Here is a 56,294-nt window from a genome sequence, read left to right on the forward strand (position 1 = left end):
CTGGTGCTCGCCCATGGACAGGCCGGTCCGCGGCTCCCCTGTGCCCGGGGCCAAAGGGGCCAGGTCCTTGGGTCGGAGCCGGCTGAGGATCTGGAGCCGCTGGGGAAGGGTTTTGGCCCGGTGAAGGTCCAGGACGACCTCGCGGAGCCCTTCGCTGACCACCACGGGCGCATCGGACGCGGAGTCGACGCCGCCGGCAATGGCGGAATCAATCTGTCCAAGCTTGATCTTGTTGGCCAGGCCAACCACGGTTTCAAGGCCTGTGGCGCACGCCTGCTGGAGGTCGTACACGGGAGTTTCGGCAGAGAGCGCCGATCCCAAAACGGCTTCGCGGGTGAGGTTGAAGTCACGCGAGTGCTTGAGTACCGCGCCCGCCGCCACCTGGCCAATGCGTTCGTCCTGGAGGCCGAAGCGGGCGATCAGGCCATCGAGGGCCGCCGTCAGCATGTCCTGGTTGGAGGATTTGGCGTACGCTCCCCCGGCCCGGGCGAACGGGATCCTGTTGCCGCCGACGATCACCGCCCTGCGGGTTGCAGGGACGGCAGGCGTGGCTGATCCGCCTGCGGGGATGGACTGTCCTTCTGTGGACATGGAGGGCTCCTCTGGTCACAAGTGGTTACCGATACCCAGCGTACCTGATACGCTGGGTATCGTGAACCTTCAGGACACGCACTCCCCCCTGACCATCGAACTGCCCACGCCGGCGAGCTCCGACGGGCGTTCATCCCGCTGGCAGAGCCACCGGGAGGAAAGGCGCAGGGAACTTATCAAGCAGGCCCGCCGCGCGGTGCACGTCCTGGGCAGCGACGCTTCCATGGAGGACATCGCCACAGCGGCCGGAACGTCGAAGTCGGTCTTCTACCGTTACTTCGGGGACAAGGCAGGGCTGCAGCAGGCGGTGGGCGAGGTGGTGCTCAGCCAGATGCAGCACCGCATCCAGGAGGCCGCCCAAAGCGCCCTCACGCCCCGGGAGGGCCTGCTCGCCATGGTTTCGGCCTACCTCCAGATGGCCGATACCAGCCCCAACGTCTACACCTTTGTCACCAGCTACGCGCCAGGTGATACCGCCGCCCCCGCGCACCCCGCCGCGCCCGGCGGACCGCTGGGCCCCTTTTTCGACGCCATCGCGGACATGATCGCCACCCCCATGCGGTCACACCTCGGCGATGTCAGGGAAACCGTCATCGGCTATTGGCCAAAGGCGGCAATCGGCCTGGTCCGGAATGCCGGCGAACAATGGCTAAGCACCCCGGACTCCCCTGCCAAACCAGACCAGGAGACCATGGCCCGCCAGATCACGGCATGGCTGTGCGTGGGCATCGTCCCCGAACTCACCCCCGCTTCACCGACCACCAAGTTATCCGCCAAAGAAGGACTGTGACATGACTGACGTAGTGGACCGCCCCGCGCGCAAGGGGCTCCGCCCCGCCGCAACCCCTGCAGCCAAGCCCCTGGACGACAGCCCCGAGCCCGCCGTCGACGTCGAGGCATTGGGCCGGCAACTCCTGGGCAAGTGGGCCGATGTCCGCCTGCAGGCACGGGATCTGGCCGCCAGGCCCGAACTGCACAAGATCGAAGGCCTGACGCACACCGAACACCGTGCCCGCGTATTCGGCCAACTCAAGTACCTCGTGGACAATGAAGCCGTGCACCGCGCCTTCCCGTCGGAGCTCGGCGGCTCCGACGACCACGGCGGCAACATCGCCGGCTTCGAGGAGCTGGTGGTGGCAGACCCGTCCCTGCAGATCAAGGCGGGGGTCCAGTGGGGACTTTTCGGATCCGCCGTGATGCACCTGGGGACCGCAGAACACCACACCAAGTGGCTGCCCGGAATCATGAGCCTGGAAATCCCCGGCTGCTTCGCCATGACCGAGACCGGCCACGGCTCGGATGTGGCAAGCATTGCCACCACTGCAACCTACGAGCCCGCCTCCGAAGAGTTCATCATCCACACGCCGTTCCGCGCCGCCTGGAAGGACTACATCGGCAACGCGGCCAATGACGGGCTCGGCGCGGTCGTCTTCGCCCAGCTGGTCACCCGCGGTGTCAACCACGGCGTCCACGCCTTCTACGTGGACCTGCGGGATCCGGAGACCAAGGAGTTCCTGCCCGGCATCGGCGGGGAGGACGACGGCGTCAAGGGCGGCCTGAACGGCATCGACAACGGCCGGCTGCACTTCGACAACGTCCGCGTCCCCCGGACCAACCTCCTGAACCGGTACGGCAACGTCGACGCGGACGGAACCTACACATCGCCCATCGCCAGCCCCGGCCGGCGCTTCTTCACGATGCTGGGCACCCTGGTCCAGGGCCGCGTGTCGCTGGACGGCGCAGCCGTGGCCGCCTCCAAGGTGGCACTGAAAGCCGCCATCCAGTACGCCACCGAACGCCGCCAGTTCAACGCGTCCTCGCACACCGAGGAAGAAGTCCTGCTCGACTACCAGCGGCACCAGCGGCGCCTGTTCACCCGCCTGGCCAGCACCTACGCGGCCAGCTTTGCGCATGAGCAGCTGCTGCAGAAGTTCGACGACGTCTTCTCCGGCGCCCACGACACCGACGCGGACCGCCAGGACCTGGAAACGCTCGCCGCGGCGCTGAAGCCCCTCAGTACCTGGCACGCCCTGGACACCCTGCAGGAGTGCCGTGAAGCCTGCGGCGGTGCCGGATTCCTGATCGAAAACCGGTTCGCCTCGTTGCGCGCCGACCTCGACGTGTACGTCACCTTCGAGGGAGACAACACCGTGCTGCTCCAGTTGGTGGCCAAGCGCCTGCTGGCCGACTACGCCAAGGAGTTCAGGAACGTGGACTTCGGAGTGCTCGCCCGTTATGTGGTGAACCAGGCCGCGGGCGCCGCTGTGCACCGCACCGGCCTGCGCCAGGTGGCGCAGTTCATGGCGGACACGGGGTCGGTCCAGAAGGCTGCAATCGCCCTCCGCGACGAGGAAGGCCAGCGCGCCCTGCTCACGGACCGGGTCCAGACCATGGTGGCTGAGGCCGGTGCTGCTTTGAAGGGCAGCAAGCGCCTGTCGCAGGACAAGGGCGCGGCCCTGTTCAACCGACACCAGAATGAACTCATCGACGCCGCCCAGGCGCACGCTGAACTGCTGCAGTGGGAGGCGTTCACGGAAGCCCTTCGGGAGGTGGAAGATTCGGGAACCGGGACGGTCCTTACCTGGCTGCGTGACCTCTTCGGCCTGTCCCTGATCGAGAAGAATCTTTCCTGGTACCTCATGAACGGCCGCCTCTCCATGCAGCGGGCCCGCACGGTGGGCGGCTACATCAACAGGTTGCTGGAGAAGATCCGCCCGCACGCCCTGGACCTGGTGGAGGCCTTCGGGTACGGCGAGGAACACGTCCGGACGGCCATCGCCACGGGCGCCGAAAAGAGCCGCCAGGACGAGGCGCGTGCGCACTTCCGCAGCCAGCGGGCCAGCGGGCAGGCGCCGGTGGACGAGAAAGTCCTGATCGCCAGGACGGCGGGCCGCAAGGCCTAACCCGGCTGAAATCACCAACCGGGTAAACAACGACGGCGGCGCTCCCCCACCAGGGGGAGCGCCGCCGTCGTTGTTTGTACCGCCGGGACGCTCAGGCTCCGGCAGGGAGCACCGAGCGGTACACCTCAAGGGTGGTTTCCGTGATTGATTCCCACGAGAAGTGCTTTTCGGCGCGCTCGCGGCCTGCCTTCCCCATGGCCCGGGCGCGTGCGGGATCGGACACCACTTCGGTGAGGGCGGCTGCGAACTCCGCGACAAACTTCTCCGGGTCCAGGGGCGTCCCGGTGCCATCGGTGACCTGTTCCAGGTCCACCAGCAGGCCGGTTTCACCGTGCTGGACCACCTCGGGGATGCCGCCGGTGGCACTGGCCACCACCGCGGCGCCGCAGGCCATGGCTTCCAGGTTGACGATGCCAAGCGGCTCATAGATGGACGGGCAGGCGAAGGCCGTGGCGTGGCTGAGGACCTGGATCAGCTCGTGGCGCGGCAGCATCCGTTCAATCAGCACCACGCCCGTGCGCTGCTTCTGCAGTTCCTCGATGAGCGCGGCGGTTTCGGCCGCCAGTTCCGGGGTGTCCGCAGCGCCCAGGCACAGGACCAACTGGACGTCAGCAGGAAGTTTCGCTGCCGCCCGCAGGAGGTAGGGAACGCCCTTTTGGCGTGTGTTTCTTCCCACAAAGACGACGCTCGGTTTGGCGGGGTCGATGCCCAGGGCGCGGACGGCGTCGTCGTTTTCATCACGCTGCCACAGCTCCACGTCGATGCCGTTGTGGACCACGCGGACCTTGTCCGGGTCAACGTTGGGGTAGCTGCGCAGGATGTCCTGGCGCATGCCCTCGGACACGGCGATGATCGCCGCCGCGGCCTCGTAGGCCGTCTTCTCCACCCAGGAGGAGAGCGCGTAGCCGCCGCCCAGCTGCTCGGCCTTCCAGGGCCGCAGCGGCTCGAGGCTGTGGGCACTGAGAACGTGCGGAATTCCGTGCAGCAGGGAGGCCAGGTGGCCGGCCATATTGGCGTACCAGGTATGCGAATGGACCAGGTCGGCGCCCTGGACATCCGGCACAATGCGCAGGTCCACACCCAGGGTCTGCACCGCGGCATTGGCCCCGCCCAGATCCTCGGGAACCTGGTAGGAGGTCACGGTTGCTCCGTGGTAGTCAGCATCGCGGGGAGCACCGAAAGCGCGAACCTGCAGGTCAACGTGCTTACTAAGCACCCTGCTCAATTCGGCCACATGCACCCCGGCGCCACCGTAGATCTCCGGCGGGAACTCTTTAGTCACAATGTCTATTCGCACAAGACCCAAGGTAGTCGTTCACGGATAACTGTTCTAGTGTGAAGGAGTCCGGGCCTACCGGACTGTCTTGGGGAGTTACGAAGGCGTACAGGAGCGACCATTATGCCGTTGACCAAAAAAGTCCTGGCCATTGTCCTCGCAGGTGGCGAGGGAAACAGACTGATGCCACTGACGGCAGACCGGGCCAAGCCCGCCGTGCCCTTCGCCGGCAGTTACCGCCTGATCGATTTTGCGATTTCCAACCTTGTGAATTCGCGTTACCTGCAGATTGTGGTCCTCACCCAATACAAATCCCATAGCCTCGACCGGCATATTTCCGAAGCATGGCGGATGTCCACCCAGCTCGGCAACTACGTCGCCTCCGTCCCCGCACAACAGCGCGTCGGCAAGAGCTGGTTCCTGGGCAGCGCCAACGCCATCTACCAGTCCCTGAACCTGATCCATGACGCCAACCCCGACATCGTCGTCGTGGTGGGCGCGGACCACGTGTACCGCATGGACTTCGCCCAGATGGTGGACCAGCACGTCCGGAGCGGCGCCAAGGCCACCGTGGCGGCCGTCCGGCAGCCGCTGCACATGGCCGACCAGTTCGGCGTGATCGAAGTGGACCAGAACGACTCCCAGAAGATCGCCGCGTTCGTGGAAAAGCCCTCCAGCACGCCCGGGCTCGCTGCCGACCCCTCCCAGTTCCTGGCCTCCATGGGCAATTATGTTTTCGACGCCGATGCGTTGGTTGCTGCGCTGCATGTGGATGCCGAGCGCCTGGACACCAAGCACGACATGGGCGGGGACATCATCCCCTACTTCGTCAACAGGGGCGAGGCCGGCGTCTACGACTTCACGCTCAACGACATTCCGGGCTCCACCGAGCGCGACCGCACCTATTGGCGCGACGTGGGCACCATCGACTCGTTCTACGACGCCCACATGGACCTCATCTCCCCGCTGCCGGTCTTCAACCTCTACAACTCCGAGTGGCCCATCTACACCCGGCAGAGCATTTCCCCGCCGGCCAAGTTCGTCCGCGGCAAGAACAACACCGTCGGCACGGCGCTGGACTCCATCGTGGCCAACGGCGTGGTGATCTCCGGCGGCGTGGTGGAGGGCTCGGTCCTGTCCAACGACGTCTACGTCGCCACGAGCGGCCGGGTCATCGATTCTGTCCTGATGGACAAGGTGCAGGTGGGTGAAGGGGCAGTCATCAACCGCGCCATCCTGGACAAGAACGTCAAGGTCCCTGCCGGTGCGGCCATCGGCCTGGACCCTGACCTGGACAGGGCGCGCGGGTTCAAGGTCACCGAGTCCGGCATCACCGTCCTGGCCAAGGGCCAGGAAGTCCCGGAACCGGGCGAGGAGGAACGCAAGCTCGCCGCCAGCCACCTGAGCGTCCTGCCGAACGCCATCAAGGCTGCTGCGGAGCAGTACGCCGGCGTCCGCGAGGCTGCGGACAAGGTGGCCGGCACGCATGCCGCCGCCGCGGCTGAGGCCGCACCGGCCGCCCGGCTGCGGTGATCCGCAGGTAGCCATACCCCACACCACCCGCAGGCCGGGGCGCCACCCATGGTGCCCCGGCCTGCGGCGTACGCTGTAAAATTTTCCTAATGAGCTCCCCCGATCTGACCCCTGAGGACATCCAGGCCTGCCTCAAGGTCCTGAACACCATCCATGCCTACGACGAGGAGCACCCGGACTATGTCGCGGTGCGCCGCGCCACGGGGAAGATGTTCAAGGCCGTCAAGCGCCACCGCAGGGTCACGAAGCGTGATTCCATCGCCAAGGCTGACCGCGCAGTGATTGCCCAGACCGCCACCGCCGCCCCTGACCGGATCGATGACGAGACCCGCGGCAACAAGCTGGCACCGTCCGCCACCGGAAAGATCGCCGGACACCTCCTCCGGTCCCGCCCCTGCTACATCTGCAAGCAGCACTACACCCAGGTGGATGCCTTCTATCACCAGCTGTGCCCGGAATGCGCGGCCTTCAGCCACAGCAAGCGTGACGCCCGGACCGACCTCACCGGCCGCCGGGCCCTGCTGACCGGAGGGCGGGCCAAGATCGGGATGTACATCGCACTCCGGCTGCTGCGCGACGGAGCCCACACCACCATCACCACCCGCTTCCCCAAGGACGCTGCCCGGCGCTTCGCGGCGATGGAAGACAGCGGGGACTGGCTGCACCGGCTCCGCATCGTGGGGATCGACCTGCGTGATCCCGCCCAGGTCATGGCCCTGACTGACTCACTCGACCAGGCCGGCCCGCTGGACATCATCATCAACAACGCGGCCCAGACCGTGCGCCGGTCCGGCAACGCCTACAAGCCGCTGGTGGACGCAGAGGACGAGCCGCTTCCGGCGGCCCTGGAGCAGGCCAACGGCGGCCCTGAGCTCCTGACGTTTGGCCATGCCCATGACAAGCACCCCTTGGCCCTTGCCGGCAGCGTCACCGAACACCCGGTCCTGGCCGGCGATGCGATCACCTCTCTGGCGCTGTCCACCGGGTCTGCGTCGCTGGAGCGCATCGCCTCCGGAACCGCGATTGACGCGGGCGGCCTGGTCCCGGACCTTGCCAGCATCAACAGCTGGACGCAGGTGGTGGATGAGGTGGATCCCCTGGAAATGCTTGAGGTCCAGCTCTGCAACGTCACCGCACCGTTCCTGCTGGTCAGCCGGCTCCGTGGCGCCATGAAGCGGTCCACGGCGCGGCGCAAATACATCGTGAACGTTTCCGCGATGGAGGGGCAGTTCTCCCGCGCCTACAAGGGCCCCGGGCACCCGCACACCAACATGGCCAAGGCGGCGCTGAACATGATGACCCGCACCAGCGCCCAGGAGATGCTGGATACCGACGGCATCCTGATGACTGCCGTGGATACCGGCTGGATCACGGACGAGCGCCCGCACTTCACCAAGGTCCGGCTCATGGAGGAAGGCTTCCACGCGCCCCTCGACCTGGTGGACGGTGCGGCGCGGGTCTACGATCCGATCGTCATGGGTGAAAAGGGCGAGGACCAGTACGGCGTCTTCCTGAAGGATTACAAGCCCAGCCCCTGGTGATGCGGGTATGCTCACGGCATGAGCAACGAGTCATCCACCCAAGTGCAGAATCTCGAACACCACGAATGCTGGGCGTTGCTGCGGACGGTGTCCGTGGGCAGGCTGGCGGTCCTCGTAGAGGGCCGGCCGGACATCTTCCCGGTCAACTTCACCGTGGACGGCGGCACACTGGTCTTCCGCACCAGCCAGGGAACCAAGCTGTCGGCGGCCTCCGGTGACGCCCCCGTGGCGGTGGAGGCCGACGGCGTGGACCCTGACACGGGCCTGGCGTGGAGCGTGGTCATCAAGGGCACCGCTGCCCTGGTCAAGAGCACTGAGGAAGTGCTGGAGACTTCCCGGCTGTACCTCTTCCCCTGGCAGGCGGGACGGAAGGACGCGTTCGTGCGCATCACCCCGGACAGCGTCACGGGCCGCCGCTTCAAGGTCACGGACCCCATGACCTGGTGGACCCAGATCAGCGGCTCCGCCAAAGCGTCCCAGGAATAGGCCGACGGCGGGTTCCCCGGCCACGGAGGCCGGGGAACCTGGCGCGTCAGGCGAGCTGGGTGATCTCCACGCTGACTTTTAGGGCGGAGCCGCCGCCGCCGGACAGGATGCCCTTCAGCGGGGGCACATCCCGGTAGTCGCGGCCCCTGGCCACCGTGACATGGAAGTCACCGGCCGGTTTGTGGTTGGTGGGGTCCCAGCTGCGCCAGTCCCCGTCCCACCATTCAAGCCACGCGTGCGACTGCCCGGCCACCGTCTCCCCGATTCCGGCGCTGGAGCGCGGGTGCAGGTAGCCGGAGACATAGCGCGCCGGAATGCCGCAGCTGCGCAGTGCACCGATGGCCAGGTGCGCCAGGTCCTGGCACACCCCCTTGCGCTGGCCCCAGGCTTCCTCCGCGTTGGTGGTGACGGCAGTGGACCCGGACATGTAGGTCATCTCCCCGCGCATCCAGGCGAAGACCGCCATGGCAGCCTCGTGCGGATTCTTCCCTGCCACGACGCCGGGGATGATGCCCAGGACCTCGTCGCCCGGACCGCTCAGCCGGGACTGCGGCAGCCAGTCGCTGAACGCATCAAGCGTCTCCGGCGATGCCAGTTCATCCCAGCCCACGATGTCTGCCTCCGCGGGGATCTTCTCCGCCCGGTGCACCTCGACGGTGATGTTGGAGACCACCTCAAGGTTTTCGTGCGGCATCTGCATGTCAAAGGCCGTGACCTTGGTCCCCCAGTAGTCGCGGTAGGTGCTCACTGCCGCCTGCGACGGGGAGACCTTCACCACGGACTCCAGGACCACCTGCTGTGAATCCGTCAGCGGGGTCATCCGTGCCTCGTTGTAGGACAGTGTTACCCGCTTGTTGTACTTGTAGGCCGTCCTGTGGACGATGCTCAACCGGGTCATGACACTTCTCCCACCCAGGCAAGTTCGTCCGCCTGATTGAAGTACTTACGGGAAATGGCGTCCGAGGCCTGGGACACCGCCTTCTGCACCCGCTCCATGTGCTCCGGCAGTTCGGACATGAGGTCGTCCGTGCGGTGGAACTCGAGGAAGGTCCGGGCCTGGCCCACGATGCGGCGGGCATCGTTGATGAAACCCACGCGCTGGGCGGACGGGTCGAGTTTTGCCAGGCACTCATCCGCGTCCCGCAGGGCATAGACGATGGACCGCGGGAACAGCCGGTCCAGGAGCAGGAACTCTGCAGCGTGCTGGTCTCCGAACGCAGCGCGGCGGGTGCGGAGGAAGGATTCATACGCGCCGGCGCACCGGAGCATGTTCACCCAGGACATGCCTGCGGAGAGGACGTCCCTGGTGGAGAGCATCCGGGCCGTCATGTCGGCACGTTCCAGCGAGCGGCCCAGGACCAGGAAGAGCCAGCTCTCGTCATGGCTCACGGTGGTGTCGGCAAGGCCGCTGACCATGGCGGTGCGCTCCAGGGTCCAGTTGCAGAACCGGTAGGTGCCCACCACGTCCTTGCGGTGCTGGCTCAGCCCGTAGTAGGTGGTGTTCAGGCTTTCCCACAGCCCGGAGGACACAGTCTCGCGGGCACGGCGGGCGTTCTCGCGTGCGGCACCCAGGGAACCGGCGATGGACGTGGCGCTGGTCTTGTCATAGGCCAGGGCGTGAAGCAGTTCCGGAAGCCCGAAATCCTCGCTCTGCGGCTTGGCGCCCATGACGGCCAGGAGTTCCTGCGCCACGCTCTTCCGCTCCTCCATGGGGAGGTGGTTGAGGCGTTCCAGGTGGACATCCAGAATGCGGGCGGTACCGTCCGCCCGCTCCACATAGCGGCCGATCCAAAAAAGGGACTCGGCAATACGGCTAAGCATTCGCGGCTACCTCCTGCGCGCCCGGAACGTTGTCAAAGAGAGGTGCGACGGCGGCGACGTCTTCACGTGCCGGGCTCACTGCTGCTGCTCCGACTGGCGGTCGCGCCAGTTGCTTTCCACCGGCCACACCGAGACGCGTTCCCGGACCGTGACGGACTGGCGTGGAACGGTCTCCACCGGCATCTGGGGTGAGTCGGCAAGGACCCAGGTGTCCTTGGATCCGCCGCCCTGGCTGGAGTTCACAATCAGGGACCCTTCCTTCAGCGCAACGCGGGTCAGGCCGCCCGGGAGCACCCAGACGTCGTCGCCGTCGTTCACGGCGAAGGGCCGCAGGTCCACGTGGCGCGGACCGAACTTGTCACCACCCAGGGTGGGAACCGTGGAGAGCTGCAGCACCGGCTGGGCGATCCAGCCGCGCGGATCGGAGATGATCCGCTGGCGGAGGGCGTCCAGTTCGTCCCTGGAGGCATCCGGGCCAATGACCAGGCCCTTGCCGCCGGAGCCGTCCACCGGCTTGACCACCAGTTCCGCCAGGTTGTCCAGGGTGTACTCCCGGGCCTCCTTCTCCTCAAGGCGGAAGGTGTCCACGTTGGCGATAATGGGCTCCTCGCTGAGGTAGTAGCGGATCAGGTCAGGCACGTAACTGTAAACCAGTTTGTCGTCTGCCACGCCATTGCCCACCGCGTTGGCGATGGTGACACCGCCGGCACGGGCGGCGTTGACCAGCCCGGGGCAGCCAAGCATCGAGTCGGACCGGAACTGCAGCGGGTCCAGGAAGTCGTCGTCGATCCGCTTGTAGATGACGTCCACGCGCTGCTCGCCGGCCGTGGTGCGCATGTACACGCGGTTTCCACGGCAGATGAGGTCGCGGCCCTCCACCAGTTCCACGCCCATGAGGCCGGCCAGCAGGGTGTGCTCGAAGTAGGCGCTGTTGAACACGCCGGGGGTCAGGACGACGACGGTGGGATCGTCCACGCCGGCGGGCGCGGTTTTGCGCAGGGCCGAGAGCAGCCGCCGCGGGTACTCTTCCACGGGCCGGATGAGCTGCTGGCCGAATGCCTCAGGCAGGCCCTTCGCCATGGCGCGCCGGTTTTCCAGCACGTAGCTGACGCCGGAGGGGACGCGGACGTTGTCCTCCAGGACCCGGAAGGTGCCGGCGGCGTCGCGGACGACGTCGATGCCGGAGATGTGGACCCGCACCCCGCCCGCGGGTTCAAAGCCGTGGACCTGCCGGTGGAAGTGGGCGCTGGTGGTCACGAGCTGGCGGGGAATCACGCCGTCGGAGACCACGGTCATCTTGTCGTAGACGTCGTTCAGGAACGCTTCCAGGGCGCGGACGCGCTGCGCCACGCCGCGTTCCAGGACATCCCACTCAGCTGCGGGGATGACACGGGGCACGATGTCGAGGGGGAAGGGCCGTTCCTCGCCCGCGTAGTCGAACGTCACCCCGCGGTCCAGGAAGGTGCGGGCCATGGAGTCGGCGCGTGCGCTCACATCCGCCAGGGAGAGCTTCCGGAGCGCCTCCGCCACCTGCCCGTACGAGTCCCTGGCCTGTTGCCCGGGGGCAAACATCTCGTCGTAGGCTCCGGTGCGGCCCGCGGCCTCGGAGTAATCCTGGAATAGGTCTGACATGTCCAATAGCCAACCATCTTTTTGTTTCGAGTTCATTACTGCCATCCATTCTGGCGTGTTGTCGCCGGCAGCCCGGTTCGTACTTTACTGGCCTCTTCGGGCACAGTAGGTGAGTGCCAAGCAGCAGAAGCCTCCCCGTGCCGGGCCACGGCAGTTTCCGGGCCAATGTGGCGCGGCTGGTTCCGGGCCTGTTGACGGCGGTGGCCGCCGTGGCAGGGGCCTTCCTGGTGCACGGGCTCCTGCCGGCATTGCCTGCGATGACCATGGCCGTGGTGCTGGGCGTCCTGGCCGCCAACCTGCCCGGGGCCGGCAGCTGGACCGGCGGCCGGGCCCGTGCAGGGCTCGACTTCGCGGGCAAGCATCTGATGCGCGGCGGGATCGTGGTGCTGGGCCTGAAAGTCAGCGTCATGGATGTCCTCAACCTCGGGTGGCCGGCCCTGGTCCTGATCGTGGGCGTCGTCGCGGCCAGCTTCGGCGGCACCTATGCAATCTCGCGGCTGTTCCGCCTCCCGCCGGTGACCTCGCTCCTGGTGGCCACCGGGTTCTCCATCTGCGGCGCGTCGGCCATCGGCGCCATGGCCGCCGTCCGCCGCATCCGGCACGCCGAAACTGTCCTGCCGGTGGCCTTGGTAACGCTCTGCGGAACGCTCGCCATCGGCGTCCTGCCCCTCCTCGCGCACCCCCTGGGCCTCACGGCCCCGGTGTTCGGTGCCTGGACCGGCGCGTCCGTGCACGACGTGGGCCAGGTGGTGGCCACGGCGCAAACCGCCGGGACCGCTGCCCTGGCGATCGCCGTCGTCGTCAAGCTCACCCGGGTGCTGCTGCTGGCGCCCGTTGTTGCCGCCGCCGGCGCGCACCACAGGAACGGAGCGCGCGCCCTGGGCGCCGCCAACGGCACCGCGTCCAAAATGCCGCCCGTGGTGCCCCTGTTCGTGCTGGGCTTCGTGGCCATGGTGGCCCTGCGCTCCACCGGCTGGCTGGCCCCGGCCTGGCTGGATACCGGCGCCACGCTGCAGGACATCCTCCTGGGGGCTGCCCTGTTCGGGCTGGGCTCGGCCGTCAGGATCAGAACACTGCTCCATACAGGCGGGCAGGCGCTCCTGGCGGCGCTGGCATCCTGGCTCCTGATTGCCGTGCTGGGCCTGGCGGCCGCCTTCCTGATCGCGGGCTGAGCGGACGCACCGGCCGCGTGATTAGATAGCCGGGTGTCACATGAGAATCTGCAGCGCAGCGAAGCCTCCGAACGTTCAGCCCTGATCAGCACCACCAGCTACGACGTCTCGCTCGATGTGCGGCAGGCAGCAGATCCGGCGGTTCCCGGCTACACCAGCCGCAGTGTCATCACCTTCACCGCAGAACCCGGCTCCAGCACCTTCCTGGACTTCATCGGCGGCAACGTCCACAGCGTGATCCTCAACGGCAAGAGCCTGCCAGTTGGGGACGTGGTGGACGGCGCACGGATCAGGCTGGACAACCTCGGGGCCGAAAACCAGGTGACCGTGATCGGTACGGCGCTGTATAGCCGCTCCGGCGAGGGCATGCACCGGTTCGTTGACCCCGCCGACGGGCAGACCTACCTGTACACCCAGTACGAGCCGGCTGACGCGCGCCGGGTCTTCGCCAACTTCGAACAGCCCGACCTGAAGGCAACCTACACCTTCCACGTGATGGCTCCGGCGGAATGGAAGGTGGCCTCGAACGGCGCAGAGGTGAACCGCACCCTGCTGACCAGCGATCCTGCCACCGCCTGCTGGGACTTCGCCACCACCCTGCCGATGTCCACCTACATCACCAGCATCCTGGCAGGGCCCTACTTCAGGGCTGAGGACCGCTGGCAGGCAACGCTCGACGACGGCACGCGCCTGGACGTCCCGCTCGCCCTCTACTGCCGGGCATCCATGGCAGGCTCCTTCGACACGGAAGAGCTCTTTGCCCTCACCAAGAAGGGCCTGGACTTCTTCAACCGCCTCTTCGACTACCCCTACCCGTGGGGCAAGTACGACCAGGCGTTCGTGCCCGAGTACAACCTGGGCGCCATGGAGAACCCGGGGCTGGTGACGTTCACCGAGAGCTACGTGTTCACCTCCCGCGCCACGGACGCGCAGTACCAGGCGCGCGCCAACACCCTGATGCACGAGATGGCGCACATGTGGTTCGGCGACCTGGTGACCATGCAGTGGTGGGACGACCTCTGGCTCAAGGAGTCCTTCGCCGATTACATGGGAACCCTCGGCGTGGACCGGGCATCGGACTGGGATACCGCCTGGGTCAACTTCGCCAACAAACGCAAGGCCTGGGCCTACGTGCAGGACCAGCTCCCCACCACCCATCCCATCGTGGCTGACATCCCCGACCTTGAAGCGGCCAAGCAGAACTTCGACGGCATCACCTACGCCAAGGGCGCCTCGGCCCTCAAGCAGCTGGTGGCCTACGTGGGGTTCGACGCGTTCATCGCCGGTTCCCGGGAGTACTTCCGCAAGCACGCCTATGGGAACACGTCGCTGGCCGACCTCCTGGCGGCCCTGGATGCCGCCTCCGGCCGGGATTTGTCCGGCTGGGCCCGGCAGTGGCTGCAGACGTCCGGCATCTCGATGCTGTCCCTGGATATTTCTGCCGTGGACGGTTCGTCCAAGGAACCGGCCGTGGCGGGAGCAGTAACGGGCGACGACGGCGTGCTGGGAAAGGTGGCGATCGTCCAGGAGGCGGTGGACCCGGTCACCGGACGGGAAGAGCTGCGTCCGCACCGCCTCCGCGTCGGTTCCTACGACTTCGACGCCGGCGGGGCCCTGGTGCGGACCGGAACCATCGAAACCGACGTGACCGGTGCCCGGACTGAACTCCCCCAGCTTGCCGGCCAGCCGCGGCCCGCGCTCCTGCTGGTCAACGACGACGACCTAACCTACGCCAAGGTACGGCTGGATCCGGTGTCCGAAGCTGCCGTACGTGCATCGCTGGACCGCATCACCGATCCCATGGCCCGGGCCCTGTGCTGGACGGCGCTGTGGAACTCGGCGCGGGACGGCGAAAGCCCCGCGTCCAGGTACGTGGACGCCGTGACGGCCTTTGCCCCGGCTGAGACGGGCATCGGCGTACTCCTGAACGTCCTCGACAACGCCACCACCGCCGTCGAACGCTACACGCCCGCCGCCACCCGGGGCAGGGTGCGCGCATCCTTCCTGGCAGCTGCCGCCGCAGAACTGGACCGGGCCGCCCCGGGTTCGGACCAGCAGCTCGCCTGGGCCCGCACCCTTGGCACACTTAGCAGGCAGGACGGTGACCTGCTCCCCCGGCTCCGTGGCCTGCTGGACGGAACGTACGCCGTCGAGGGGCTGGCGGTGGACGCCGAGCTCCGCTGGCACCTCTGGCATGCCTTGGCAGCCAATGGCCAGGCCTCCGCAGCCGAGCTTGACGCCGAGCTTGCCCGGGACACCACCGCCTCCGGCCGGGCGGGGCATGCAACAGCCATGGCGTCCCGTCCCGACCGCGACGTCAAGGCTGCCGCCTGGGATGCGGCCGTCCACGGGACCGGGCTGTCCAACCAGCTTCTGACCGCCACCATCAGCGGCTTCACTACCGCGCCGCCGGCGCTGCTGGAAACCTACGTGGAGCCCTACTTCGACTGCCTGCGCGCTGTGTGGGACGCGCGGAGCATCGAGATCGCCAGCCGGATTGTCCGGGGCTTCTACCCGGCAGCCCAGGACCTCCCGGACGGCGGGGAGCCCAAAGACCACCCCGTCGTCCGGCGGACCGATGCCTGGCTGGACGCCAACCCGGACGCCCCGCACGCACTGCGCCGGATCATCGTGGAGCAGCGCAGCCACCTGCTGCGCGCGCTCACGGCACAGGCCGCCGTCGGACCTTCATCGATTGCTCCGTAATCGTCGTTTTGCCCGCCCAAAACGACAATTACTCAGCAGTGGATGGAGCTAGGGGACGCGGTGGAGCCATTCCGGGGTGCCGAACTTGGCCGCCACCTTGTCCTCGGCGGCTGCCAGCTCATGTCCCGCGAGCGTTGATGGTGTGGCCCCGTAACGCTCGCTGAAGACCTCGATCATCGCCTCGATGATGGCCGTGCGGGCCAGGCCGGTCTGGCGGCGGAGCGGATCCACCCGCTTCTTGGCGCTGCGGGTGCCCTTGTCGGACAGTTTCTCCTTGCCGATCCGGAGGACCTCGACCATCTTGTCGGCGTCGATGTCGTAGCTCATGGTGACGTGGTGCAGCATGCCGCCGTTGGCGAGGCGCTTCTGCGCGGCGCCGCCGATCTTTCCCTGGTCCGTGGCGATGTCGTTCAGCGGGATGTAGAAGGCGTTGATGCCGATCTTTTCCAGCGCGGCCATGACCCAGGCGTCAAGGAACGGGTAGGAGTCGGCGAAGCTCAGTCCGTCCACCAGGGTCTGGGGCAGGTAGAGCGAGTAGGTAATGCAGTTGCCGGCCTCCATGAACATCGCTCCCCCGCCGCTGATCCGGCGGACCACATTGATGCCGTGCCTGGCCACGCCCTCGGGATCCACCTCGTTCTGCACCGACTGGAAGCTGCCGATGACCACCGACGGTTCCTGCCAGTCCCAGAACCGCAGGGTGGGCGTCCGCGCCCCCGAGCCCACGGCCTCGGTTAGCACCTCGTCGAGGGCAACGTTGATTTCCGTGGGAAGCACGGTGGGCGCGATGACGTTCCACTCGTGGTCTCCCCAGGAGGTCGCCTTGGCCAGGGCACGCCGGACCGTCACGGCAACGGCATCCGCGGAGAAGCCGAACAGCACGGCTCCGGCCGGCAGGGCGGCTGTGACGGCGGCTGCGAGGTCTGCGGCAGGTGTGGTGTCCGGAAGCCCGGTCAGCGCACGGTTGATGTCCTCCAGGGCCTCGTCCGGCTCCAGGAAGAAGTCGCCGCTGACGGAGACGTCCGCCAGTGCGCCGTCCACCACCGCCAGGTCCACCACCACCAGCTTGCCGCCGGGAACCTTGTACTCCCCGTGCAGGCGCTGGTTGCTGTCGGCGTTATTGGCAGGAAATCCGGACTCGCTCATGCTTTCCATCCTGCCCCAGAAAGCAGGTGCGCGGTTAACGCGGAAGGCCCGCACCGTTTCCGGTGCGGGCCTTCTGCAAACAAGCTTGGCGAAGGAATTACTTCTTGCCGCCGAAGCCCTTGAAGCGAGCGTTGAAGCGCTCGACGCGGCCTGCAGAGTCCATGATGCGCTGCTTGCCCGTGTAGAACGGGTGGGACTCGGAAGAGATTTCGACGTCGATGACCGGGTAGGTGTTGCCGTCTTCCCACTCGATGGTCTTGTTGGAAGACACGGTGGAGCGGGTCAGGAACTTTGTGCCGGAGGCCAGGTCGTTGAAGACAACAGCTTCGTACTTCGGGTGGGTATCAGACTTCATAATGGGACCTTTGTTCGCGCAACTGGATTTTGCCAGCTGCCAGGTATGAATGGGATGGCTGCGGTCTGTCGCATCAGCCGAAGCTGAAAAAGCAGGACAACCAGCTATCAATCATAGCCGATCCGCCAGGGGCTGACGAACCGGCGCCCCTGGCGGCAGGTGGTGGCGCCGCAGGTCAGTCCCGTGCGCGCAACTCCCAGAAGGCGACGGCCGAGGCAGCAGCAACGTTCAGTGAATCCACCCCGTTGCGCATGGGGATTTTGACGGCAAGGTCGACGGCGGCGAGCGTCTCCGGGCTCATGCCGGCACCCTCGGTGCCAAGCACCAGGGCGAGCTTGTCCACGTTGCGCGAGGCGACTGCGTCGACATCCTCTGCATCCGGTGTCAGTTCCAGGGCCGCGACGGTGAAGTCGTGGTCCTTGAGCACCCGGAGGTCCCCGGGCCAGTCCTGCAGGCGGGCCCAGGGAACCTGGAACACGGTGCCCATGCTGACGCGCACGCTGCGGCGGTACAGCGGGTCGCCACAGCGTGGCGAGACCAGCACCGCGTCGATGTCCAGCGCCGCTGCGGAGCGGAAAATGGCGCCCACGTTGGTGTGGTCCACGATGTCTTCCAGCACAGCCACGCGGCGCGCCCCGGCGAGGAGGTCGGGCAGCGGCACCGGAGCCGGGCGCTGCATGGCCGCCATGGCCCCGCGGTGCAGGTGGAACCCGGTGATTTCCTCCAGCAGGGCAGCCGAACCGATGAACGCCGGAACGTCCGGGTACGCCTGGAAGACGTCGTCGAGGTCCGCCATCCACTTCTCGGCGAGGAAGAATGACCGGGGCCGGTGCCCGGCTGCAAGGGCCCGGCGCAGGACGCGCGAGGACTCGGCGATGTACATGCCCTCGGCGGGTTCACGGAGCTTGCGCAGGTGCACGTCGGTCAGGGTGGTGTAATCGCTGACGCGCGGGTCATCGGCCGATTCGAGGTAGTGGAAGGTCACCGGGTGATTATTTCAGCAGGTTGGCGATCATCACGCCGAGGGCCACGATGCCCAGGCTGAAGATCACAGCGCGCAGGACGCGGGGCGAGAGCTTCCGGCCTACCTTCGAGCCCAGGAGGCCGCCGATGGTGGAGCTGATGGCGATCAGCAGCACCACCAGCCAGTTGATCCGGTCGAACGCGAACAGGAGGTAGGAGATGGCGGCCACCATGTTCACGCCGAGGACCAGGATGTTCTTCATGGCGTTGGCGTTCTGGATGGTGCCGGTAAGGAACACGCCCAGGATGCCGACCAGCAGGATTCCCTGTGCCGCGACGAAGTAACCCCCGTAGACACCGGCCAGGTAGACCAGGACCACCAGGAGGACGCCGTGGCGTTTGTCCCGGACGGCGTGTTCGGGGTTGGCCTCGCGGTTGCGCACCCAGTCCTGGAGCCGAGGCTGGAACACCACCATCAGCAGTGCCAGGACCAGGAGGACCGGGGCGACGTAGTGGAAGACCTTCTCCGGCAGGTGCAGCAGGAGCCAGGCGCCGGTGACGCCGCCCAGGACCGAGGCGGGAAGGAGGCGGAGCACCTGCTGTCCCCGGCCGGCCAGCTCTCGGCGGTAGCCGAAGGCCCCGGCGCCCGTTCCGAAGACCAGGCCCATGGCATTGCTCATGGAGGCGGTGACGGGTGCAACGCCCAGGGCGATGAGCACCGGAAAGGTCACAAGCGTGCCGGAGCCCACCACCGCGTTGATGGTACCGGCCCACAGGCCGGCGATGAACACAATGATGCTGCTGAAGAGTTCCAAGGTAGTAGCGCAGGCCCCGTCTAGCGGCGTGCTGTGGCGGTGTAGCGTCCCGCGTTCTCGGAGACATCCAGAGGAAGCCCGAAGGTGGTGCTCAGGTGCTCTTCCGTCAGGACCTCGGTGATGGGGCCGGCGGCCACCACGCCGCCGTCGCGCAGCAGCATGGCATGGGTGAAGCCCGGCGGGACTTCTTCAAGGTGGTGCGTGACCAGGACCATGGCCGGGGCCGATTCGTCCCGGGCCAGCTCGCCCAGCTTGTGGACCAGTTCCTCGCGGCCGCCCAGGTCCAGCCCGGCACCGGGCTCATCCAGGAGCAGCAGTTCGGGGTCCGTCATGAGCGCGCGGGCGATCTGGACCCGTTTCCGCTCCCCCTCGGAGAGGGTGGCGAACGTCCTGTTCAGCAGCGGACCCATGCCCCAGTCGTTCAGGAGCCGGAAGGCGCGCCGTTCGTCGTCGCGCTCGTAGCCCTCCCGCCAACGGCCCGTGACGCCATAGGCGGCCGTGACCACGACGTTGAGGACGTTCTCGTGCTCCGGAATCTGGGTGGCAAGGGCTGCCGAGGAAAGGCCGATGCGGGGCCGGAGTTCGAAGACGTCAACACGGCCCAGGACTTCGTCGAGGATGCCGGCGGTGCCGCTGCTGGGGTGGAGGCGTGCCGCCGCGATCTGGAGAAGGGTGGTCTTGCCGGCCCCGTTGGGTCCCAGGATGACCCAGCGTTCGCCCTCGTTGACCTGCCAGTCAACCTTGTCCAGCAGGGTCTTCTTACCACGGACAACGCTGACGGAGTCCAGTTCCAGAACATCACTCATAGGAGTAGACACTAGGACAAAAAAGAAGATGACTGATAACCGGTGTGAAGGCTCCCTAAGGGTTTCGCCCCGGCCGCCCGCAACGAATTCAGGACACCCCACCCGCGCTGACTAAGATTGCAGGCATGACTTCGAACGTGACTGCGGTCAGCTATGGCCTGAATATGACCCCCGCCGGGCTGGAGCAGCTGCGTTCCGTCCTTGCCTCACACGGCGCAGAGCTGCTGTCCGAATCCTCCGCCGGTGACAGCCGGTATGGGGTCCAGGTTCTTGACCTGGCCCTTCCCGACGCCACCGCGGCCGGCCTGGCCGCCCTCCGCCGGGCTGTGGCGGATGCCGCAACCGATGGTTTTGACACGGCCCTGGTGCCCTCGGGGCTCCGCTCTGCGGCCCGCAAGCTGCTGATCATGGATGTGGACTCCACCCTGATCCAGCAGGAGGTCATCGAACTCCTGGCCGCGTACGCCGGCAAGCGCGAGGAAGTGGCGGCCGTAACGGAAGCTGCCATGCGCGGCGAACTCGATTTTGCCCAAAGCCTCCACGCCCGGGTGGCGGTGCTCGCGGGGCTGCCCGCCGACGTCGTCCATTCCGTCCGCAAAGAAGTGAAGCTCAGCGAAGGTGCCGATCAGCTCGTGGCCGCTTTCAAAGCCGCCGGCCACACGGTGGCTGTGGTGTCCGGCGGCTTCAACCAGATCCTGGAGCCTATTGCCGGGGACCTGGGCCTGGACTACTGGCAGGCCAACGAGCTGGAAATCGTCGACGGCGCGCTGACCGGCAAGGTGCTGGGCGCGGTCGTAGACAGGGCAGCGAAGGAAAAGTACTTGCGGGAGTGGGCTGCCGCCGAGGGCATCGCACTGGAGCACACCATCGCCGTGGGCGACGGCGCCAACGACCTGGACATGCTGGGCGCCGCCGGGATCGGGGTGGCCTTCAACGCCAAACCCGCTGTCCGCGCCGTGGCCGACGCCGCCCTGAACATGCCGTACCTGGACGCCGTCCGCCACATCGCCCGGGTCTGAGCCCCCGCAACGCCCCATAACAAAGCGGCCCCCGCCGCCGGATTACCCGGCGGCGGGGGCCATCTGCCCGCTGCTGCTTAGCTGGAAGCCTGCCCGGCGCTCTTGCCGAAGTAGTCGGCACCGCCGGCGTACTCCGTGTGGCCGGACTCGACGTCGGCCGTTGCCATTCCGGCAACAACCTGCGCGAACTCCTCCACCGAGTAAAGCTTCCCGGCCTCCGCGCGGCGCGCTTCGATGGCGCCCGGGGTGGAGCGGTCCAGGAGCGTGGCGGTGACCGTGCCCTCGATCATGTCGCCGGACACCACCACCAGGCTGATGCCCTTCTCCGCCAGGTTGGGGATCAGGTCCCGGAGTGCGTCCTCGCCGGCGCGCTTGCTGCGGGCCACCGGCTCGTAGGCCGGCATGGTGGGGACGGTGTTGATGAAGTGGGCCTGGTGGCTGGTCACGAAGACCACGCGCGAGCCTTCCTTCATCAGGGGCACCGCCGCGTTGAGCATGTTCACCTGGGCGTCGCGGTTCAGCTTGAGCGCATAGTCCTCCCCCATCCCGGTCTCCATGCCGCCGGAGGCGTTCAGGACCAGGATGTCCAGGGACCCGAAGTTCTCCATGGCGGCGCTGGCCAGGGCCTGCACACCCTCCTGGGTGGTGAGGTCCGCGCCGACCGCGACGGCCCGGCCGCCGTCGGCTTCGATGCCCTGCACCACTTTGTTGGCGCGGGGCGCCTTCTGGCGGTAGTTGACCACGACGGCGGCGCCCTCCGAGGCGAGGATCTTGGCTACGTCGGCGCCAATGCCCCGCGATGATCCGGTGACGATCGCCGTCTTGTTGTCCAGCAGTCCCATACGAGCTTCCTTTGTTCGAAACATCTAAATCGTTGTGGCCTGCAGTCCATCATGCCAGCGGCCATGGCCAATATCCGTTGTCTGACTTCGACAAATAAGGACCGCGGGGCTAGTTTCCTGCAGCGGCGGAGGCTGAAGGGTCAGTGGCCCATGCCCAGGCCGCCGTCCACGGGGATGACGGCACCGGAGATGTATGCGGCTTCGTCACTGGCGATCCAGCGGACCACGTTGGCTACCTCTGCAGCTTCAGCGAAACGGCCGGCGGGGATGCTGGCGAGGTAATCCTTTTGGGTGGCCTCGGGGAGTTCGGCGGTCATGTCCGTGTTGATGAATCCGGGTGCCACCACGTTGGCGGTAATGCCGCGTGAGCCCAGTTCGCGCGTAAGGGAGCGGGCGATGCCCACCAGGCCGGCCTTTGAGGCGGAGTAGTTGATCTGTCCCGGCGCCCCGTACAGGCCCGAGACCGAGGAAATGAGGACCACGCGGCCCTTGCGCAGCCGGATCATGCCTTTTGACGCACGCTTGATCACGCGGAAGGCGCCGGTCAGGTTGGTGTCGATCACTGAGGTGAAGTCATCCTCGCTCATGCGCAGCAGCAGCGTGTCCTTGGTGATGCCGGCGTTGGCCACGAGGACTTCCACCGGACCGTGGGCAGCTTCCACTTCCTTGAAGGCGGCATCCACGGAAGCCTCGTCGGTGACGTCCGCCTTGACGCCGAGGATGCCCTCCGGCAGCTGGGTTTCGCTGCGGTAGGTCACAGCCACCTTGTCGCCGTTGGCGAGGAACGCCTGCGCGATGGCCAGCCCGATACCGCGGTTGCCGCCGGTGATGAGGACGCTGCGCGGTGCGGTAACTGCTTCAGTCATGGAGGTGCTCCGGAATTCTGCGGCAGGCTGCGCCGCGGTAGAGGGTGTGGTTTGGCTGGAACCGATCTTAGCGGCAGCCCTGCCGCGGGTTTGGGCAGCACTGCCGATGGTGCGAGAATTAAGGGAAGCCTTTGGAGCGTGATCATTCACCGTGACCCTTGAAAACCATGCGGGACGTCCGGCGCCCGAAGAACCGGGCCGGTTCTCCGGCGACACCGAGGTCCACAGCATTACGGATGCCGCCGCCGCGCATTCGGAGGATATGCGCCAGCGGATGATTAAGTACGCCCTGGCGATGGGCATCCGCATGGTCTGCCTGATCCTCATTTTCGTGGTGGACGGCTGGTTCAAGATCATTGCGGTGGCGGGCGCGGTCTTCCTGCCGTGGTTCGCCGTGGTGATTGCCAACGGCAGCGACAAGGCAGAAACGCCCAGTGACCTGCTGCTGGATTCCGCGCCGCTGGCCGAGCTGGAAAGCCCTGCCCCTCCGGTGCCGGATGAGGAACCGGGAAGCGCCGTGCTGCAGGGCGAACTGGTGAAGGACGAGGACCCGGAGGACGGGGAGGAGCGGCAGGCATCATGAGCATTTTCGATTTCGCAGCGGGAACGGACGTGGCATCGGAGGCTGCCGCCGTCTGCTCCCGGAAGGCGTGCAGGGCCCAGGCGTCCTGGCAGCTTCTCTGGAACAACCCGAAAATCCATGCTCCTGAGCGGCGCAAAACCTGGCTGGCCTGCGCCGACCACCGGGACTGGCTGGAGGACTACCTGCAGACGCGTGGCCTCTGGAAGGAAACGCTCCCGCTGGAAGCCGCCGGGGACGCCCCCCTGGAGCAGGACATCTGAATGTACCGTTTCCTCTTTTCCAGCAAGTGGCTGGGCTATCTCCTGCTGGCCGCCATCTTTGCCACCGCGTGCGTTTTCCTGGGCCGCTGGCAGATGGACCGGCGCGCCGAGACCCTGGCCGAAATCAACCGCGTTGTCAGCAATTACTCGGCGGCTCCCATTCCCTTCGCCCAGGCACGGGACCAGTTCACCCAGCTGGACCCGGCCAAGGAATGGACCCAGGTCGAGCTGAAAGGCTCCTACGATGCCGCCGGGCAGCGGGTTGTGCGCAACCGGCCGCTCAATGGGCAGCCCGGGTACGAGGTGGTGGTCCCGTTCCGCCTCACCACGGGCGAGACCGTTGTCATCGACCGCGGCTGGCTGCCCATCGGCAACAAGAATCCAGGCAGCCCTGACTCCGTGCCCGCCCCGCCCTCCGGTGACGTGACCGCCGTCGTCCGTTTGAAGCATGGTGAGCCGGAGCTGCAGCGCGGGGCACCCGAGGGGCAGCTGGCATCCATTGACCTTCCCACCTACTCAGCGCAGCTGGGTTATCCCCTGATGACGGGTGCGTACGGCCAGCTGGCCTCGGAAACGCCGGCGCCGGCGGAGATGCCGGTTGCCTTCCCCAAGCCGTCCACGGACGAGGGGACGCACTTGTCCTACTCGCTGCAGTGGTTCGCTTTCGGGGTCCTGATGTTCGTGGGCTTCGGCTATGCGGCGCGGCAGCAGGCGCGTAACGCAGCGATCGACGCCGAGGACCAGGACGAGCCGGAATTTGACGGAGCGGTCCACTCCGCCGTCCAGGCCGCCCGGCGCCAGCCCGCCCCGCCGCGCAAGCGCAGGAAGGCGACGGCCGAGGAGGAAGAAGACGCCCTCCTGGACGCGCAGGGGTACTAGGACGTGGAGAAGCACGACGGCGGTCCGGTCGCCTTGGTGCGCGCCTCGCTGGTCGAGGCCGGAGTCGGCGACACCGTGCGGACTTTTTCCGCGGGGGTGCCCACGGCCGCCGCCGCGGCCCAGGCGCTGGAATGCGATCTTGCCGCCATCACCAACAGCCTCATTTTCGACGTCGGCGGCGAACCCCTGCTGATCCTCGCCAGCGGTGCGGCCCGTGTTGATACGGCGCTGGTTGCGGCCCGGCTCGGGACCGGCAAAATTAGGCGGGCCTCCCCCGCATTCGTCCTGGACCACACCGGACAGAAGGTCGGCGGGGTCGCCCCGGTGGGCCACCCGAAGAGAATCAGGACACTTTTGGATGAAACCCTGCAGGCCCACGGGCTGCTGTGGGCCGGGGCAGGTGACCACAACTCGATGTTCAGCATCACCTACCAGGACCTGCTCCGCATCACCGGGGCCATGGAACTGACGGTGCGCTAGGCCAGCGTGATCAGGTCCAGGTAGTCCTCGTTCCAGAGGTCTTCCACGCCGTCCGGAAGCATGACGACCCGTTCGGGGTTCAGGGCCTCGACAGCACCTTCGTCGTGGCTGACCAGCACGACGGCGCCGGTGTAGTTCCGGAGCGCGCCGAGGATTTCCGCGCGGCTGGCGGGGTCGAGGTTGTTGGTGGGCTCGTCGAGAAGGAGCACATTGGCGCTTGAGGCCACGATGGTGGCCAGGGCCAGGCGGGTCTTCTCACCGCCGGAGAGCACGCCTGCGGGCTTGTCCACGTCGTCGCCGGAGAACAGGAATGAGCCCAGGATACCCCGCACCTCGGCGTCCTTCATGTCCGGCGCGGACGAGCGCATGTTCTCCAGCACGGTGCGGTTGTGGTCCAGGGTTTCGTGCTCCTGGGCGTAGTAGCCCACCTTGAGGCCGTGGCCCGGGATGACCTCGCCGGTGTCGGGGGTATCCACACCGGCGAGCATGCGCAGCAGGGTGGTCTTGCCGGCACCGTTGAGGCCAAGGATGACCACCTTGGACCCGCGGTCGATGGCCAGGTCCACGTCGGTGAAGATCTCCAGCGACCCATAGGACTTGCTGAGCCCGTCCGCGGTGAGCGGGGTCTTGCCGCAGGGTGAGGGGTCCGGGAACCGCAGGGCTGCCACGCGGTCCTGCTCACGGACAGCTTCCAGTCCGCTGAGGAGCCGTTCGGCACGCTTGGCCATGTTCTGCGCGGCAACAGCCTTAGTGGCCTTGGCCCGCATCTTGTTGGCCTGGTCCATGAGGACCTGCGCCTTCTTTTCGGCGTTGGCCCGTTCACGCTTCCGGGCCCGCTCGTCAGTCTCGCGCTGCAGGAGGTATCGCTTCCAGTCCATGTTGTAAAAGTCGATCTGGGCACGGTTGGCATCGAGCAGGAACACCTTGTTCACGGTGGCTTCCAGCAAATCGGTGTCGTGGCTGATCACGATCAGGCCGCCCTGGTGGTTCTTCAGGAAGTCCCGCAGCCAGGCGATGGAGTCGGCGTCGAGGTGGTTCGTCGGTTCGTCCAGGAGCATGGTCTCGGCATCCGAGTACAGGATGCGGGCAAGCTCCACGCGGCGCCGCTGGCCGCCGGAGAGCGTCTTGAGCGGCTGGTTCAGCAGCCGGTCAGGGAGGGCAAGGTTGGAACAGATCGAGGCTGCTTCGGCCTCGGCCGCGTAGCCGCCCGCGGCGAGGAACTCGGATTCCAGCCGGTCGTACCGGTTCATGGCCTTGCGCTGGACGTCGGCGTCCTCGCTCGCCATTTCGTCGTGCGCCTTGCGCAGTTTGCCGACGACGATGTCCAGGCCGCGGGCGGAAAGGATCCGGTCACGCGCCAACTGTTCCATGTCGGGGGTCCGCGGGTCCTGGGGCAGGTACCCGATTTCTCCGCTGCGGGTCACCTTGCCGGCGGCGGGCAGGCCTTCGCCCGCGAGGACACGGGTCAGCGTGGTCTTGCCCGCGCCGTTCCGGCCCACCAGGCCGATCTTGTCCCCTTTGTCGATGCGGAAGCTCACCTGGTCCATGAGGAGCCGGGCACCGGCGCGCAGTTCAAGATCCTGGACAGTAATCACAGCAGGTAAGGCCTTTCACAACAGGGAACGCCACGGTCCGCGCACTGTGTGCGAAGGGACGCTGGGGCAGAGTGGCCGGAGAACGGCACTATCCAGTCTACCGTCCGGCGGGCCACGCCAGTTTCAGCAGCAGAAACTTCCGGCCGTCCGGTGATGGCGCCGTGGGCTTAACTGCCGCCTGCGCCCCGGAGGTTCAAGCAGAATGGGGTCATGGAATTCGATCGGCTGCTCCAAATCCGGCGTATTTACGCACAGCCAGCCGCCCTGGAGCTGCCCCGTGGCCAGCAGATTGTCGCGCGCTGGCCTGACGCCGACGTCGTACTGGTGGACAGCCATTGGAACATCCCGGACCTGCACGGTGACGAAACCAACGTGCCGCGCTGGTCACGGATCAAAACGGAAGCGCTGGTCCTGGGGATCAAAAAATCGCTGACCGTCAAACCCAATGGCCGCTCGGCGGACTTCATTGCACCTTCCACGGCGAACGGCTGCGCCATGGCGTGCGCCTACTGCTACGTTCCGCGGCATAAGGGCTACAGCAATCCAATTACCGTGTTCGCCAACATCGACCAGATCGCGGCGACGCTGGAGCGGCACGCCACCCGCCAGGGGCTCAAGCTGGAGCCCAACCAGTGCGACCCGGAACTGTGGGTCTATGACATCGGCGAAAACAGCGACTGTTCGGTGGATGCGCTGCTCAGCCCCAACGTCGAGGAACTTGTGGGGCTTTTCCGCGAACTGCCCAACGCCAAGCTGTCCTTCGCCACCAAATTCGTCAACCGGGAAATGCTGGCGTGGGACCATGACGGCCACACCCGGATCCGCTTCTCCCTGATGCCGGCGGACCTGGCCAAGTCCATTGACGTCCGGACGTCGCCGGTCGTGGAACGGCTGGCCGCGATCAATGACTTTGTCGACGCAGGCTACGAAGTGCACGTGAACTTCTCCCCCGTCGTCATCACCGACACCTGGCTGGCCGACTGGGAAGCGCTGCTCCGCCAACTCGATGCGACGTTGACGGAGGCAGCCAAGGCCCAGCTCGCGGCGGAGGTCATCTTCTTGACGCACAACGAGCAGCTGCACGAGGTCAACCTGGGCTGGCATCCGCAGGCTGAGAACGTCCTGTGGCGCCCAGACCTCCAGGAATCAAAAACCTCGTCCAACGGTTTCAACAACGTCCGCTACCGGTCACGGGCCAAGGCCGGTTACGTGCGGCAGCTGACCGGACTGATCCAGGACATCGCACCGTACTGCCGCATCCGCTACGCGTTCTGAAACGCGCGGCCGGTGCGGCACCTGTCAGCCTCTTGGCTCGGCGGGCCCGTGGCCGCCATTCCCGGCAGACGCGGCCGCCTCATTGTGGCCGCCCTTGGCCTTGCCGAACGGCAGCACTTTCAGAAGCGGGCCCACCACCGCCAGGACGATGAGGCCCCAGACGAGCCCGACGACCGTTGAGCACAGGGTGTTGACGAGCCAAGCCAAAAGACCGCCGACAACCGCGACCCCTGCCACCGGGTGCTCCAGCGCGTGGACCAGGTCGTAGGGTGCGTGCCAGCCGAGGTCATGCGCGCCCTGCAGCATGATGTGGCCGCCAACCCACAGCATGGCGATCGTTCCGACGAAGGTGATGGTGGCCAGCACGGCGGGCATGCCCGTGACCAGCAACCTCCCGAAGCGCTTGGAGCGGGGAGAGTCCTTGGCAGCCAAGTGCACACCGATGTCGTCCATCTTGACGATGAGCGCGACGGCGCCGTACACGAGCACGGTGATGGCGAACGCCACCAGGACCAGGATGAACGCACGGACCCAGATGGATTCTGTGGCCACCTCGTTCATGGAGATGACCATGATCTCGCAGGACAGGATGAAGTCGGTCGTGATAGCGCCCTTGACGACCTTGGCCTCGGCGTCGTGCCCGCGTTCCACCGCCGGCGCTTCGTCCTCCTCGTGGTGGCCGCCGCGGAGCTTGTGCCAGACCTTCTCGGCGCCCTCGTAGCAGAGGTAAGTGCCGCCGAGCATGAGGATGAACGGGATGATCCAGGGGATGAAGGCGCTGATGAGCAGCAGGGCGGGCAGGATGATCAGGAGCTTGTTCCGGATGGAGCCCCAGAAGATCTTCTTGATCATCGGCAGTTCGCGTGACGGGTCCGCACCTGAGACGTACTGCGGTGTGACCGCGGCGTCGTCGATGACTACCCCGGCGGCCTTGGCCCCTGCCTTGGCTGCACCGGCGGCGACGTCATCCACTGATGCTGCCGCGATGCGGGCCAGGGCTGCGACGTCATCCAGCAGGGCTACGAGGCCGCCGCTCACAGCTGGCCCCCGCGAATCTTGTGGTCAGGGCGTTGAGCATTGGGGGCTGGGTGCGTGATGGGCATATTCGGAGTATATTGCAGCCCGCCTGCAGGCTCAGCCCTTCGTCAGGTCCTCCGCGAACATCACAATGATGCCGCTGGGGCCCCGGACATAGCTGAGCTTGTAGGCGTTTTCGTACGTTGCCACGCCACGCAGGGGATGGCAGCCGTGCCTTGCGGCGATCTCAAGTGCGTTGCCAATGTCGTCAACGGAGAAGGCAACGCGGTGCATGCCGATCTCGTTGGGCAGGGTGGGCTCAGTCTCGATCGCGTCGGGGTGGATGTATTCGAAGAGCTCGAGGCGGCCCTTGCCATCCGGTGTTTGGAGCATGGCTATCCGGGCGTGGTTGCCGTCGAGTCCGACGGCGGTATCGGCCCATTCCCCGCTCACAGTCTGGCGGCCCAGGACAATGAGCCCCAGGTCGGTAAAGAAAGCGATCGCCTCTTCCAAATCGCGGACCGCGATGCCTACATTCTCGAGTTTGATGGGCATGGGCCACACGGTACCAAGCCCGCATTGTCCGGGTCGAGGCCTGCCCACCACCGGACGCGGGCGCTCTGCGGCACCCTGGCGTTGGACTTTTTGCTTGCCACCCTAAATACTAGGCAGGCTAGTTAAGTGGGACTTCGACGAAGAGGTGGGCATGGAGCGCGGTGAGGAACAACAAGCACTGATATCCGTCATCAACACGCTTGCGGGCAGGTTTCCCGGACGTTCCCGGACGGACGTCGAAGACGCCGTCTGCGAGGAATACTCCGCCTTCAACGCCGGCCCCGTGCGGAGCTTGGTACCCATCCTTGTGGAACGCGCTGCCACCAAGCGTCTGGAAGGCGGACTGCTGTAAAGGTGATTTCGGGACGTCCCAATCCATCCCGGGAACTCAGCGCCTGGCCTGGTACCTGGTCAGGACCACGCCACCGGGAAATGTCCGGGTCTCCACCAAGCCCAGGTTCATCCTTCCTTCCAGGGCCGTGAAGTACGGTGTGCCGCCTCCCAGCAGGACCGGATGCGTGACGGTCACGTACTCGTCGATCAGCCCGGCCCGCATGGCCGCCGCGGCGAGTGTGGCACCGACGATGTCCATGGGACCGCCCTCGCCGGCCTTGAGGCGGATGATTTCGGCGACCGGATCGCCGGTGACCAGGCGTGCATTCCAGTCGACAGTGCTGATCGTCGAGGAGAACACCACCTTTGGCATGTCGCGCCAGCGGTGGGCGAACTCGATCTGCGCCGGTGTGGCGCTAGGCTGCTGGTCGGCGGTCGGCCAGTGCGAGCTCATGGTCTCCCAGAGTTTGCGGCCGTACAGTGCCAGGCCCGTCGCTGCGACCCGGTCGGACCACCATTGGAACAGCTCATCGCTCGGTACGCTCCAACCGAGGTCGTCGCCGGGCGCTGCGATGTACCCGTCAACGCTCACATTCATGGCGTAGGTCAGTTTCCGCATGGCGCCAGTCTCCCGTTCGCCGGCAGCCTCTGTACAGACCAGCAGAGTTCGTGTTCGGTTGGGCCGTCGCTCCCGGGATCAAGCCCAGCCGGCAGCCCGCCGAACAGCCACTGCCAGCTCTACGGCAGGAATGTCGGAGGAGTCCAGAACCAGGTCATCGATCTCTGCAGCTTCAAGAACTTTTGACAACTCGCTGACGCGGTCCAGATGCCACGTGAGGCGTTCAGGATCGTCCCGATGGCGGAAGCGCAGGCGTGACTCCAGCACCTCTGGACGAGCCACGAGACGGCAGACGAACATTCGAGCGGAACCCAGGGCGGCGACGTAGCGGGGTATTTCAGCTTCTGACTCGATGACCCCTGCGAGAATGAACCGCTTTGCTCCCGCAGCCCGATAGTTGTCCATGACCCGATTTTCCCAGCCAGAGCAGTAACTTCACCCGTCAACGCTGCCTAGGATCCGAAAAGCGCGTTTCTCCTCAAGATTCCCAGCCGGAGCCCGGTGGAAATGCGGAAAATCCGTAGACTTGCCCTTTCCAGCTGTCCCGGACCGCGAGAGCGAGAAACTGTGGGTATCTTCAAGAGGAAATCTCCGGAAGCGGAGACACCTGACTCCGCCCTGACGTTCTTCACCCATTGCAAGGCCGACGAGTTCCGGGCCACCGCGCGCGAAGTCTTCGCCGAGGCGGGACTCGAAGTGGAGGTCCACCCGGGCCATGCCGTCGACGGTTCCGGACGCGAATTCGGCTTCTGGAACATCGGGGCCATTTGCTATGAGCAGCCCCAGTCCATGTGGCGCGGCTTGATCGCCGACCATCTTGAACGCGTACTGGCGAGCTTTGAGGCACCCGATCCGTTCGGCGTCCTGGCCCCTCAGGACGTGCAGAGCCGGACCTTCGGCCGCCTCTACGACGAGGCAAGCATCCCGGGGATACAGAGCTACCCACACAGGGAGTTCGCACCCGGCATTGTCGAGATGCTCGCCCTCGACCTTCCAGACACCGTTGCGGTCTTCAACCACGACAACGCGAACAGATTTGGCGGCTGGGAAGCCCTCCAGGGACAGGGCATCGAAAACCTCCGCAGCCTGGAAACCGAACAACTAGAGACCCTCCCCGCACCTGGAGGGGGCACCTTCAATGCCCTCCTGGGTGAATCTGTGTACACCGCAAGCCGCGCCCTGCTTCTGCCCGGTCTGGCCACAGAACTCACGGGCCAGCGCGCTGTAAAAGACTTTGGGTGGCTGATGAGCATCCCGAACCGGCACCAGGTTGTCTGGCACATCGTCGAGGACGCCACCGTCGTCCCAGTGCTCAACGGAATGGCACGCTTCACCGCCATGGGCTACGCCGATGCGGCCGGGTCGGTGAGCCCGCACGTTTACTGGTGGAACGGCACGGGTTACGAGCAACTTACCCAGGTGCGCGACGACGGCACCCTCACCGTCCACGTCAGTCCAGGCTTCCAGGCCGTGCTCCGCTCCATGACAAGGGACGGATAGCGCGGCGCGGCCCGCTTGTGCCCACCCGAAAGCACTCACACGCTCCCTTAGTAGGACCCCTACAAAATGGTCCCTGTTCCGCCCCGGTAGCGTCGGCTGTACATTAGATTCCGCTTGTACAACCCCGACAGGACCATCATGGGCAACACCGAGACCACCACAGAAACCAGCAAACGGACGGAGCGCCGCCGCTGGAACGGCACCGATCTGGGACTGATCGCCGTCTTCGCCGCCCTCGTTGCCGGCGCAGCCCTGGTGCCGGGACTGGCCCTGAACGGCTTCGGCGTCCCCATCACCTTCCAGACCCTTGCCGTGATGCTCACCGGCCTGGTGCTGGGCCCCGCCCGCGGATTCGCCGCCGTCGGACTTTACACCCTCCTGGGCCTGGCCGGCCTGCCCATCTTCAGCCAGGGCCGCAGTGGCCTGGCCATCCTTGCCGGGCCCTCGGCCGGCTACATCATCGCCTTCCCCATCGCCGCCGCCGTGGTGGGTTGGCTGGCCGCTGTGGTCATCCGGCGGACCACGAAGGCACGCGCCCTGTGGTTCTTCCTGGCCGCCACGGTCACGAGCGTTGTCTTCGTGCACACGCTGGGCGTCCTGGGAATTGCCCTCAACTCCAAGGCCACCCTGGAGCAGGCCTTCCTCAGCGACCTGGTCTTCTACCCGGGAGACATCATCAAGAATCTCCTCGCCGCCGCCGTCGCCGTCGCCCTGCACCGGGCCTTCCCCGACGTGCTGGTCCGCCGCGTGCGCCGCCGCACCCAGCCCACCCAAAGCGCCTAGGGACAACGCATGCCGGCAGTAACGTTTGAACAGGTGGGTGTCGCCGTCGACAGCGAAGACTCCCCGCAGCCCAAGGTCCTTCTGGACGCAGTCAGCCTCAGGCTGGACGAAGCCCGGGTGGGCGTCATCGGCGCCAACGGATCCGGCAAATCCACGCTGCTGCGCCTCATCAACGGACTCGTCCAGCCCACCAGCGGCACCGTCACGGTCGACGGCGACGACACAGTAGGTGCCGTCCGGAAGGTCAGGCGCAACGTGGGGTTCGTCTTCACCGATCCCCTCTCCCAGCTGGTGATGCCCACCGGACGGGAAGACGTGGAACTGTCCCTCCGCCGCTCAACCAAGAACGGTGCGGAGCGGCGCCGGCTGGCAGACAAAGCCCTCGAACGCCTGGGCCTGCTTCACCTGGCGGACCAAAGCATCTACGAGCTGTCCGGCGGTGAACGGCAGCTGATGGCGCTCGCCGCCGTGCTGTCAGTGAACCCCCGGGTTTTGGTGCTGGACGAGCCCTCAACCCTCCTTGACCTGCGCAACCGCGAGCTGCTGCGCAGGACCCTGGCGGACCTGGACCAGCAAATCATCATGTCCACCCACGACCTTGACCTGGCCCTGGACATGGACCGGGTCCTGGTCATCGACCAGGGCCGCGTCGCCTTCGACGGCGCCCCGGCGGATGCAGTGGCGGCCTACCGCTCATGGTGCCTGCAGGGACTCGACGCCACAGGGCGGGATTCCACATGAGGGGCCACGGCTTCCTCCTGGCAAACTACGTTCCCGGCACATCACTGGTACACCGGGCGCCGCTGGCCCTGAAGTTCCTCCTGGTTATCGGTTCTGGCCTGCTTTCGTTCCTCATCGTGGACTGGCGCATCTCCGCGGCCATCCTGGCCGTCCTTTGCGGCCTGTTCCTCGCAACAGGCGCGGGGTTGAAGCGGTTGTGGCACGCCGTCCGCCCGCTGGCCCCCTTGCTCCTGGTCATCGGACTCTTCCAGTGGTGGCAGCTTGGCGGACCAACAGCGGGCCGGATCGTGCTGAACATCCTGGTCTGCGTCGTGGCAGCGTCCCTGCTCACAGCCACCATGCCGATCCAGCGGCTACTGGACGGTGTGGTCCACCTGGCGCGGCCCTTCAAAAGGTTCGGCGCCGATCCCGAACGCTTCGCACTGACCATCGGCGTCATGCTCCGCAGCATTCCCTTCATCGCCGGCACCTTCGCCGACGTCCGCGACTCCGCCAAGGCCCGGGGACTGGAGCGCAACCCGCGCGCGCTGGTCCTGCCGGTCTTCATCACGTCCGTGGCCTACGCCCGCCAAACAGGTGAGGCACTGGCCGCCCGCGGCCTGGGCGAAGCGGAAGACTGACCGGCTGGGACGCCAGGCGGCGTTACAGCCGCCGGTATTCCAGGAGCGCCGCCGTGCCCATGCCACCGGCCATGCTGATCAGCGCCAGACCCAGGGCACCCTCGATGTCCGCCCGCCGCGCCTGGGCCAGCAGCCGGGTCACCAGCACGGCACCTGACGCCCCGTAGGCGTGCCCCAGCGCCAGCGCCCCGCCGTCGAGGTTTGCCCGGCCGGGAGCGATGCCCAGCTGGTCGAGGCACGCGAGTGTCTGCGAAGCGAACGCCTCGTTGAATTCCACCAGGTCCACCTCGTCCGCGTTCACGCCTGCAGCAGCCAACACACCCCGCGCAGCCGGAGCAGCGCCCATCCCCAGCACCTGCGGAGCCACCCCGGCGGTACCCGTGCCGCGCACCAGCAGGGCATCACGCACCCCCAGTCGGCGCGCCCGCGCAAGGGACGTTACGACGACGGCGGAGGCAGCGTCGGCGTCAAAGCAGGAGTTTCCGGCGGTGACAGTTCCTCCTGGCACAAAGGCGGCAGGGAACCGTGCCATGACAGCAGGGGTCAGGCCGGCCCGCGGGCCGCCGTCCGACGAGACGGTCCCCGCGGGGGTCTCCAGCGGCACGAGTTCGTCCATGAAGCGTCCGTCCCGGATGGCAGCGAGGGCTTTCCGGTGGCTGGCCAGCGCGAAGTCATCCTGGCGTTCGCGGGCAACACCGTACTCTTCGGCCACCGTTTCCGCGGCCACGCCCATGTCAGGGTCCCCGAAGCTGTCCGGCACGAACTGGGCGCGGCGGTAAAACTCCGGGCCGCCGTCGTCCTTCCTGTGCGCCCGCAGCGGCGCGGTGCTGGTGCTCTCCACTCCACCGGCCAAATACAGTGGTCCGCCGCCGGCCGCCACCAGTCGGGCGGCAAGGACGATTGCATCCAGGCCTGAACCGCACTGCCGGTCAACGGTGATCCCAGGCACGCCGGCCGGCAGTCCCGCCTCCAGCAGGGCAAGCCGCGCGACGTTCCCGCCCCCGCCCACGGCGTTGCCGATAACCACGTCGGTGACAGAGGCGGGATCCAGCGGCACTTCGGCCACCAGCTCCCGGAGGACCGGAGCCAGGAGTTCGTGGGCGCGCAGGTTCCGCAGGGCGCCGTTGACGGGGCACACGGGGGTCCGGCGCGCGGCGATGATGACCGGCTGGCGTTCGGGCGGCAGGAGGTCAGGCGGCAGCAGGTCAGGCGCCAAGGGCACGCACCCTGGGGTCGCGGGCGTTGATCCACTCCAGCAGGAGGTTCCGGCTGACCTTTCCGCGGTCCGTGGTGGGAAGCTCCTGGAGCAGGTAGTACTGCAAGGGCCGCTTGTGCCGGGACAGGATGTCCTCCAGGCCGGCCCGCAGCTGGGTGGCAGAAATTCCGCCGTGGGACGGCACCACACCAGCCACCACACGCTGGCCGCGCAAATCATCGGCCATCCCGGCGGCGACAGCTGCCGCAACCCCGGGAACGGCGGCCAGCGCCAGTTCCACCTCGTGCGGGTAGACGTTCCTCCCCGCTGTGAGGATCATGTCGGCACGCCGGCCAAGGATGTGCAGCTCACCGTCCGCCAGATAGCCCTGGTCCCCCACCGTGTACCAGTCGCCGAAGGACCGCAGCGCTTCGCCGTCGTCACCCCACAGGTAGCCGTTGCTCACCATGCCGCTGCGGACGCAGATGTTGCCGTAGCCGCCGTCGGGGACGGGTGCGCCGTCGTCATCGAGGATCCGGACGTCGACCCCTGGAAACGGCCGGCCGATACCGGTGCCGCCGGCGGTCGCAGCCTGGCCTGGGGCCAGGCCCAGGCCGGAGACGAAACTCAGTTCGGAGGCGCCGTAGTACTCGTAGATGGTGGCATTGGGAGCCCAGCGCCTGGCCGCTTCGAGGGTGCGGGCATCAAGCTTGGAACCGGCGCAGATGATGGTCCGCACGCTGGAGGCATCGACGCATCCGGTCATTCCGCGTTCGCTGAGCATCCGCAGCATAGTGGGCACCAGGACCAGCCGGGTGACCCGGTCGTGGGTGATGGCCGCATGGACGTCGCCGACGTCGAACGTCTCCAGCGTCTGGAACTCCGAACCGGCGTACAGGCACTCAGCCAGGGCGTAGAGGTTCAGGCTGGCCGCCAGCGGACCGGGTGCCAGGGTGACGTCATCCTGCCGAAGCCCGAAGAACTCGTTCGAGGCGTCGAAGGATTGCTGCCAGGACTGCCGGGAGCGGGTGAACGCTTTGGGTACGGCCGTGGTCCCGGAGGTGAGGCCGATCAGGAAGCTGGAGTCCGGCGGCCCGTCGACCAGCTGGTCATCCGGGGACACCGGGGCCGGACCGGCGCATGCTTCCACCCGCCGGATGATGTCTTCCTGCAGCGGGGCGGACCACGCCGGATCCAGGACGGCGCATTGCCGGCCGCCCGCCACGGCGGCCGCGAATTTCACGGCAAAGTCCACGGAATTGGCCTCGCACAGCGCCGTGACGGACGTGGTCCCGGCCACCAGTTCAGCGGCGGCGTCCCGCAGCTGCTCCCAGTCCAGGCGGCGTCCGGCGATCACGACGGCGGTGTCGTGCGGCCGCTGCCCGGCCCAGCGCTGGAGCTTGTCGAGGAAAGGCACGGATCAACTTTACCGGCCGGGCGGATTGAGGGCCCGGCCCGCGGGTAATGTGACGTTATGAGTTTCAATGACAACGTTCAGCTGGATCCCTCGCAGGTCCAGGACCGCCGGGGCATGGGCACCGGGGTGAAAGTGGGCGGCGGCATCGGCGGGGGCCTGGTCCTGCTGGTTGCCCTCCTCCTGGGCATCAACCCCAACCTGCTCGGCGGCCTGACCGACGGCGGCAACGCCGGGCAGTCACAGGGTACGGCGCCGGCCTGCAGCACCGGCGCTGACGCCGATGCCAGGCTGGATTGCCGGATCACGGGCACCGTCAACAGCCTTAACGCTTTTTGGCCCGGCTACCTGAAGCAGTACAACGTGCAGTACCCCCGGCCTGAAGCGGTCATCTTCAGCGGCGGCACCAACACTGCATGCGGTTCCGCGACCTCCGAGGTGGGACCCTTCTACTGCCCCACGGACACCACGGCGTACTTCGACCCCGGGTTCTTCCAGGAACTCGTGGACCGCTTTGGGTCCTCCGGCGGCCCCTTGGCGCAGGAGTATGTGGTGGCGCACGAGTTCGGCCACCACGTCCAGAACCTGCTCGGTGACCTGAAGCGGGCGCAGCAGGATCCGCAGGGACCCGAGTCCGGGTCCGTCCGCACCGAACTGCAGGCTGACTGCTACGCGGGACTGTGGGCCAAGTACGCCTCCACCACGCCGGACCCGGCCACAGGACAGCCGTACCTGGAGCCCCTCACCCCGCAGGATGTGAACGACGCATTGTCCGCCGCCGCGTCCGTGGGTGACGACCGCATCCAGAAGGCCGCCACCGGCCGAGTCTCCCCCGAAGGCTGGACGCACGGCTCCAGCGAGGAACGCCAGCGCTGGTTCTCGCGGGGCTACCAGTCCGGCGACATCAACCAGTGCGACACGTTCAGCGCCGCAACCCTCTAACCCGGCTCACCCCCATCGATTGCTGGGTAATTGCCGTTTTGAGAGGTCATAACGACATTTACGGAGCAGTCGACGGACCGACGACGACGGCCGGTCACCTTCGCGGAGAAGGTGACCGGCCGTCGTCGTACTTCAGGTTTGTCAGATGTTGAAGCCGAGGGCCCGCATCTGGTCCTTGCCGTCATCGGTGATCCGCTCGGGACCCCATGGCGGCATCCATACCCAGTTCAGGCGCCAGTCGTCCACAACGCCGTCCAGGGCCTGGCCCACCTGCTCCTCGAGCACATCGGTGAGCGGGCAGGCGGCGGTGGTGAGCGTCATGTCGATCAGGAGCGCGCCGTCCTCGTCGGAGTACTTCAGGCCGTACAGCAGCCCGAGGTCCACCACGTTAACGCCAAGCTCAGGATCGATGACGTCCTTGAGCGCCTCTTCGACGTCCTCCAGGGCTGTACGGCCCGGCTTGATTTCGGTCATGACAAGTCCTAACTAGGCCTGTACTGCGGCCTCGGCCGCGATGGTAGCTGCGCCGGCGCCCTTTGCGTAACGGTCGTAGCCTTCTTCCTCGAGACGGTCGGCCAGCTCGGGGCCGCCCTCCTCGACAACCTGGCCATCAACGAACACGTGGACGAATTCAGGCTTGATGTAGCGCAGGATACGCGTGTAGTGCGTGATGAGCAGCGTGCCCATGTTGCCCTCAGAGTGTGCGCGGTTGACGCCCTCGGAGACGATCTTCAGCGCGTCGACATCCAGGCCGGAGTCGGTCTCGTCCAGGACGGCGAACTTGGGCTTGAAGAGTTCCAGCTGGAGGATCTCCACGCGCTTCTTCTCGCCGCCGGAGAAGCCTTCGTTGACGTTGCGCTGGGCGAAGTCGGCATCGATGCGCAGCTTCTCCATGGCATCCTTGACGTCCTTGGTCCAGGTACGAAGCTTGGGTGCTTCGCCGTCAATTGCGGTCTTGGCGGTGCGCAGGAAGTTGGTCATGGTGACACCCGGAACCTCTACCGGGTACTGCATGGCCAGGAAGACGCCTGCACGGGCGCGCTCGTCAACGCTCATGGCCAGCACGTCCTCGCCGTCCAGCGTGATGGTGCCGCTGGTGACCGTGTAGCGCGGGTGGCCGGCGATGGTGGAGGCCAGGGTGGACTTGCCGGAGCCGTTGGGGCCCATGATGGCGTGCGTCTCGCCGGTCCGGATGGTCAGGCTGACGCCCTTCAGGATCTCCTTGGTGCCCTGCTCCGTCTCAATGCTGACGTGCAGGTCCTTGATCTCAAGAGTTGACATGCTCTTCTTTCTTTTCGCTCGTAAGTCTGATGCTGCGGGCGCTCAGTAGTTGTTTACTGCTGCACCGTTCAAAACGCTGGTGACGTCCACGTAGACGTCGTCTCCGTCGAGTTCGACGGCGAACACCGGAACAGGATCGTAGGCGGGAAGCTGCAGTGGCTGGCCGCTGCGCAGGTCGAACTGGGAGCCGTGGCCCCAGCACTCGATGGCGCAGCCTTCCACGTCGCCCTCGGACAGGGAAATGTCCGCGTGCGAGCAGGTGTCTCCAATGGCATGGATGTCCCCCATTGAATCCCGCACCACGGCTACGGGGTAGCCGTCGATCAGGATCCGCAGCGCCTGCTTGACCTGGATGTCATTGGCGCTGCAAACCAGCTCGCCCTTGGGTGTGCCGCTCATACGTTCCTGCCTGTCCCTAGTAGTCGATTGCCGCGAGTTCGCGTTCCACAGCCTCGGTCAGGCGCTCTTCGAGGGCCGGGACCTTGATCTGCTGGATGATCTCGTTCAGGAAGCCGCGGACCACCAGGCGGCGGGCAACATCCTCTGGGATGCCGCGGGCCATCAGGTAGAACAGGTGCTCGTCGTCGAACCGGCCGGTGGCACTTGCGTGGCCGGCGCCCTCGATCAGGCCGGTCTCGATCTCGAGGTTGGGCACGGAGTCCGCGCGGCAACCGTCGGTGAGTACCAGGTTCTGGTTCTTCTCGTAGGAGTCGGTTCCCTCAGCCTGCTTCTGGATCAGCACGTCGCCAACCCACACCGTGTGCGCACCCTTGCCCTGCAGCGCGCCCTTGTACAGGACGTTGGACTTGCAGTTGGCCACGTTGTGGTCCACGAAGGAGCGGTGCTCGAGGTGCTGGCCCGCATCGGCGTAGTACAGGCCCAGGAGCTGCGTCTCGGCACCTTCCCCGGCGAAGCGGACGTTGGAGTTCAGGCGCACGATCTTGCCGCCAAGCGTTACGGCAATGTGCTTGTATACGGCGTCCTTGGCAACCTCGGCATCGTGTTGTGCCAGGTGCTTGGCGTCGTCCCCCCACAGCTGCAGGGAAACCACCGTGAGGTGGGCGCCTTCGCCGACCAGGACCTCAACGTTGCCGTTGTGGTCTGCGGTGCCGTCGTGCTCAATGATCACGACGGAGCGGCTGTTGACTCCGGCTTGGATCACCACGTGGGAGTTGGTACGGCGTCCTGCAGCGTTGCCTGTCAGGACCAGTCGCACAGGCTCGTCCAACTCGGCGTTCGCAGGGATGGAGATGAGCTGGGCGTCGCCGGCGTTCGCGGAAGCCACGACGGCGGCCCGATCGGCGGGGACGAGGGTGGAGCCACGGGGGGCCTCACCTTCGCGAAGGGTCCGCTGGACCACGGATGCGGGCGCCTCGACCGAAAGGCTCAGGGCGCCGGCCTCCGACGGGGTATCGGACAGCAGGTTGGCCAGTTCGCGCACCGGGGTGAAGCGCCATTCCTCTTCCCGGCCGTTGGGCAGGGCGAAGTCGGCCACGTCATGGCTGGTGAGCCGCTCGGCGCGGGAGGCCATGACCTGGGTGCCGTGGCTGTGGTGGCGGTCAACCTTGGAGGCGACCAGGTGCTCGCCTTCCTCGGTGAAACCGGCGATCGACGGTGCGCCGATGCGCGCCTTCTCGGTAGTTGCTTCGGCAGTCATTAACCGACGGATCCTTCCATCTGGAGTTCGATGAGGCGGTTCAGCTCAAGGGCGTATTCCATGGGCAGCTCGCGGGCGATCGGCTCAATGAAGCCGCGCACGATCATGGCCATGGCCTCGTCCTCGGGCATGCCGCGGGACATGAGGTAGAAGAGCTGCTCCTCGCTGACGCGGGAAACGGTGGCCTCGTGTCCCAGCTGCACATCGTCCTCGCGGATGTCGATGTACGGGTAGGTGTCCGAGCGGGAAATGGTGTCCACCAGGAGCGCGTCGCAGCGCACGGTGTTGGCGGAGTGTTTGGCTCCTTCCCGGACCTGCACGAGGCCGCGGTAGGCTGCACGGCCGCCGCCGCGGGCCACCGACTTGGAGACGATGGAGCTCTTGGTGTTCGGCGCAATGTGCACCATCTTGGAGCCGGTGTCCTGGTGCTGGCCCTCGCCGGCGAACGCGATGGACAGGGTCTCGCCCTTGGCCCCTTCGCCTACGAGGTACACGGCCGGGTACTTCATGGTGACCTTGGAGCCGATGTTGCCGTCCACCCATTCCATGGTGGCGCCGGCTTCGCAGACCGCGCGCTTGGTCACCAGGTTGTACACGTTGTTGGACCAGTTCTGGATGGTGGTGTAGCGGACGCGGGCGCCCTTCTTCACGATGATTTCCACCACGGCGGAGTGCAGCGAGTCCGAGGTGTAGATAGGCGCCGTGCAGCCTTCGATGTAGTGGACGTAGGAGTCCTCGTCGGCGATGATCAGGGTCCGCTCGAACTGGCCCATGTTCTCGGTGTTGATGCGGAAGTACGCCTGCAGCGGGATGTCGACGTGGACGCCCTTGGGTACGTACACGAAGGAACCGCCGGACCACACTGAGGTGTTCAGCGACGCGAACTTGTTGTCGCCCACCGGAATCACGGTGCCGAAGTACTCCTGGAAGATCTCCGGGTGTTCCTTCAAAGCGGTGTCGGTGTCCAGGAAGATGACGCCCTGGGCCTCGAGGTCCTCACGGATCTGGTGGTACACCACCTCGGACTCGTACTGGGCGGCAACGCCGGAAACGAGGCGGCTGCGCTCGGCTTCCGGGATGCCCAGCTTCTCGTACGTGTTGCGGATGTCCTCCGGGAGGTCTTCCCAGGTGGCAGCCTGCTTCTCGGTGGAGCGGACAAAGTACTTGATGTTGTCGAAGTCGATGCCGGAGAGGTCTGCACCCCAGGTGGGCATGGGCTTGCGGTCGAAGTACTTCAGGCCCTTGAGGCGGAGGTCGAGCATCCATTCCGGCTCGCTCTTCTTGGCCGAGATGTCCCGGACTACCTCTTCATCGAGACCACGCCGTGCATTGGCGCCGACGTCGTTCTTGTCAGCCCAGCCGTACTCGTAGTTGCCGATGCCGTGGAGCTCGGGATTCTTCTCCAGAATCTCCGAGATCACAGTGTTTTCGGCTACTGCTTTCTCTGATAGTTGGTCCGTCATCACGGCCTTTCTTGCTGATGGTTGGTTACTTCGTCCAGGCGGGCGGGGGCTGCCGCCGGCGCGTTGGCCGGTCTGGCAGACAGCCTGCCTGTGGGAATGTGGGTGGTGCAGACGTGGCCACCACGGGCCAGGGTGGAAAGCCGGCGTACGTCCACTCCCACCAGCCTCGAGAAGACTTCCGTTTCGACGTCGCAGAACACCGGGAAGCGGGCGGCGAGCTGCTGGATGGGGCAGTGGCCCTGGCAGAGCTGCACGCTGGAAAGCGCCGCGGGCAGGGGTGCCTTGGCCTCGATGGAGGCGGCGGATGCCACGAAGTTGTCGCGGCTGAGGGCGGCCGACAGGGCGGTGGCGCGGTCCCTGATGTCCGGACCGGCTTTTTCCATTTCGGGCGCGTAGCGCCGTTCCATGTCCGCGAACCGCTCCTCGGCGAACGCCCGTACGGCGTCGGGGCCGGCCACCTTCTGCAGCTGCTGGAGGGCAAGTGCTGCAATGTCCAGGTAGTCATTGCCCAGGCTGGACTGGCCCTGCGAGCTGAGGACGTAGCGGCGTGCGGGCCGGCCGGCACCTGCTCCCGGCTTGGCAACCCGCTTGACCTCGATAATGCCGGCCCGGGACAGGTGGTCGAGGTGGCGCCGGACAGCGGCCGGGGTGAACCCCAGCATGTCCCCCAACTCGGCCGCACTGACGGGACCGTGTTCCAGGACGGCAGCAAGGACCCGGTCCCGGGTGCGCTCGTCGGCGTCCGCCACAGGACCGGACGCAGCGGGACCCGGCCCGGCAACAGGCACAGCGGTAGCGTTGGTCATGGAATACACAACACAATCATGTCGTAATTTAGTCCCGTGCTCCAGTAAGGGCAGGCTGACCTTGGCCGGCTGCACGCAAAACTCCAAGGATAGGGGACCTTCCTGACGGACGGCTCCATATACTACATCCCGTAGAATACTGTGGTGCGATCCCCCCAGTCCCCCGTCCTGTCCATCCATGGGCTCATCAAGGACGTAGGCCCCCTTTCCAGCCTGGACGGAAAGATGCTCAGGGTTGTCAGCGGCGTCTCCCTCACCGCGGAGCGCGGGCAGGTCACCGCCCTGCTGGGCGCGAACGGCGCCGGAAAGACGACGACCCTTGAGTGCGCCCAGGGCCTCCAGAAGCGCAGCGGCGGCAGCATCTCGCTGCTGGGCCAGGACCCCGCCACGGCAGGCGCCGACCTGCGCTCCCGCGTCGGTGTGATGCTGCAGGACGGCGGGCTTCCGCCGTCGGCCAGGCCACTGCCACTGTTGCGGCATATCGCCGGGCTGTACGCCCGCCCCTGGCCGTTGCAGGACCTGGTGGGCCGGCTCGGCATCGATACTTTCAGCCGCACCAGCGTCCGCCGGCTGTCCGGCGGCCAGAAGCAGCGCCTGGCACTCGCGGCAGCCCTGATCGGCAGGCCCGAAGTCCTGTTCCTGGACGAGCCCAGCGCCGGCCTGGACCCGCAGTCCCGCCAGCTGGTGTTCGACCTGATTGCCGAACTGCGCGACGGCGGCATGGGAATCATCCTCACCACCCACCTCATGGACGACGCCCAGCGCCTTGCGGACTATGTGTACATCATCGACGGCGGCCGCAACGTCGCCGAAGGAACCGTCCATGAGCTGCTGCAGCGCAGCCCCGTGGCGGACCATGCCGGCGAGCACGTCCGGACCCTAGTGTTCGAAGCACCCGCCGGGCTGGACCTGGCTGCCGTGCTGCCGGACGGCGTCGACGTCTCCGAAACCCGCGCGGGCAGCTACGCCGTCACCGGCGCCCTCACGCCCCGCCACCTCTCTGCGCTTGCCCAGTGGTGGGAAGCAAAGGACATCATGCCGGCGTCGATGAGCCTCCAGGCGCGTAGCCTTGAAGACGTCTTTTTGGATATCTCGGGAAAGGACATCCGATGAGTACCGCAGCGATCCGGGAGACGCAGCAGCCCGCGTCCCTGCTGCGCCGCGTCCTCCTGCAGGGCAAATACGAGGCACTGACCATGCTGCGCAACGGCGAACAGCTGATCCTGGCCGTGGTGCTGCCCCTGCTGGCACTGGTCGGCCTGACGGTGACGCCCTTCCTCGACGGAATGGGCTCCAGCCGTATTAACGTGGCCGTTCCGGGCATCCTGGCCCTGTGCGCCATGTCCACGGCTTTCACCGGCCAGGGCATCGCCACCGGCTTCGACCGCCGCTACGGGGTACTCCGGTTCCTGTCCACGACGCCCCTTGGGCGCGGCGGCCTGATCGCCGGCAAGGTTCTCTCGGTGCTGGCCGTCCTCTGCCTCCAGGTGGTGGTGGTGGGCCTTGTTGCCCTGGCGCTGGGGTGGCAGCCGACGGCGGCCGGCTGGCTCCCCGGGCTTGCGCTGCTGGCACTGGGCGCAGCGGCTTTCACTGCCCTGGGGCTGCTGGTGGCCGGAACCGTCCGGCCGGAAGCGACGCTGGCGATCACTAACCTGCTGTGGATCCTCCTCGGTGCCATGGGCGGGATCGTCATCCCGGCCGAACGGCTGCCCGCCGCGGCGCAGGCCGTCGTCCATTTCCTGCCTTCCGGCGCCCTCGGTGAATCGATGCGCGCCGCTTTCCTGGGCGGGGCCGTGAACGGCGGCGCCGCCCTGATCCTGCTGCTCTGGACAGTCATTGCCGGAGCCGCAGCCATCCGTTGGTTCAAGTGGAATTGAGATAATCGTGACCACGGCTTCACGCCTTCCCCAGCTTGCCGGCCGCCTGGCGTCGCGGCTCCCCCGCACGGTGGACGTCCGCATCCGCCGCCTCGCCGTCGCATCCCTGATCGGCCAGACGCTTCTGGTGGTCACGGGCGGCGCTGTCCGCCTCACGGCCTCAGGCCTTGGCTGCCCCACCTGGCCCCGCTGCACCTCGGACTCGATCGTGAACACTCCCGAGATGGGCATCCACGGCTTCATCGAGTTCGGCAACCGGCTCCTGACCTTCGCGCTGGCCGCTGTGGCCGCGCTCATGCTGGTCTACTTGTGGAACCTGCGGAAGGAACGCAAGGACCTCTTCCTGCTGGCCCTCGGACTGCTCGCCAGCATCCCCGCACAGGCCGTCATCGGCGGCGTTACCGTGCTCACCAACCTCAACCCGTGGGTGGTGGGCCTGCACTTCCTGGTGTCGATGGCCCTGGTGGTGTTCTCCACCCTGCTGGTGAACCGCGCCTTCGGCCGGACCGGCCGCTTCCCCGCAGGCCGCCCCGCGGAACTGCCGGCCGTGCTGCGTCCGGTGACGGCCGCCGTCGCACTCTTCTCCGCCGTGGCCGTGATGCTCGGTGTGGTGGTCACGGGTGCAGGTCCCCACGCAGGTGACGCCGACGCTCCCCGCAACGACCTGGACTGGGACCTGTTCTCCCACATCCACGCAGTGCCGGCATACCTGGTCACCGCCGGCACCGTGGTGGCCTTGGTGCTGGTCATTCGCCGCCGCATTTCGGGACCGTTCCGGACGGCAGTCCTGATGCTCCTGGGCGTTACCGTGCTGCAGGCCATCATCGGGTTCACGCAGTACTACAACGGCATTCCGGCGTTGCTGGTGGCAGCGCACATGCTCGGCGCGGCGCTGCTCATGGCAGCCTCGACCAATGCCTGGGACATCGCGCGGTCCAGCAAGGTGAAATAGCCTCCAGCGCATCTGGCGCCAGGCGCCCCGGTCCACGTCAGGACCGGGGCGCCTCCCTTTTAAGTCCGCTGGCTAGCGGCCGGCTGCGGCGACGCTGCCCCGGCAGCCAGCGCCGAAGGCAGGATCCAGGTTCTCGATGCCGTCGGCGGAAACCTGAAGGACCCGGGCCGTGGCAATGTCATAGAAAAGTCCCGTGGCCTGGACCGTCCCATCGGCCAGTGCGGGGCCGGCCACCGGATGGTCCTGGAGCTTTGCCAGCTGCACGGCCACGTTGACCATCGAGAGCTGGTCAACGGTCCCGTAGCCCGCTGCGGCGGCCTGCTTGCCCACCGGGTGCCCAGCCAGCAGTGCCGCATAGCTGGGCCGGGCGTGGTCCAGCCACTGGGTGAACGCCGGGCCCAGGGAACTGTTGTCTCCGCTGTCGGCTTCCGCAAGGAGCGCGTTCATGGCACCGCAGTTGGAGTGCCCGCAAATGACCAGGGACTGCACCCGCAGGCCGTTGACGGCAAAGGACAGGGCCGAATCAATCGAGGCGTCCCGCCCGTGGCTGCACACCACGTTGCCGATGTTCCGCAGCGTGAGCAGATCTCCGGGGCCGCTGCTGGTGATCAGGTTCGGGTTGACGCGGGAATCGACGCAGGCCACGAACAGGCTGTCAGGGTTCTGGCCTTCCGTCAGGTCATGGACCAGCGGACGGACCTGGTGGGCAAACCGGCGGTGGTACTTGTTGACCCCCACCAGCAGGGGTTCCTTCCGCGGCGGGAGCGGCAGTTCGGTGGCTTCCTCGCGCCTGGGTGCCTGGTGACCGGCATCCTGGAAAACGGTGTTGCCGTGTTCCTCAAGGCGCACGGTTCCACCGGTGGCCTGGTGCTGCAGCTGCCAGGCGAGCAGGGCTTCACGGAAAGAGTGGTCGACGTAGTCCGCGTTCAGCTCCACCACCACGTTCCTGCCGGCCGGTACAACCTGGAGAACGGGGTTGAGCTTTGGCAGCGCGAAGAAGCTGCACGAACCGGCGATCGTCACGCGCCAGGGCGACGACGGGGCGGCCGGCGGGTGGGCATGGATCTGGGCCCGCAGGACACGCCAGAGGACGTTGGCGGCGGCAAGCGCAAGGCCGATCATGACGCCCTCAAGCAGGTTCAGGAACACCACGCAGACCAGGGTCACCGCATAGATCGGGAGATCCCCGGTCCGCAGGCTGGTGCGGATGTCCGCCACTTTGATCAGGCGGGCACCGATCACCACCAGCAGGCCGGCCAGGACAGCCAACGGAATCAGCTGGATCAGACCGGAGAAGAGGGCCGAGAACGCAAGGATCCACACCCCATGCAGCACCGCGGACGTGCGCGTGGCCGCGCCCGCTTCCACATTGGTGGCGCTGCGCACGATCACACCCGTCACCGGTAGGCCGCCCAGCGACCCGGAGAGGATGTTTGCCGTACCCTGCCCAATAAGCTCCCGGTTGAGGTTTGTCCGCGGACCGGTTTGCATCTTGTCCACGGCCACAGCGGACAGAAGGGACTCGATACTGGCGATCAGCGCCATGGTCATGACGGCGAACGCGAAGGCGCGCCAGTTTCCGTCAGGGAGCTGCGGCAGGGCGATGGCGTCGACGATGGACCCGTCCAGGGATATGCGTTCAACGCCGGGCGCAAAAGCCACGGACAGTGCGGTTCCTGCCGCGACGGCGGCCAAGGGCCCGGGAATCCGCCGGACAGCGGCGGGCAGGAACTTCCAGCACAGCAGGATCGCCACGACGGCCAGCCCCAGCAGGGCCGCGTGCAGCTCGAGGTTGGTAATGGCCGCCGGGAGTCCGGCGAGGTTCTCCAGGGCGGATCCGGCGGGCCGGGACCCGAGAATCACGTGCAGTTGTTGCAGGATGATGGTGACGCCGATGCCGGCGAGCATGGCCTTGACCACTACCGGCGACACCGCCAGGGCGGCCCTTCCCACCCGGCTGAAACCCAGCAAAAGCTGGACGACGCCGGCGGCCGCGGTGATGGCGCAGGTCACCTGCCAGCCGAATTCCTGGACGAGGCCAGCCACGACGACGGTCAGTCCGGCCGCCGGTCCACTCACCTGGAGGGGTGAGCCGCCGAGGCTTCCGGCCACGATCCCCCCGATGGTGGCGGCGATAAGTCCCGCCATGATGGGCGCCCCGGAGGCCGCTGCAATCCCCAGCGAGAGCGGGAGTGCCACCAGGAACACCACCAGCGATGCCGGCACGTCGGCGCCAAGGTGGGCGAAGAAGGGAGGGCGGGACAGGAACCGGCGGCGGCCTCCGCCGCCTCCTCCGGGCGGGCTGTGGCTGGGGGCGGAGACGGCAGCGGGACGGGCTTCCATGGGGATTTCCTTTGGTCGCGGGAAGGGTCCGCTCCACCGTAAGCATCCGGTCACCGGCAATGACAGTTAATGTGATAGATATGACAAACTTGTCACATTTGTCCTGTCGACGATTAAAGCACAACGGCGGCTCCTGCCTGAGCAGGAGCCGCCGTGGTGCCAGGCCGCAGTGGCTAGCCGGGCATGACAGCACTTCCAACGAAGGGGTCCACCGCGAGGGCGATAAACAGCAGCGTCAGGTAGCTGATGGAACCGTGGAACACCTTCATGGCGCGCTTGTCGGAAATATCCTCGCGGTGGGCGCGGGAGTACAGCGCATGGGACTCATAGAGGAACCAGGCGCCCGCGACGACGGCCGTCACCGTGTACACCCAGCCCGCCCCGCCGGCCGGGATCATCAGCAAGGAGGAGGCCACCATGGCCCAGGCGTACAGCACCACCTGGACAGAGACGACCTTGGCCCCGGCGATGGCTCCAAGCATGGGGACGTTGGCGTTCCGGTAGTCCTCGCCATAGCGCATGGACAGGGGCCAGTAGTGCGGCGGCGTCCAAAGGAAGATCACCATGAACAGGATGACGGCGGGCCACTCCACCGAGTTGGTCACGGCAGCCCACGCGATCAGCACCGGGAAGCAGCCTGCGGCACCGCCCCATACGATGTTCTGCGCCGTGCGGCGCTTGAGGATCATGGTGTAGATGACCACGTAGAAGAAGATGGCACCCAGGCCCAGCCAGGCAGAGAGCGGATTGGCGCCGAACCACAGGATCACGATGGCGGCTGCTCCCAGCAGCCAGGAAAAGACCAGGGCTTCCCGCGGGGTGACTTCGCCGGTAACCAGCGGCCTGTTCTCCGTCCGGTGCATCAGCTTGTCGATGTCCCGGTCGATGTAGCAGTTGAAGGCTCCGGCGCTGCCGGCAGCAAAGGCGCCGCCCACCAGTGTGGCAAGGATCAGCCCGATGGACGGGAAGCCCCGCTCGGCGTAGATCATGGTGGGCAGGGTGCTCACCAGAAGCAGCTCGATCACGCGCGGCTTGGTGAGGGCGAGATACGCCTTGGCCTTACGGGCAAACCCGATGCCGGAGGCCCGGGATGCGTTCAGCGGCGTATCTGTTGTGCTCACGGTGGCAGTCACCCGTTCTGTGTGGCAGTTGAGGCTGGCAGGCAGCTCCGGTCGTGCGGCCCGGACCCGGGCACGGCACTTAAGGAAGGAAACGCTTCACGTGCGTGCAACAGCCGGGACACCCCGGGCGGCGATAGGGATGCGCGCCCGGCGTTGGCCTCCGATTATCATACCGCGCCAACGGCCCTGCCCCCGCCCCGCACTATGCGCAATTGATCGCTCGCAGGCCCATTCGAGCAGATTAACTCAACCCTCCGTGAAGGTCATTCACAAAAGGGGAAATTGCGTCCAAAACGTGAGATTTGCGCCGCCCGCAGTATGGATAAGAGCTAAGCTGTCACCAGATCAGCACGCAGCAAGAAAGCGGTGGAAAACGCATTCCCGCTTGCTGTCCGTGACTGAATGCAAGGATCAACGTTTCGATGGTGAACGGCTGGTACACACCGCAGCGGGCGCCAAACAGCGCGCCCTTGGACGGATCCGGTGTACCGCCGCCATCAGCACAGAGAGGGGCCCGGTTTTCGTGCCACATTTGGAAGAGCAAGAACTGTCATGGACCAGCTTGGACCAGCGCGCCGTGGACACCATCCGTGTCCTCGCCGCGGACGCGGTGGAGAAGGTGGGCAACGGCCACCCCGGCACTGCCATGAGCCTGGCCCCCGCCGCATACCTTCTCTTCCAGAAGCTGATGCGCCATGACCCGCGCGATCCGCAGTGGCTTGGCCGTGACCGGTTCATCCTGTCCCCCGGCCACACGTCCCTGACGCTCTACATCCAGCTTTTCCTTTCCGGCTATGGCCTGGAACTCAAGGACCTTGAGGCCCTGCGCACCTGGGGCTCGCTGACTCCCGGCCACCCCGAGTACAAGCACACCGCCGGCGTGGAGATCACCACGGGCCCGCTGGGCCAGGGCCTGGCGTCCTCGGTGGGATTCGCCTACTCCCAGCGCCGGCAGCGTGGCCTGTTCGACGCCGATGCTCCCGCCGGCGAGTCGCCGTTTGACCACACCATCTGGGTCATCGCCTCCGACGGCGACCTCCAGGAAGGTGTCACGTCCGAGGCGTCCTCACTGGCGGGCCACCAGGAACTGGGCAACCTCGTGGTGATCTACGACGAGAACCACATCTCCATCGAAGACGACACCGACATCGCGTTCACCGAGGATGTCCTGAAGCGTTACGAGGCCTACGGCTGGCACACCCAGCGCGTGGACTGGACCCGGACCGGCGAATACAAGGAAGACGTCCAGGAGCTCTACAGCGCCCTGCTCGCCGCCAAGGCCGAAACCTCCAAGCCGTCCATCATCTCGCTGCGCACCATCATCGGCTACCCGGCCCCCAAGAAGCAGAACACCGGCAAGATCCACGGTTCCGCCCTTGGCGCCGAAGAGGTGGCCGCACTGAAGGAGGTGCTGGGCTTCGACCCCGCCAAGTCCTTCGAGGTGGACCAGGAAGTCCTGGACCACGCCCGCGCAGTGGTGGAACGCGGCGCCGCAGAACACAAGGCCTGGGAAGAATCCTTCAACGCCTGGCGTGAAGCCAACCCGGAGGGCGCCGCCCTCCTCCAGCGCATCGAGGCGCAGGAACTCCCTGCCGACGTCGACGCCGCGCTTCCGGTCTTCCCGGCCGGCAAGGATGTCTCCACCCGGGCAGCCTCCGGCAAGGTCCTGAACGCCCTCGGCCCGGTCCTGCCCGAGTTGTGGGGCGGCTCCGCCGACCTGGCAGAGTCCAACAACACCACCATCGAGGGTTCCCCGTCCTTCGTGCCTGCCTCCAAGCAGACCGGTGCCTGGTCCGGCAACCCGTATGGCCGGGTACTGCACTTTGGTATCCGCGAGCACGCCGCAGCGTCGATCGTGAACGGCATCAGCCTGGCGGGCAACACCCGTGCGTTCTCCGGAACCTTCCTGATCTTCAGCGACTACCAGCGTCCTGCCATCCGCCTCGGCGCCCTGATGGGTGTCCCGTCCCTGTACGTCTGGACGCACGACTCCATCGGCCTGGGTGAGGACGGCCCCACCCACCAGCCCGTGGAACAGCTCGCATCGCTGCGCGCCATCGTGGGCCTGGACGTGGTCCGCCCCGGTGACGCGAACGAAGTGGCGGCAGCCTGGAAGACCATGCTGGAGAACCACTCCAACCCGGCAGGCATCGTGCTGACCCGCCAGAACATTCCCACGTGGGAACGCGGTACGGGCGACGCCGACGGCGACACTTTCGCGTCCACGGCAGGCGTGGCGAAGGGCGGCTACGTGCTGGCCGAGGCATCGAAGGACGGCGCCACCGTTCCGGCTGATGTGATCCTGATTGCCACCGGCTCCGAGGTCCAGCTGGCCGTCCAGGCCCGCGAAGCCCTCCAGGCCGACGGCATCGCCGCCCGCGTGGTGTCCATGCCCTGCGTTGAGTGGTTCAAGAAGCAGGACGCCGCCTACCGCGAATCCGTGCTGCCGGCCGCCGTCAAGGCCCGCGTCTCGGTCGAGGCCGGACTGGCCCTGGGCTGGCGCGAATTCGTCGGCGACGCCGGACGGTCCGTCAGCCTCGAACACTACGGCGCTTCCGCTGACTACAAGCGCCTCTTCCAGGAGTTCGGCATCACGGCAGAAGCTGTCGCCGCCGCCGCCAAGGACTCCCTCTCCAGCCTCCAGGCCTGAAACCTAAACTTTTAGGAGATATAACAATGACTACTCCCACCCAGCAGCTTTCCGACGCCGGTGTCTCCATCTGGCTCGATGACCTTTCCCGCGGACGCCTGGAAACCGGCACCCTCCGCAAGCTCATCGAAGAAAAGAACGTGGTTGGTGTGACCACCAACCCGTCCATCTTCCACGCCGCCATCACCTCCGGTACCGACTACGACCACATCATCGCCGGCAAGGCAGCAGAAGGCGCCAGCGTGGAGGACACGATCTTCGAGATCACCACCACCGACGTCGCCGATGCCTGCGACCTGTTCGCCCCGGTCGCTGCCGCCACGAGGGGCGTCGACGGCCGGGTCTCCATCGAGGTCGACCCGCGCCTTGCCTGGGACACCGCAGGAACCATCGCCGAGGCTAAGCACCTCTACCAGCGCGTCAACAAGGACAACGTCCACATCAAGATCCCGGCCACGCTCGAAGGCCTCGAAGCCATCACGGCAACCCTGGCCGAGGGCATCAGCGTCAACGTGACCCTGATCTTCTCCCTGGAGCGCTACCGCGCCGTCATCAACGCCTTCCAGTCCGGCCTGGAGCGGGCCAAGGAAAACGGCCACGACCTGTCGAAGATCCACTCCGTTGCGTCCTTCTTCGTTTCCCGCGTGGACACCGAGATCGACAAGCGCCTCGACAAGATCGGCACCGATGAGGCCAAGGCCCTCAAGGGCAAGGCCGGCGTGGCCAACGCCCGCCTTGCCTACCAGGTCTACGAGGAGCTCTTTGCCACCGAACGCTGGGCCCTGCTGGCCGACGCCGGCGCACTCCCCCAGCGCCCCCTGTGGGCCTCCACCGGCGTGAAGGACCCCGCGTACCCGGACACCCTGTACGTCACCGAACTCGTGGCCCCCGGCGTCGTGAACACCATGCCGGAAAAGACCCTGGACGCCACCTTCGACCACGGCGTGGTCACCGGTGACACCGTCACCGGCACCTATGATGAGGCGAACGCAACCCTCGACGCCCTGGAAAAGCTCGGCGTCTCCTACAACGAGGTCGTCGCGCTCCTTGAAACCGAAGGCCTGGACAAGTTCGTGGCCAGCTGGAAGGAACTGCTGGCCGACGTCGAAGGCGCCCTCGCCTCTGCACGAAAGGCTTCCTAACACCTATGAGCACTCTCAGCTACGACGCCACCGGCGCTGCCCAGCAGGCGCTTGAACAGCACCTTCCCGCCCTCGTCGAGGACCGGATCGCCACCCGGATCTTCGCCAAAGACCACACGTTGTGGGGTCCGGACGCCGAATCCGAGTCCGCAGTCCGCTTGGGCTGGGTGGAAGCCGCCACCGTTTCACAGCCCCTGGTCAAGGACATCCTGGAACTCCGTGACGCCCTGCGCGCCGAAGGCGTCAGCCGGATCGTACTTTGCGGCATGGGCGGATCATCGCTGGCTCCCGAGGTCATCGCCGGCACGGCCGGCGTCGAGCTGACAGTGCTGGACAGCACGGACCCGGACCAGGTCCGTGCTGCCCTCGCAGACCGGCTGGCCGCCACCGCCATCGTGGTCTCATCCAAGTCCGGTTCCACCCTGGAAACGGATTCCCAGCGGCGGATCTTCGAGCAGGCCTTCACCGAGGCGGGCTTGGACGCCAAGAGCCGGATCATCATCGTGACCGACCCCGGCTCACCGCTGGACAAGGCCTCACGCGAAGCCGGCTACCGGGCTGTCTTCAATGCCGATCCCAACGTCGGAGGCCGCTACTCGGCCCTGACCGCGTTCGGCCTTGTACCCTCCGGCCTGGCCGGGGTGGACATCCAGGCGTTCCTGGACGAGGCAGAAGAAGCTGCCGAAATCCTCAACGATGATGCACCTGAAAACATCGGGCTCGCCCTGGGTACGGCACTGGGCGGGACCAACCCGCTGCGGAACAAGATTGTCATCGCCGAGGACGGCTCCGGCATTGTTGGATTTGCTGACTGGGCTGAACAGCTCATCGCCGAATCCACCGGCAAGCTGGGCACGGGCATCCTGCCGGTCGTCGCAGGCCCGCAGTCCCCGGAGGTCACTTCCGGCGCGGCTGACGTGCTGGTGGTGCGGCTTGTGGCCGCGGATGCCGACATCGAACTCGGCGACAACCAGGTGGCCATCGCCGGCGGCCTTGCCACCCAAATGATGGTGTGGGAGTTCGCCACCGCCGTCGCCGGCCGCCTGCTGGGGATCAACCCCTTCGACCAGCCCGACGTCGAGGCCGCCAAGGTAGCGGCACGCGGACTGCTGGACGCCCAGCCGGAGCCTACGCCGGCGGCATTCGTTGACGGCGCCATCGAGGTGCGCGGCGGCGACTGGCTTGGCGAGGCCGCTACCGCAGAGGGTGCCGTCAAGGCCCTGCTGGGCACCTTGTCCGCCGACAGCTACCTGAGCGTCCAGGCGTACTTCGACCGGTTGGCCTTCGCCGGGCTCGAAGGTATCCGTGACGAACTGGCTGCTGCCACCGGCCGTCCCGTGACGTTCGGTTGGGGCCCGCGCTTCCTGCACTCCACCGGCCAGTTCCACAAGGGCGGCCCTGCCATCGGCGTGTTCCTCCAAGTCACTGCCGCCCCCGCGGAGGACCTAGGTATCCCGGACCGGCCGTTCACCTTTGGTGAGCTGATCGCTGCCCAGGCTGCAGGCGACGCCCAGGTCCTGGGTGAGCATGGCCGTCCCGTGCTGCGCCTCCACCTCACCGACCGTGCCGCCGGCGTGGCCCAGCTGCAGGACGTCGTCGCTGCACTGTCCACCCGCGCATCCGCAACCGAAAGCTAAGGCGCAAAAGTAACCATGCCAGAAACTGAATACGGCAGGAAGGGCGCGGGCCGCGGGCGTAATCCGTTGCGTGATCCGCGTGACCGCCGTTTGAACCGGATCGCCGGTCCGTCGTCGTTGGTCCTTTTTGGGGTCACGGGGGATCTTGCCCGGAAGAAGCTGATGCCGGCGGTGTATGACCTGGCCAACCGTGGGTTGTTGCCGCCGAGCTTCGCGTTGGTGGGCTTCGCCCGCCGGGAGTGGGACAAGGAGGATTTCGCCGCCGAGGTGAAGGCCTCGGTGCAGGCCCATGCCCGCACGCCGTTTGATGAGGCTGTGTGGAACCAGCTCTCTGAGGGCATCAGGTTTGTGCAGGGCGAGTTCGACGACGACGCGGCGTTTGAGCGTCTGGGCGAGACGATCAAGGAACTCGACGACGTCCGGGGCACCCGGGGCAACCACGCGTTCTACCTGTCGATCCCGCCGAAAGCGTTTGAGCAGGTCTGCCGTCAGCTCTCCAAGCACGGCCTGGCGCAGGCCGACGGGGACAAGTGGCGCCGCGTGGTCATCGAGAAGCCGTTCGGTCATGACCTGGAATCGGCCCGGCAGCTCAATGACATTGTGGAGTCGGTGTTCCCGCCGGACGCGGTGTTCCGGATTGACCACTACCTGGGCAAGGAAACGGTGCAGAACATCCTGGCGCTGCGCTTTGCGAACCAGCTGTTCGAGCCCCTGTGGAACGCGAACTACGTGGACCACGTCCAGATCACCATGGCCGAGGACATCGGGACCGGTGGCCGGGCGGGGTATTACGACGGTGTCGGTGCCGCCCGCGACGTGATCCAGAACCACCTACTGCAGCTGCTCGCGCTCACCGCGATGGAGGAACCCATCTCGTTCAACGCCGATGACCTGCGGGCGGAGAAGGAAAAGGTCCTGGCAGCGGTGAAGCTCCCGGAGGATTTGTCGACGCATTCGGCGCGGGGGCAGTTCACCGGCGGCTGGCAGGGCGGCGAGCAGGTCCTGGGCTACCTGGAGGAAGAAGGCATCCCCGCCGATTCCACCACGGAAACCTACGCTGCGGTGCGCGTGGACATCCACACCCGCCGCTGGTCCGGGGTGCCGTTCTACCTGCGTGCGGGCAAGCGACTGGGGCGGCGGGTGACGGAAATCGCGGTGGTGTTCAAGCGCGCCCCGAACCTGCTCTTCCGGGACCACGGCGAGGACGACTTCGGCCAGAACGCCGTGGTGATCCGTGTCCAGCCCGACGAAGGTGTGACCATCCGGTTCGGGTCCAAGGTCCCCGGCACGCAGATGGAAGTCCGGGATGTGACCATGGACTTCGGCTACGGGCACTCGTTCACGGAGTCCTCCCCGGAAGCCTACGAGCGTTTGATCCTGGACGTGCTGCTGGGTGAGCCGCCGCTGTTCCCCCGTCATGAGGAAGTGGAGCTCTCCTGGAAGATCCTTGACCCGTTCGAGGAATACTGGGCATCACTGTCCGAACAGCCCGAACCCTACGCCCCCGGCTCCTGGGGCCCGGCCTCTGCTGACGAGCTGCTGGCCCGCGACGGACGAACCTGGAGAAGGCCATGATCGTTAACCTGCCGGACACCACCACCTCGAAGGTGTCCAAGAAACTCATGGCCCTGCGCGAGCAGGGCGGCGTGATCGCCCTGGGCCGGGTCCTGACCCTCGTGGTCGTGACCAAGTCCGGGCTCGAGGAAGAAGCGATTGAGGCCGCCAACGACGCCTCCCGGGAACACCCCTGCCGGATCATCGTGCTGGCCGACGCCGGGAAGGACAACGAGGACCGGCTCGACGCCCAGATCCGGGTCGGCGGGGACGCCGGAGCCTCCGAGGTCATCGTGCTGCGCGGCTACGGCCAACTCGCCCGCGAAAGTGAGTCCCTGGTCGCCGCGCTGCTGCTCCCGGACGCGCCGATCGTGGCCTGGTGGCCGCACGGCGCCCCCGAGAACGCCTGCGAAACGTCCATCGGGGCGATCGCCCACCGCAGGATCACCGACTCCGCGAACGAACCCGACCCCCAAGCCGCCCTGGAACGCATCCACCGGACCTACAAAGCAGGCGACACCGACCTCGCCTGGACGCGCCTGACCAA

The 56,294-nt window shown here is 66.6% G+C and carries 54 protein-coding genes (2 of these 54 only partly in view); 27 read left to right on the forward strand and 27 right to left on the reverse strand.

Going from position 1 to position 56,294, the window contains the following annotated elements; all coding sequences use genetic code 11:
• Positions 1–591: the 5' portion of an acetyl-CoA C-acetyltransferase gene (locus MRBLMD1_RS10855; RefSeq protein WP_364399425.1), read on the reverse strand. It extends 762 nt beyond the left edge of the window; the window shows 591 of its 1,353 coding nt (coding positions 1–591); the start codon lies at positions 589–591; its stop codon lies beyond the left edge, outside the window.
• 61 nt (positions 592–652) lie between these two features.
• On the opposite strand from MRBLMD1_RS10855, the gene MRBLMD1_RS10860 reads away from it, so the two are divergent.
• The gene (locus MRBLMD1_RS10860; protein WP_224026075.1) at positions 653–1,381 is read left to right on the forward strand and encodes a TetR/AcrR family transcriptional regulator; all 729 of its coding nucleotides are present in this window, start codon (positions 653–655) and stop codon (positions 1,379–1,381) included.
• Position 1,382: 1 nt separating this feature from the next.
• A complete protein-coding gene (locus MRBLMD1_RS10865; RefSeq protein ID WP_364399428.1) occupies positions 1,383–3,494 on the forward strand; it encodes an acyl-CoA dehydrogenase in 2,112 nt (703 codons plus the stop codon).
• Positions 3,495–3,585: 91 nt separating this feature from the next.
• Here the strand turns inward: MRBLMD1_RS10865 and glgA are convergent, their stop codons facing one another.
• A complete protein-coding gene (gene glgA / locus MRBLMD1_RS10870; RefSeq protein WP_159632013.1) occupies positions 3,586–4,791 on the reverse strand; it encodes a glycogen synthase in 1,206 nt (401 codons plus the stop codon).
• A 102-nt stretch (positions 4,792–4,893) separates the two neighbouring features.
• Here glgA and glgC point away from each other — a divergent pair, with 102 nt between their 5' ends.
• From glgC to MRBLMD1_RS10885, 3 genes are all read left to right on the forward strand, one after another.
• The gene (glgC, locus tag MRBLMD1_RS10875) at positions 4,894–6,303 is read left to right on the forward strand and encodes a glucose-1-phosphate adenylyltransferase (protein ID WP_159632014.1); all 1,410 of its coding nucleotides are present in this window, start codon (positions 4,894–4,896) and stop codon (positions 6,301–6,303) included.
• 89 nt (positions 6,304–6,392) lie between these two features.
• Positions 6,393–7,844 carry an SDR family NAD(P)-dependent oxidoreductase gene (locus MRBLMD1_RS10880; RefSeq protein ID WP_364399431.1) on the forward strand — a complete coding sequence of 484 codons (1,452 nt, stop codon included), beginning with the start codon at positions 6,393–6,395 and terminating at the stop codon, positions 7,842–7,844.
• Between the two features lie 18 nt (positions 7,845–7,862).
• Positions 7,863–8,330, forward strand: coding sequence for a pyridoxamine 5'-phosphate oxidase family protein (locus MRBLMD1_RS10885; protein ID WP_201302423.1), 468 nt, complete (start codon positions 7,863–7,865; stop codon positions 8,328–8,330).
• Between the two features lie 46 nt (positions 8,331–8,376).
• Here MRBLMD1_RS10885 and MRBLMD1_RS10890 read toward each other — a convergent pair whose 3' ends face one another.
• The 3 genes from MRBLMD1_RS10890 to MRBLMD1_RS10900 all read right to left on the reverse strand — a co-directional run bounded on the left by MRBLMD1_RS10890 (position 8,377) and on the right by MRBLMD1_RS10900 (position 11,783).
• Positions 8,377–9,228 carry a transglutaminase family protein gene (locus tag MRBLMD1_RS10890; protein WP_364399433.1) on the reverse strand — a complete coding sequence of 284 codons (852 nt, stop codon included), beginning with the start codon at positions 9,226–9,228 and terminating at the stop codon, positions 8,377–8,379.
• On the reverse strand, positions 9,225–10,151 hold the full coding sequence (locus MRBLMD1_RS10895; RefSeq protein ID WP_141160461.1) for an alpha-E domain-containing protein: 927 nt from the start codon (positions 10,149–10,151) through the stop codon (positions 9,225–9,227). The genes MRBLMD1_RS10890 and MRBLMD1_RS10895 overlap by 4 nt, the downstream gene beginning before the upstream one ends.
• 75 nt (positions 10,152–10,226) lie before the next feature.
• Positions 10,227–11,783 carry a circularly permuted type 2 ATP-grasp protein gene (locus MRBLMD1_RS10900; protein WP_159632017.1) on the reverse strand — a complete coding sequence of 519 codons (1,557 nt, stop codon included), beginning with the start codon at positions 11,781–11,783 and terminating at the stop codon, positions 10,227–10,229.
• Between the two features lie 113 nt (positions 11,784–11,896).
• Between MRBLMD1_RS10900 and MRBLMD1_RS10905 the strand changes: the two genes are divergently transcribed.
• Both MRBLMD1_RS10905 and pepN read left to right on the forward strand, forming a co-directional pair.
• Positions 11,897–12,955: a YeiH family protein gene (locus MRBLMD1_RS10905; RefSeq protein WP_364399436.1), complete on the forward strand. Its 1,059-nt coding sequence runs from the start codon at positions 11,897–11,899 to the stop codon at positions 12,953–12,955.
• A 33-nt stretch (positions 12,956–12,988) separates the two neighbouring features.
• On the forward strand, positions 12,989–15,661 hold the full coding sequence (gene pepN, locus MRBLMD1_RS10910) for an aminopeptidase N (protein ID WP_364399438.1): 2,673 nt from the start codon (positions 12,989–12,991) through the stop codon (positions 15,659–15,661).
• Positions 15,662–15,709: 48 nt separating this feature from the next.
• On the opposite strand, the gene MRBLMD1_RS10915 is transcribed toward pepN, so the two are convergent.
• The 5 genes from MRBLMD1_RS10915 to MRBLMD1_RS10935 form a co-directional block, all read right to left on the reverse strand.
• Entirely contained in the window at positions 15,710–16,807 is a 1,098-nt protein-coding gene (locus tag MRBLMD1_RS10915) for a lipoate--protein ligase family protein (RefSeq protein ID WP_364399440.1), read from the reverse strand.
• 97 nt (positions 16,808–16,904) lie between these two features.
• Positions 16,905–17,162, reverse strand: coding sequence for a type B 50S ribosomal protein L31 (locus MRBLMD1_RS10920; protein WP_018771158.1), 258 nt, complete (start codon positions 17,160–17,162; stop codon positions 16,905–16,907).
• 175 nt (positions 17,163–17,337) lie between these two features.
• Positions 17,338–18,147, reverse strand: coding sequence for a TrmH family RNA methyltransferase (locus MRBLMD1_RS10925; protein WP_275180098.1), 810 nt, complete (start codon positions 18,145–18,147; stop codon positions 17,338–17,340).
• Positions 18,148–18,154: 7 nt separating this feature from the next.
• Positions 18,155–18,940: a sulfite exporter TauE/SafE family protein gene (locus MRBLMD1_RS10930; RefSeq protein WP_364399443.1), complete on the reverse strand. Its 786-nt coding sequence runs from the start codon at positions 18,938–18,940 to the stop codon at positions 18,155–18,157.
• 20 nt (positions 18,941–18,960) lie between these two features.
• Positions 18,961–19,746, reverse strand: coding sequence for an ABC transporter ATP-binding protein (locus MRBLMD1_RS10935; protein WP_159632023.1), 786 nt, complete (start codon positions 19,744–19,746; stop codon positions 18,961–18,963).
• Between the two features lie 125 nt (positions 19,747–19,871).
• Here MRBLMD1_RS10935 and serB point away from each other — a divergent pair, with 125 nt between their 5' ends.
• Complete coding sequence (serB, locus tag MRBLMD1_RS10940; RefSeq protein ID WP_364399445.1) at positions 19,872–20,765, forward strand: phosphoserine phosphatase SerB; 894 nt, start codon at positions 19,872–19,874, stop codon at positions 20,763–20,765.
• A 77-nt stretch (positions 20,766–20,842) separates the two neighbouring features.
• Here serB and MRBLMD1_RS10945 read toward each other — a convergent pair whose 3' ends face one another.
• Together MRBLMD1_RS10945 and MRBLMD1_RS10950 are read right to left on the reverse strand one after the other, a co-directional pair.
• Positions 20,843–21,607, reverse strand: a complete 765-nt coding sequence (locus tag MRBLMD1_RS10945; protein WP_159632025.1) for an SDR family oxidoreductase — start codon at positions 21,605–21,607, stop codon at positions 20,843–20,845.
• A 140-nt stretch (positions 21,608–21,747) separates the two neighbouring features.
• The gene (locus MRBLMD1_RS10950; protein ID WP_159632026.1) at positions 21,748–22,473 is read right to left on the reverse strand and encodes a beta-ketoacyl-ACP reductase; all 726 of its coding nucleotides are present in this window, start codon (positions 22,471–22,473) and stop codon (positions 21,748–21,750) included.
• A gap of 151 nt (positions 22,474–22,624) precedes the next feature.
• Here MRBLMD1_RS10950 and MRBLMD1_RS10955 point away from each other — a divergent pair, with 151 nt between their 5' ends.
• From MRBLMD1_RS10955 to MRBLMD1_RS10970, 4 genes are read left to right on the forward strand one after another with little or no spacing between them, the layout of a single operon-like run.
• Positions 22,625–23,056: a DUF3099 domain-containing protein gene (locus tag MRBLMD1_RS10955; RefSeq protein ID WP_159632027.1), complete on the forward strand. Its 432-nt coding sequence runs from the start codon at positions 22,625–22,627 to the stop codon at positions 23,054–23,056.
• Entirely contained in the window at positions 23,053–23,316 is a 264-nt protein-coding gene (locus MRBLMD1_RS10960) for a hypothetical protein (RefSeq protein ID WP_159632028.1), read from the forward strand. The genes MRBLMD1_RS10955 and MRBLMD1_RS10960 overlap by 4 nt, the downstream gene beginning before the upstream one ends.
• A complete protein-coding gene (locus tag MRBLMD1_RS10965; protein WP_364399448.1) occupies positions 23,317–24,195 on the forward strand; it encodes an SURF1 family protein in 879 nt (292 codons plus the stop codon).
• 3 nt (positions 24,196–24,198) lie between these two features.
• The gene (locus tag MRBLMD1_RS10970) at positions 24,199–24,675 is read left to right on the forward strand and encodes a YbaK/EbsC family protein (protein ID WP_364399450.1); all 477 of its coding nucleotides are present in this window, start codon (positions 24,199–24,201) and stop codon (positions 24,673–24,675) included.
• Here MRBLMD1_RS10970 and MRBLMD1_RS10975 read toward each other — a convergent pair.
• Positions 24,672–26,270 (reverse strand): ABC-F family ATP-binding cassette domain-containing protein, encoded by a 1,599-nt coding sequence (locus MRBLMD1_RS10975; RefSeq protein WP_159632029.1) that lies wholly within the window; start codon positions 26,268–26,270, stop codon positions 24,672–24,674. The two genes, MRBLMD1_RS10970 and MRBLMD1_RS10975, sit on opposite strands and share 4 nt — an antisense overlap.
• A gap of 210 nt (positions 26,271–26,480) precedes the next feature.
• Between MRBLMD1_RS10975 and MRBLMD1_RS10980 the strand changes: the two genes are divergently transcribed.
• Positions 26,481–27,545 (forward strand): spore photoproduct lyase family protein, encoded by a 1,065-nt coding sequence (locus MRBLMD1_RS10980; protein WP_364399452.1) that lies wholly within the window; start codon positions 26,481–26,483, stop codon positions 27,543–27,545.
• 24 nt (positions 27,546–27,569) lie between these two features.
• Here MRBLMD1_RS10980 and MRBLMD1_RS10985 read toward each other — a convergent pair whose 3' ends face one another.
• Both MRBLMD1_RS10985 and MRBLMD1_RS10990 read right to left on the reverse strand, forming a co-directional pair.
• Positions 27,570–28,583, reverse strand: a complete 1,014-nt coding sequence (locus tag MRBLMD1_RS10985; protein WP_224026059.1) for a DUF808 domain-containing protein — start codon at positions 28,581–28,583, stop codon at positions 27,570–27,572.
• Positions 28,584–28,679: 96 nt separating this feature from the next.
• The gene (locus tag MRBLMD1_RS10990) at positions 28,680–29,117 is read right to left on the reverse strand and encodes a VOC family protein (RefSeq protein WP_159632032.1); all 438 of its coding nucleotides are present in this window, start codon (positions 29,115–29,117) and stop codon (positions 28,680–28,682) included.
• A gap of 151 nt (positions 29,118–29,268) precedes the next feature.
• On the opposite strand from MRBLMD1_RS10990, the gene MRBLMD1_RS10995 reads away from it, so the two are divergent.
• On the forward strand, positions 29,269–29,469 hold the full coding sequence (locus MRBLMD1_RS10995; protein ID WP_224026058.1) for a three-helix bundle dimerization domain-containing protein: 201 nt from the start codon (positions 29,269–29,271) through the stop codon (positions 29,467–29,469).
• A gap of 36 nt (positions 29,470–29,505) precedes the next feature.
• Here the strand turns inward: MRBLMD1_RS10995 and MRBLMD1_RS11000 are convergent, their stop codons facing one another.
• Both MRBLMD1_RS11000 and MRBLMD1_RS11005 read right to left on the reverse strand, forming a co-directional pair.
• The gene (locus MRBLMD1_RS11000; protein WP_364399455.1) at positions 29,506–30,069 is read right to left on the reverse strand and encodes a dihydrofolate reductase family protein; all 564 of its coding nucleotides are present in this window, start codon (positions 30,067–30,069) and stop codon (positions 29,506–29,508) included.
• A gap of 78 nt (positions 30,070–30,147) precedes the next feature.
• Positions 30,148–30,474 (reverse strand): hypothetical protein, encoded by a 327-nt coding sequence (locus tag MRBLMD1_RS11005; protein WP_364399457.1) that lies wholly within the window; start codon positions 30,472–30,474, stop codon positions 30,148–30,150.
• A 162-nt stretch (positions 30,475–30,636) separates the two neighbouring features.
• Between MRBLMD1_RS11005 and MRBLMD1_RS11010 the strand changes: the two genes are divergently transcribed.
• From MRBLMD1_RS11010 to MRBLMD1_RS11025, 4 genes are all read left to right on the forward strand, one after another.
• Positions 30,637–31,569 carry a hypothetical protein gene (locus tag MRBLMD1_RS11010; RefSeq protein ID WP_364399459.1) on the forward strand — a complete coding sequence of 311 codons (933 nt, stop codon included), beginning with the start codon at positions 30,637–30,639 and terminating at the stop codon, positions 31,567–31,569.
• Positions 31,570–31,707: 138 nt separating this feature from the next.
• On the forward strand, positions 31,708–32,352 hold the full coding sequence (locus MRBLMD1_RS11015; protein WP_364400413.1) for a biotin transporter BioY: 645 nt from the start codon (positions 31,708–31,710) through the stop codon (positions 32,350–32,352).
• A gap of 9 nt (positions 32,353–32,361) precedes the next feature.
• Positions 32,362–33,093, forward strand: a complete 732-nt coding sequence (locus MRBLMD1_RS11020; protein WP_364399461.1) for an energy-coupling factor ABC transporter ATP-binding protein — start codon at positions 32,362–32,364, stop codon at positions 33,091–33,093.
• Positions 33,090–33,713: an energy-coupling factor transporter transmembrane component T family protein gene (locus MRBLMD1_RS11025; RefSeq protein ID WP_364399463.1), complete on the forward strand. Its 624-nt coding sequence runs from the start codon at positions 33,090–33,092 to the stop codon at positions 33,711–33,713. The genes MRBLMD1_RS11020 and MRBLMD1_RS11025 overlap by 4 nt, the downstream gene beginning before the upstream one ends.
• A 22-nt stretch (positions 33,714–33,735) precedes the next feature.
• On the opposite strand, the gene MRBLMD1_RS11030 is transcribed toward MRBLMD1_RS11025, so the two are convergent.
• Together MRBLMD1_RS11030 and MRBLMD1_RS11035 are read right to left on the reverse strand one after the other, a co-directional pair.
• Entirely contained in the window at positions 33,736–34,914 is a 1,179-nt protein-coding gene (locus MRBLMD1_RS11030) for a thiolase family protein (protein WP_364400416.1), read from the reverse strand.
• 4 nt (positions 34,915–34,918) lie between these two features.
• Complete coding sequence (locus MRBLMD1_RS11035) at positions 34,919–36,325, reverse strand: class I adenylate-forming enzyme family protein (RefSeq protein WP_364399465.1); 1,407 nt, start codon at positions 36,323–36,325, stop codon at positions 34,919–34,921.
• 57 nt (positions 36,326–36,382) lie between these two features.
• On the opposite strand from MRBLMD1_RS11035, the gene ypfJ reads away from it, so the two are divergent.
• Positions 36,383–37,264, forward strand: a complete 882-nt coding sequence (gene ypfJ / locus MRBLMD1_RS11040) for a KPN_02809 family neutral zinc metallopeptidase (protein WP_159632040.1) — start codon at positions 36,383–36,385, stop codon at positions 37,262–37,264.
• Between the two features lie 141 nt (positions 37,265–37,405).
• On the opposite strand, the gene MRBLMD1_RS11045 is transcribed toward ypfJ, so the two are convergent.
• The 6 genes from MRBLMD1_RS11045 to MRBLMD1_RS11070 are packed head-to-tail and all read right to left on the reverse strand — an operon-like array spanning position 37,406 to position 42,471.
• On the reverse strand, positions 37,406–37,738 hold the full coding sequence (locus MRBLMD1_RS11045; protein WP_110543073.1) for a metal-sulfur cluster assembly factor: 333 nt from the start codon (positions 37,736–37,738) through the stop codon (positions 37,406–37,408).
• A 12-nt stretch (positions 37,739–37,750) separates the two neighbouring features.
• The gene (sufC, locus tag MRBLMD1_RS11050) at positions 37,751–38,545 is read right to left on the reverse strand and encodes a Fe-S cluster assembly ATPase SufC (RefSeq protein WP_224026050.1); all 795 of its coding nucleotides are present in this window, start codon (positions 38,543–38,545) and stop codon (positions 37,751–37,753) included.
• A gap of 42 nt (positions 38,546–38,587) precedes the next feature.
• A complete protein-coding gene (locus MRBLMD1_RS11055) occupies positions 38,588–38,944 on the reverse strand; it encodes a non-heme iron oxygenase ferredoxin subunit (RefSeq protein WP_224026049.1) in 357 nt (118 codons plus the stop codon).
• A 16-nt stretch (positions 38,945–38,960) separates the two neighbouring features.
• The gene (gene sufD / locus MRBLMD1_RS11060; RefSeq protein WP_159632043.1) at positions 38,961–40,202 is read right to left on the reverse strand and encodes a Fe-S cluster assembly protein SufD; all 1,242 of its coding nucleotides are present in this window, start codon (positions 40,200–40,202) and stop codon (positions 38,961–38,963) included.
• On the reverse strand, positions 40,202–41,665 hold the full coding sequence (gene sufB, locus MRBLMD1_RS11065; protein WP_159632044.1) for a Fe-S cluster assembly protein SufB: 1,464 nt from the start codon (positions 41,663–41,665) through the stop codon (positions 40,202–40,204). The genes sufD and sufB overlap by 1 nt, the downstream gene beginning before the upstream one ends.
• A complete protein-coding gene (locus MRBLMD1_RS11070) occupies positions 41,665–42,471 on the reverse strand; it encodes a helix-turn-helix transcriptional regulator (protein WP_364399469.1) in 807 nt (268 codons plus the stop codon). Before MRBLMD1_RS11070 ends, sufB begins: the two co-directional genes overlap by 1 nt.
• 144 nt (positions 42,472–42,615) lie before the next feature.
• On the opposite strand from MRBLMD1_RS11070, the gene MRBLMD1_RS11075 reads away from it, so the two are divergent.
• From MRBLMD1_RS11075 to MRBLMD1_RS11085, 3 genes are read left to right on the forward strand one after another with little or no spacing between them, the layout of a single operon-like run.
• Positions 42,616–43,584: an ABC transporter ATP-binding protein gene (locus MRBLMD1_RS11075; RefSeq protein WP_224026047.1), complete on the forward strand. Its 969-nt coding sequence runs from the start codon at positions 42,616–42,618 to the stop codon at positions 43,582–43,584.
• On the forward strand, positions 43,581–44,348 hold the full coding sequence (locus MRBLMD1_RS11080) for an ABC transporter permease (protein WP_275180084.1): 768 nt from the start codon (positions 43,581–43,583) through the stop codon (positions 44,346–44,348). The genes MRBLMD1_RS11075 and MRBLMD1_RS11080 overlap by 4 nt, the downstream gene beginning before the upstream one ends.
• A gap of 7 nt (positions 44,349–44,355) precedes the next feature.
• Positions 44,356–45,300 carry a COX15/CtaA family protein gene (locus MRBLMD1_RS11085; protein WP_224026045.1) on the forward strand — a complete coding sequence of 315 codons (945 nt, stop codon included), beginning with the start codon at positions 44,356–44,358 and terminating at the stop codon, positions 45,298–45,300.
• A gap of 72 nt (positions 45,301–45,372) precedes the next feature.
• Here MRBLMD1_RS11085 and MRBLMD1_RS11090 read toward each other — a convergent pair whose 3' ends face one another.
• Positions 45,373–47,643 (reverse strand): bifunctional SulP family inorganic anion transporter/carbonic anhydrase, encoded by a 2,271-nt coding sequence (locus MRBLMD1_RS11090; protein WP_364399472.1) that lies wholly within the window; start codon positions 47,641–47,643, stop codon positions 45,373–45,375.
• A gap of 173 nt (positions 47,644–47,816) precedes the next feature.
• Entirely contained in the window at positions 47,817–48,776 is a 960-nt protein-coding gene (locus tag MRBLMD1_RS11095; RefSeq protein ID WP_159632050.1) for a heme o synthase, read from the reverse strand.
• Positions 48,777–49,296: 520 nt separating this feature from the next.
• Between MRBLMD1_RS11095 and tkt the strand changes: the two genes are divergently transcribed.
• The 5 genes in view from tkt to MRBLMD1_RS11120 are tightly spaced (at most 26 nt apart) and all read left to right on the forward strand, a layout consistent with a single transcriptional unit that may run on beyond the window.
• The gene (gene tkt / locus MRBLMD1_RS11100) at positions 49,297–51,414 is read left to right on the forward strand and encodes a transketolase (RefSeq protein ID WP_364399474.1); all 2,118 of its coding nucleotides are present in this window, start codon (positions 49,297–49,299) and stop codon (positions 51,412–51,414) included.
• Positions 51,415–51,440: 26 nt separating this feature from the next.
• Entirely contained in the window at positions 51,441–52,556 is a 1,116-nt protein-coding gene (tal, locus tag MRBLMD1_RS11105; RefSeq protein ID WP_364399476.1) for a transaldolase, read from the forward strand.
• 5 nt (positions 52,557–52,561) lie between these two features.
• Positions 52,562–54,193, forward strand: coding sequence for a glucose-6-phosphate isomerase (locus MRBLMD1_RS11110; protein WP_364399478.1), 1,632 nt, complete (start codon positions 52,562–52,564; stop codon positions 54,191–54,193).
• A gap of 15 nt (positions 54,194–54,208) precedes the next feature.
• Positions 54,209–55,768 (forward strand): glucose-6-phosphate dehydrogenase, encoded by a 1,560-nt coding sequence (gene zwf, locus MRBLMD1_RS11115; RefSeq protein WP_159632054.1) that lies wholly within the window; start codon positions 54,209–54,211, stop codon positions 55,766–55,768.
• Positions 55,765–56,294 carry the 5' portion of a glucose-6-phosphate dehydrogenase assembly protein OpcA gene (locus MRBLMD1_RS11120; protein WP_159632055.1) on the forward strand. The gene runs 412 nt beyond the window's last position, so 530 of the gene's 942 nt are visible here — the first part of the coding sequence; it begins with the start codon at positions 55,765–55,767; its stop codon lies beyond the right edge, outside the window. The genes zwf and MRBLMD1_RS11120 overlap by 4 nt, the downstream gene beginning before the upstream one ends.

The organism is Pseudarthrobacter sp. LMD1-1-1.1 (assembly GCF_040676255.1).
Lineage (GTDB): Bacteria > Actinomycetota > Actinomycetes > Actinomycetales > Micrococcaceae > Arthrobacter.

Excerpts from the sequence above, each read along its gene's own strand:
- MRBLMD1_RS10865 (WP_364399428.1), top strand. The coding sequence starts at position 1,383 with ATGACTGACGTAGTGGACCGCCCCGCGCGCAAGGGGCTCCGCCCCGCC.
- glgC (WP_159632014.1), top strand. The coding sequence starts at position 4,894 with ATGCCGTTGACCAAAAAAGTCCTGGCCATTGTCCTCGCAGGTGGCGAG.
- MRBLMD1_RS10880 (WP_364399431.1), top strand. The coding sequence starts at position 6,393 with ATGAGCTCCCCCGATCTGACCCCTGAGGACATCCAGGCCTGCCTCAAG.
- MRBLMD1_RS10885 (WP_201302423.1), top strand. The coding sequence starts at position 7,863 with ATGAGCAACGAGTCATCCACCCAAGTGCAGAATCTCGAACACCACGAA.
- MRBLMD1_RS10890 (WP_364399433.1), bottom strand. The coding sequence starts at position 9,228 with ATGACCCGGTTGAGCATCGTCCACAGGACGGCCTACAAGTACAACAAG.
- MRBLMD1_RS10895 (WP_141160461.1), bottom strand. The coding sequence starts at position 10,151 with ATGCTTAGCCGTATTGCCGAGTCCCTTTTTTGGATCGGCCGCTATGTG.
- MRBLMD1_RS10900 (WP_159632017.1), bottom strand. The coding sequence starts at position 11,783 with ATGTCAGACCTATTCCAGGATTACTCCGAGGCCGCGGGCCGCACCGGA.
- MRBLMD1_RS10915 (WP_364399440.1), bottom strand. The coding sequence starts at position 16,807 with ATGAGCGAGTCCGGATTTCCTGCCAATAACGCCGACAGCAACCAGCGC.
- MRBLMD1_RS10920 (WP_018771158.1), bottom strand. The coding sequence starts at position 17,162 with ATGAAGTCTGATACCCACCCGAAGTACGAAGCTGTTGTCTTCAACGAC.
- MRBLMD1_RS10935 (WP_159632023.1), bottom strand. The coding sequence starts at position 19,746 with ATGAGTGATGTTCTGGAACTGGACTCCGTCAGCGTTGTCCGTGGTAAG.
- serB (WP_364399445.1), top strand. The coding sequence starts at position 19,872 with ATGACTTCGAACGTGACTGCGGTCAGCTATGGCCTGAATATGACCCCC.
- MRBLMD1_RS10945 (WP_159632025.1), bottom strand. The coding sequence starts at position 21,607 with ATGGGACTGCTGGACAACAAGACGGCGATCGTCACCGGATCATCGCGG.
- MRBLMD1_RS10950 (WP_159632026.1), bottom strand. The coding sequence starts at position 22,473 with ATGACTGAAGCAGTTACCGCACCGCGCAGCGTCCTCATCACCGGCGGC.
- MRBLMD1_RS10960 (WP_159632028.1), top strand. The coding sequence starts at position 23,053 with ATGAGCATTTTCGATTTCGCAGCGGGAACGGACGTGGCATCGGAGGCT.
- MRBLMD1_RS10965 (WP_364399448.1), top strand. The coding sequence starts at position 23,317 with ATGTACCGTTTCCTCTTTTCCAGCAAGTGGCTGGGCTATCTCCTGCTG.
- MRBLMD1_RS10980 (WP_364399452.1), top strand. The coding sequence starts at position 26,481 with ATGGAATTCGATCGGCTGCTCCAAATCCGGCGTATTTACGCACAGCCA.
- MRBLMD1_RS10990 (WP_159632032.1), bottom strand. The coding sequence starts at position 29,117 with ATGCCCATCAAACTCGAGAATGTAGGCATCGCGGTCCGCGATTTGGAA.
- MRBLMD1_RS10995 (WP_224026058.1), top strand. The coding sequence starts at position 29,269 with ATGGAGCGCGGTGAGGAACAACAAGCACTGATATCCGTCATCAACACG.
- MRBLMD1_RS11000 (WP_364399455.1), bottom strand. The coding sequence starts at position 30,069 with ATGCGGAAACTGACCTACGCCATGAATGTGAGCGTTGACGGGTACATC.
- MRBLMD1_RS11005 (WP_364399457.1), bottom strand. The coding sequence starts at position 30,474 with ATGGACAACTATCGGGCTGCGGGAGCAAAGCGGTTCATTCTCGCAGGG.
- MRBLMD1_RS11015 (WP_364400413.1), top strand. The coding sequence starts at position 31,708 with ATGGGCAACACCGAGACCACCACAGAAACCAGCAAACGGACGGAGCGC.
- MRBLMD1_RS11020 (WP_364399461.1), top strand. The coding sequence starts at position 32,362 with ATGCCGGCAGTAACGTTTGAACAGGTGGGTGTCGCCGTCGACAGCGAA.
- MRBLMD1_RS11025 (WP_364399463.1), top strand. The coding sequence starts at position 33,090 with ATGAGGGGCCACGGCTTCCTCCTGGCAAACTACGTTCCCGGCACATCA.
- ypfJ (WP_159632040.1), top strand. The coding sequence starts at position 36,383 with ATGAGTTTCAATGACAACGTTCAGCTGGATCCCTCGCAGGTCCAGGAC.
- MRBLMD1_RS11045 (WP_110543073.1), bottom strand. The coding sequence starts at position 37,738 with ATGACCGAAATCAAGCCGGGCCGTACAGCCCTGGAGGACGTCGAAGAG.
- sufC (WP_224026050.1), bottom strand. The coding sequence starts at position 38,545 with ATGTCAACTCTTGAGATCAAGGACCTGCACGTCAGCATTGAGACGGAG.
- MRBLMD1_RS11055 (WP_224026049.1), bottom strand. The coding sequence starts at position 38,944 with ATGAGCGGCACACCCAAGGGCGAGCTGGTTTGCAGCGCCAATGACATC.
- sufD (WP_159632043.1), bottom strand. The coding sequence starts at position 40,202 with ATGACTGCCGAAGCAACTACCGAGAAGGCGCGCATCGGCGCACCGTCG.
- sufB (WP_159632044.1), bottom strand. The coding sequence starts at position 41,665 with ATGACGGACCAACTATCAGAGAAAGCAGTAGCCGAAAACACTGTGATC.
- MRBLMD1_RS11070 (WP_364399469.1), bottom strand. The coding sequence starts at position 42,471 with ATGACCAACGCTACCGCTGTGCCTGTTGCCGGGCCGGGTCCCGCTGCG.
- MRBLMD1_RS11080 (WP_275180084.1), top strand. The coding sequence starts at position 43,581 with ATGAGTACCGCAGCGATCCGGGAGACGCAGCAGCCCGCGTCCCTGCTG.
- MRBLMD1_RS11090 (WP_364399472.1), bottom strand. The coding sequence starts at position 47,643 with ATGGAAGCCCGTCCCGCTGCCGTCTCCGCCCCCAGCCACAGCCCGCCC.
- tal (WP_364399476.1), top strand. The coding sequence starts at position 51,441 with ATGACTACTCCCACCCAGCAGCTTTCCGACGCCGGTGTCTCCATCTGG.
- MRBLMD1_RS11110 (WP_364399478.1), top strand. The coding sequence starts at position 52,562 with ATGAGCACTCTCAGCTACGACGCCACCGGCGCTGCCCAGCAGGCGCTT.
- zwf (WP_159632054.1), top strand. The coding sequence starts at position 54,209 with ATGCCAGAAACTGAATACGGCAGGAAGGGCGCGGGCCGCGGGCGTAAT.